The organism is Streptomyces sp. NPDC058335 (assembly GCF_042723915.1).
Lineage (GTDB): Bacteria > Actinomycetota > Actinomycetes > Streptomycetales > Streptomycetaceae > Streptomyces.
This window is the reverse complement of the sequence record NZ_JBHXHX010000016.1, coordinates 171990-220326: the sequence shown is the minus strand read 5'-3', so window position 1 is coordinate 220326 and position 48337 is coordinate 171990. Positions and strand designations below refer to the sequence as shown.

Sequence of the window (48337 nt, the reverse complement as noted above, 5' to 3'; positions counted from 1 at the left end):
CGCACCCGTGGTGCGCGCGACCCCCGCCGCTCAGGGAGGCAGGTCGGCTCAGTAGACCGGCTTGCTCGGCTCGATCTGGTTGACCCAGCCGATCACACCGCCGCCGACGTGGACGGCGTCCGCGAAGCCCGCGGACTTCAGCACCGCGAGCACTTCCGCACTGCGGACACCCGTCTTGCAGTGCAAGACGATCTTCTTGTCCTGGGGCAGACCCTCCAGGGCGGTGCCGAGCAGGAACTCGTTCTTCGGGATCAGCTTGGCGCCGGGGATGGAGACGATCTCGTACTCGTTCGGCTCGCGGACGTCGATGATCTCGATGTTCTCGCCGTCGTCGATCCACTCCTTGAGCTGCTTGGGAGTGATCGTCGCACCGGCGGCCGCCTGCTGGGCCTCCTCGGACACGACGCCGCAGAAGGCCTCGTAGTCGATGAGCTCGGTGACGGTCGGGTTCTCGCCGCAGACCGCGCAGTCGGGGTCCTTGCGGACCTTGACCTGGCGGTACTGCATCTCCAGGGCGTCGTAGATCATCAGGCGGCCGACGAGCGGCTCGCCGATGCCCGCGAGGAGCTTGATGGCCTCGTTGACCTGGATGGAGCCGATGGACGCGCACAGCACGCCCAGCACGCCGCCCTCGGCGCAGGAGGGGACCATTCCGGGGGGCGGGGGCTCCGGGTAGAGGCAGCGGTAGCAGGGACCGTGCTCCGACCAGAAGACGGACGCCTGACCGTCGAAGCGGTAGATCGAACCCCAGACGTACGGCTTGTTCAGCAGCACGGCAGCGTCGTTGACCAGGTAGCGGGTCGCGAAGTTGTCCGTGCCGTCGACGATCAGGTCGTACTGGCTGAAGATGTCCATCACGTTGTCGGCCTCGAGCCGCTCCTCGTGAAGGACCACGTTCACGTACGGGTTGATGCCGAGGACGGAGTCGCGGGCGGACACGGCCTTGGAGCGGCCGATGTCGGCCTGGCTGTGGATGATCTGGCGCTGGAGGTTCGACTCGTCGACCTCGTCGAACTCCACGATGCCGAGCGTGCCCACGCCCGCCGCGGCCAGGTACATCAGCGCCGGCGAGCCCAGGCCGCCGGCGCCCACACACAGCACCTTGGCGTTCTTCAGCCGCTTCTGCCCGTCCATCCCGACGTCGGGGATGATCAGGTGGCGGGAGTACCTGCGGACCTCGTCTACGGTGAGCTCGGCAGCCGGCTCGACCAGGGGTGGCAGCGACACGGGGACTCCGTTGGTCGGTCAATCACTACAGTTGTTCTCCCCGTAACACTGCCATGGCCTTCTTCATTCCGAGACACCTGTTCCGATCCGCGAGACGATTTCGTCCCAGTAGCCGGGCATGGTCTCCCACGGGTCGAACGCGCCGTCCCGATCGTGACGGTCGGTGAACCAGATCGTCGCCGCACCCTGCCAGCGGGCGATCCGCAGCGCCTCGTCGAGATGGCCGCGGGGCACGCCGTGCACGAAGTGGCAGAACCGCTCGGGCGGGTAGTCGGCGGTCCATTCGGCCGCCTGCGACCAGCGGTAGTCGCTCCAGGGCCCGGAGAAGGTGACGAGCTGGTCGGCGTTCTCCGCGTATCCGGGGTGCGGATGGGTGCCGTGACCGAGGACGATGTGAGGCGCGTCACGGAGCGTGCGGAGGGCGCCGACGGCGCGGCGGATCTCCGGGAGCGCGGCGCGTTCGGTCGGGCAGCGGTCCAGGAGGAAGCCGTCGACCTGGTACCAGTCGAGGTAGCGGCGTGCGTCGGAGACCACCTCGGCGAAGGCGCGGGCACCGTGGACGGCGTCGAGGTGCCCGAGGACGCGGACACCCGCGTTCCGCAGCCGGCCCGCGGCCTCCAGGCAGTGCGGGTCGGGGCGGACACCGGGGCCGTCGGCGACGTTGAGGACGACCCAGTGCAAGGGCCTGCCCGGACGGGCGAGTTCACCCCACTCGGCCGGCGCGACGAGGGGATGCGCGAAGCCGGGGACACCGAACCCGGCCCGGACGTCGGTGCTCGCGGTGCCCGCCCGGGTGCCGGTCAGATACGGCATGCCGCCTCCATCCAGATGTCGGCGAGGGACTCCTCGAGGTTGATCCGGGGCCGCCAGCCCAGCCGGTCACGGGCGGTGCGGACATCGGCCTGCTGCCAGCTGCCGCACCCGTCGGGGTACGGGTACGCGACCGGGGCCACATGGTCGGAGTCGGGGCGGGGGTGGCCGATGGTCGGCCTGAGGTGGCCGCCGGGCGGGCCGTCGAGTTCGTGGAGGGTGCCGCCGTATCCGGCCACGCGCGCGAGGACGGCGGCGGCGTCCCGGAGGCGGACGGCACGGCCGGAGCCGATGTTGATGACGCCCTGTGCGGCGGACAGCGAGGCGGCGTGCACGGCGCGGGCGACGTCACGGACATCGATGAAGTCACGCTGGGCGCCCAGTCCGCCGAGTTTCAGCTCGCCGTCGCCGGACTGCATGGCGCGGCGCATCGCCTCGGCCAGCCGGCCCAGCGGGGAACCCGCGGGAGTGCCGGGCCCGGCCGGGGAGAACACCCGCAGCACGACCGCGTCCAGGCCGGAGCCGAGGACCAGTTCGGTGGCGGCGAGCTTGCTGACGCCGTACGGTCCGCCGGGACGCGGGACGGCGTCCTCGGCGGTGGAGGAACCGGGCTGGCTGGGGCCGTACTCGGCGCCGCAGCCGACGTGGACGAGACGGGCGCCGCAGCCGCTGCGGCGCAGCGCCTCGCAGACGGTGGCGACGGCGACGGTGTTGTGCCGGGTGAGTTCCCGGGCTCCGCCGCGGGTGGCGCCCGCGCAGTTGACGACGACCTGGGGGTGGACCGCGTCGAGGAAGCGGGTGAGGGCGCCGGGGCTGCCACTCGCGAGGTCGAAGCGGACGTCGGCGTCGTCGCCGCGGCCGAGCGCGGTGAGCTGGACGGCCGGGTCGGCGAGCAGACGGTCGGCGACGAAGCGGCCGATGTAGCCGTTGGCTCCGGTCAGCAGGACCCTCATCGCGTGGCTCCCGGGGTGCTCGCCGCGGTTGCTCCGGTGACCGCGCGGGCTCCCGCGACCGCGGGTGCCCCGGTGGCTCCGGTCGCTCCGGATCGGGAGGTGGTCATCTGGTCTCTCCTTAGGGGGATTTCATGGGTGGAGGAGCGCGTGCGTCGTGCGGTCCGTGCACGGTGGGGGTGGCGCGGCGCGCGGTGGTCGGGGGCGGGCGGACGGCGCCGGGTCAGCACGGCTGGTCCGCTCGCGCGTGGGCCGAGGCCCTGGTGAGGGTGCGGGTCGCGTGGATCAGCAGGGTGAGGGCAGCCGCCCCGCAGGCGAGGACGGGGACCCCGGCGGGGCCCCAGGCGGCCATGAGCGTGTCCACGGGTGCGGCCAGGAGGTCGCAGCGGGGCAGCCGGCCGGCGAGGAGCAGGGCCAGGGCGATCGCCTCGGCCGCGCCTGCCGCTCTGAGGACGACCGCCGGGGCGTGGGTGAAGCCGTGGACGGTGAGGAGGCGGGAGAGGAGGAGCAGCGCACCCAGCGTGAGCGTTCCCGCGTAGGCGGCGGGTTCGCCGAGGGCCGCCGCGCAGACACCGGTGAGGACCGCGAGGGCGCACAGATACAGGGCGAAGACGCTCAGCAGCAGCGGCCGTACGGAGGCGGCGAACTCGTCCAGGCCTCGGCTGGTGTCGAGCCTGCGCCGGGCGCGTACGGCGAGAAGGTGCGCGCACCAGGCGGCGGGCACGCAGGCCAGCGCGAGGGTGAGGAGCGGGGCCGTGGCGAGCGGCCAGGGGCCGTCGGCTGTTCCGGTGGGCAGGCCGTCGGGGCCGCCGTCGGCCGCGGCGCGCAGCAGGCCGTCGCCGAGGGCCGCGTAGGCGAGGAGCCAGCAGGTCCAGCCGCCGGTGCGGTGCCGGCCGGGGTGCGGGCCGCCGCGTGGGCTCGACGAGGGCCGGCCTCCGCGTGGGCTCAACGGGCCTCGGCGGAGCGCGGCCCGCAGGCCCAGGGTCACCGCCAGGACGCCCGCGGTGACCACAAGGAGGCGGGCCTGACCGTGGGTGAGACGGAGGCCGACGACGGTCGCGGCGGTGAGGGCGCCCGGCAGGAGGGTGAGCAGCGCCCAGTCCAGGCGGGCCCGCGGCGCCGGAGTGGGCTCCGGGCGCGGGGGCGTGTCGCCGTCTCGGGGGACGCGCGCGTACATCTCCTCCGCGAGGGAGAAGACGTCCCGGTGCCGGAACCGTGCGGCGGTGCGGTCGGTGACGCCGTGGGCCTCCAGACCCGCCGCGATCTCCAATGGATCGACCGCCCGCTCGCACAGTCCGCGGTGACGGTGCATCAGTGCCTTCACCGGGTCCACGGCGCCGCCTCGCCGAGGCGCGACGGGGCCGGCAGCCGGATAGGGGCGTGCGCCGGAGGGCGACTCGGGGCGCCCGGCAGGGGTGGACACCGCCGGCCCGCCGGACTCGGACCGCGCGTCGGTGCTCGGAGCGGTGTCCTCGCTCGCCGGCCAGTCCCCCGACGGTTCGTCCCAGGCGCCGGGGCTCACCGGTGTCGCGGGGCGGTCGAGTTCGCCCAGGCCGCTCATCGGGCCCCCTCGGTCGCGACGACGGGAGCAGGGACAGGAGTGGTGGCGCGGGGCGACGACGGGCCAGACGTCGCGGCGGAACCGCGCGCCGCCGCCGTACCCCGCACCGGCGGTCCCGCCGTCCAGCCGGACGGGTGTCGGGGAACGGCCCGTCCGCCGAGGCCGGTCCACCGGCCCGGCAGCCAGGCCTCGGCCGGTACCGCGAAGGGCCGTGGTTCGCCGGCCGCGTCGAGGATGCCCTGGCGAACCGGGCTCCGGGAAACGATCTCCAGGTAAATGCCGTGAAATGCCGCGATGTTCTGCTCGACGGTGAACAGTTCGAGAGCGCGTGCGCGGGCGGCCGCGCCCAGGCGTGCACGGCGCCCCGGGTCGCGCAGCAGGGCCACGCACGCCTCCGCGAGCGCCCGCGGGTTGCGCGGCGGGACGACGAGCCCGGTGCCTCCGATGACCTCGACCACCGCGCCGACGTCCGTGGACACGGTCGCGCGCCCGCAGAACATCGCCTCGACCAGGCCGACCGGGAACCCCTCGACGACGCTGGACAGGACGACGACGGCACCGGCCGCGTACGCCTCGGCGGGTCCGGGCACCTCCGGGCCGCCGATCTCCTCGAAGGACACCGGATTGTCGCCGACGGAGTGCGGCCCGGCCGCCTCGTCGGGGAAGAGTTGCGCGGCCAGCATCCGGCAGTGGCCGAGGTAGGCCTCGCCCTCCGCCCCGGCGGCCGCGCCGAGGATCCGCAGCCGGGTCCCGGGTTCCTCCTTGCGGATCTCCGCGAAGGCGTGCAGCAGGGACACCAGGTCCTTCGCCGGTTCCACCCTGCCGACCCAGACCAGCGTGCGCGGGTCGGCGGCGTCCGGGGAGTCGCCGACCTCGGTGAAGCGGGAGGCGTCCATGCCCGGGTGGACCGTCCGCAGTTTGGCCCGGTCGGCACCGCAGCGCTCCTGCCAGCGACGGGCGTGCGCGTTGCCGGGCGTGACACACGCCGCCTGCCGGTACACCTCGGCGGCGAGCCGCCCGTGGAAGGCCGCGAGCAGGGACCGTACGGCCGGGGCACTCTCCGGCACGGGACCAGGGGCCGCACCTGACGCGGAAGCGGCTCCGGGAGCGACAGCCGCGCCCGCGCCCAGATAGTGCGTCCGCAGCCGGACCCCGTACTCGGTCACCAGCAGTGGCACGCCGAAGAAGTGACGGGCGAGCAGGCCCGGAAACGCCGCGGCACCGCCCGACGCGGCGTGGCAGAGGTCGACCGAGCCGAGCCCGTCGCCCCCGTCGTCGGCGTACCAGTCGAGCGAGAGAGGGCGCAGGGCGCGTTCGAGGTGAGCGGCGACGGCGAGGAGATCGGGTACGCGCGCCTCACGCGCCGTACCGAGCGCGCCGGGCGCACGACAGGCACGCTCCAGGGCGCGCACGGCGCCCTCCGAGCGGAGCGCGCCCACCAGGCCGCCCTCGTCGCGGGCGAGTTCCGCGAGCCCGTACAGCGCGTTGCCGAAACGGTCCGCCTGGGGGCCGGAACGGTCGGTCCCCGCGTCGGCGGGCGCCCCCTCACACAACACGGACACCAGCGCGCCGTAGTGCTCGGTGAAACGCCGGCGCGCACGCCGTCCGTGCACCACCCCGTCGTCCTCGGCGGTCCACAGCGGCGCGGTACGCACGCGGGTGACCTGCGGCGGCAGTGCCACCTGGCCGGCGGCCTCCTGGCGCTCGCTGCGGCTGAGCGCGTAGACGTCGAACTCATGCTGCCCGAGCCCGCGCACGAGCCGGTCGCACCAGAGCCCCGCATCACCGCTCACATACGGATAGCCACCCTCCGTAAGCAGTCCGATGCGCACGTGTGCACCCCCGATCTCCCGTTTGGGGAGCCGCCGTTGACCCGGCGGCTCGCAGCGGGACGAACGTATGCGGACAAGGCGGTGGGGGGGGGGGGGGGGGGGGGGGGGGGGGGCGGGGGGGGGGGGGGGGGGGTGGGGGGGGGGGGGGGGGGGGGCGCCCGGCCTCGCGCCGGGGGGACCGCCGCGCTAACACGGGCGGCGTCCGGGGGGGTGTGCCGCGTGGGGTGTGTCCTCCCCCCCACCAAAAGGGGTGAACGGTCGTAACTTTCCCGTGCGGGTCGCGTTCCGTCGCGCTAAGAGATCAGGCGAGCGCGAAACGTTACACCTCAGGGGGCGTGCGGACGCCTTTCGGGCGCCCCGCAGACGCTCTCTGGCTGTTCGTCAGCTGTTCGGATACGGCCAGGGGTTGGGGAGGCAGCGGATCCCGTCGTACTCCAGGAACTTGGTCTGCTGCTGCATGACCGGGGCGAGGTCGCCGTCCTTGTCACAGGTGACATGGCCGTAGCCGAGCCGGTGGCCCACCTCGTGGTTGATCAGCATCTGCCGGTAGGCGTACATCTCGTCGCCGTAGGTCCGGGATCCCTGCGCCCACCGGTAGGCGTTGATCATCACGCGTTCGGTGGCGGCCGAGTCGCACGAGACGTTGTCCTCGGTGGTGTCCAGGCCGGACTTCGCGCACCATTCGGCGGTGGTGCCGGGGCTGGCGAGCGTGATGACGAAGTCGGGCTCGCCCGAGTGGATGCGCTCGAAGGTCCGCGCGCCGTTGTGCGCCCAGCTGCGGTCGTCGTTCAGCGTCCTCTGCACGGCCTGCGCGAACACCTCGCCGTCGAGGCCGAGCCCCTGCTCGACGTCCACGCGGTAGGTGTACTTCTGCCCCTTGCCGGGCGCCTTGTCGATACCGGGTACGGCGTCGAACTTCCCCGACCCCGCGTACGTGGCCCCGAGCCGGTACCGCGCGCCCATCTTCTGGTCGTACGTCAGCGGGACCACGCTGGGTGACGCCGACGGGCTCGGCCGGTCGGCGTCGCGCGCGGTGGCATCACGGGCGTCACGGGCGGCCTTGTCGGCCGTGGACTGCGACTGGACGGAGTCGTCGTCGCGCGCGTCGGTGACCTGGCCGGCGACGACGATGGCGAGCACGGTGGTGACGGCGGCGGCCGCGATGCCGGTGAAGGCCCGGCCCTTGCCGCCCCTGGCCGCGGGCTCACCGGTGGGCGGCTCGCCGTCGGACCCGCCGGCCCCGCCGCCCGCGGGAGTGGGCCGGGGGCTCCTGTCCCAGTCGGTGACGGAGACGTAGGCGTCGGTGGGGCGCGGGGTGACGTAGGTGTCCGTGGCGAGCGCGGTGGCCGCGGCGGCGGCCGCCGGCACGCGGCGCGCGAAGACGTCGTCGCCCTCGGTGAAGGCGTCGAGGTAGTCCTGTCGGGGACCCGCCGCCGAATCCGTCCGCCGCTGCCGGGACCCGGCCGCGGACTCGGGTCGCTGTCGCGGGATCAGCGGGCCGGAACCGCTGGCCGTACGGCCCTTCAACTCGCCCCAGGCTCCCCCGGCTTCACGCTGCTCGGGATGCCCGCCACGGACCTGCGGGGTGCCGCGCGGCGGGGTGCCGTCGGGGGCGCGGCGCCCGCCAGGGACGGGCAGGCCGTGGGCGGGGGTGCCGTCGGGGAGTCCAGGCACGCCGCGGGCGGGAGTACCGTCGGGAGACCGGGGCATACCGCGCGCAGGGGTCCCGTCGGGATTCCCGGGCGTCGGTGGGGGCCCGTCGGCGGGCCGGGCCGTGCCCTGAGGACGGCCGCCCCGAGTCTCGCCGGGCGTGGCTCCCTGGGGGGCACCGCCGGTGCCCTGCCGTGGTGCGTTCTTGGGCGCATGCCCGCGTCGACTGTGACGTCCCACGCCCCCTCAGCTCCCCGAACCCGCGGATCCACCGGCCCGCTCGGAGAACGCCCCGGAGCTCGACCCGGTTCCCGAGCCCGACTCCGGCCCCGCATCCGGTCTCGACCCGATGTCCGTATCCGTATCCGGCCGCACCCCGGTACCCGTACCGGGCGTCGACCCGATGTCGGTATCCGGACGCGCGCCCGTGTCCGGCTCGGCCTCCGGCTCCGTGCGCGATCCTCGCCCGCCCCGCTCGGCCGTGTCCTCCAGCAGTTCCCGGAAGGCCGTGGCGACCGTCTCCGGGTACTCCATCATCGCCACGTGCCCCGCGTTCGGCAGGGTGAGCAGGCGGGAGTCGCGGAAGGCGCGGGCCGCCCGCTGGGCCATGCGGAAGCCGACGAGCTGGTCGCGGCCGCCGTAGACGAGGAGGGTCGGGGCGAGGACGCGTTCGGCCTGGCGCCAGAGGCCGTGCTGACCGCCCAGCGTGTAGGCGTTGACCAGCCCGCGCGCGGAACGTGTCATCGCGTCCCAGAAGTACGGCAGCCGCAGCCGCCGCTCCAGCTCCTCCACGGCGTACCCGAACGCCTCCGGGGTGACTTGCCCGGGGTCGCCGTAACAGAGGGCCATGACGCCACGGACCCGCTGCTCGGCCGTCCACTCCCGGGTGAACCGGGTGAACAGCGCGGCCACGCCGGGCATGCCGAGCAGCCCCGTGGGCACCGCCGTGCGCTGGACGCGCAGCTCCGGCAGGGCCGGCGAGACGAGGGTGAGCGTCCGGACGAGGTCGGGGCGGACCGCAGCGACACGCGTCGACACCGCGCCGCCGAGCGAGTTGCCGAAGAGGTGGACGGGTCCGCGGCCGGACGCGTCGAGGTGGCGGATCACGGCACGCGCGTGTGCCGTGATGGAGTAGTTGCCGTCGTCCGGCGGCGGCGAGTCCCCGAATCCGGGCAGGTCGACGGCCTCGCTCTCGACTACACCGTCGAGCTGTGCCATCAACGCGGACCAGTTCTGCGAGGAACCGCCGAGGCCGTGGACGCACAGTGCGGGCTGCAGTCCCGCGCGCGTGGGAGGCCTGGAGCGGACCGTCATGGTGACGCCGGGCAGGCGGACCGACCGCAGTCTCTCGCCCTCGGCGACCCGGACCGACGCGGCCTTCGGCAGCACGCTGGTGGGCGGCACGGACGGCAGCTCTGTCGAAGACATGCCGCAATGTTACGAGACGATCACGCGGGGACCCGTGTGTTCGCCGTCACAAGAGGCCGACCGCGCGTCGCGCAGATGGCGGCGCGATTCCTGGGCACATCGCATAGCGAGCGAAAAGGGTGTCTCCTAGGCTCGTACAGAGGGCACCCGCGTGTGGCCCCTGCATCTTCAGGGACGTTCGTAGGAAGGGAGCCCACCCATGGCCATCGACCCCACCGATCCGGAGACGTTCACGGACGAGGAGGACGACGCCGCGGAGATCGGCGTGGAGGCGCCGGAGAACGACGCCGCCGAGCAGAAGGCCGATGTCGCGCCGGAGAGTGACGACTCGCTGGAGGGCGTCGACCCCAGCCGGGCCAACGAGGCGGACCTCGCCGAACAGGCGCGTGTCGTCACGCTCGACGAGGACGACTACCGCTGAGGAGACCGACGAAAACCGCCGCGGAAGGAAAGGAAACGCCGCCGATCACCGTGCGCCGAGCTGGAGTGGAGCGCGATTGTGCCCACAACGCCCCGGTTTGAAACCTTACCTACGGCTTTTGCCATCGTCCGGTCCGTGAAATTCTGCGTTCGCACCGCGCACACCACGGTTACCGAAAAGTACGATGGCGGCGCGGCGGCACACCGCAAGAGGGACGACATTGGGAGGCGGCGTGACAGCCATCGAGCAGACTGAGGCGGCGCGCCCGCGAGGCACGCGCCTGCCGCGCCGTGCCCGACGGAACCAACTGCTGGGCGCCGCCCAGGAAGTCTTCGTCGCGCAGGGCTACCACGCGGCCGCGATGGACGACATCGCCGAACGCGCCGGCGTCAGCAAGCCGGTGCTCTACCAGCACTTCCCGGGCAAACTCGACCTCTACCTGGCCCTGCTGGACCAGCACTGCGAGTCGCTCATCCAGGCCGTGCGCAGCGCGCTCGCGTCGACGACCGACAACAAGCAGCGCGTCCGCGCGACGATGGACGCGTACTTCGCGTACGTCGAGGACGACGGCGGCGCCTTCCGCCTGGTCTTCGAGTCGGACCTGACGAACGAGCCCGCCGTGCGCGAGCGCGTCGACAAGGTCACCAACGAGTGCGCCGAAGCGATCCGGGACGTCATCGCCGAGGACACCGGTCTCTCGCGCGCGGAGTCGATGCTGCTGGCCTCCGGCCTCGGCGGTCTCGCGCAGGTGGTGGCCCGTTCCTGGCTGCACAGCGACCGCAGCGTCCCGCGCGACGAGGCGGTGCAGTTGCTGGCCTCGCTGGCCTGGCGGGGCATCGCCGGATTCCCGCTGCACGGGACCGAGCAGCACTGAGCCGCACCACCTCGGCCGTTTGTTCCCGCTCGCTGTTCGCTCCTGGCGTGGACGGCCGCGCCGTGCACGTCCCCTCACCGGGCTAATGTGTGCAGCGTACGGCGCGGACGCCCGCGCACCTCGTGACCGTCGGAGGGACTTAGCCGTGGAGGTCAAGATCGGCGTGCAGCACGCGCCCCGCGAGATCGTTCTGGAGAGCGGTCAGACTCCGGAGGAGGTCGAGCGCGTGGTGGCCGACGCACTGGCCGGTAAGTCGCAGCTGCTCAGCCTCACGGACCAGCACGGCCGCAAGGTCCTGGTTCCGGCCGACCGCCTGGCCTACGTGGAGCTGGGCGAGCCGGCCCCGCGCAAGGTGGGCTTCGGCGCGCTGTAGGCGACGCTCGACGGAAGGGGCCCGGCGGCCGTTCGGCTGCCGGGCCCCTTCCGCGTTCCGCCCGGCTCCTCCACGCCCCCACCGCGCCCCCACGGATGGAGCACAACCCGGCCACAGGGAAGGATTGCATTCCGCAGGTCACGGGTATGACGGGCTACGACCCTGGTGCACAGTCCGGCCGCCTGGAGGGACCACTGATGATCTTGGAAGCGCTCGGCTCCGCTGTGTTCGGTCTCGTGCTCGCATGGGCGGCGGTCCACCGCCTGTCCCACCGGCTCCCGGCCCGCAGCCTGGTGCTCGCGACGGGCATCGCCGGAGCCCTGTTCGGTGACTTCGTCACCCACAGCGCCCTGGGCCCCGGCTCCGCGATCGGGAGTCTGCTCGGCGCGGTGATCGTCTCCACCGCTTCCCTCTCCCTGCTCCTGCGCCCGGCGACGAGACTCCGCCGCCGATCAGCGACGGCTTAGCGCGGACCGGCCACCGCAAGGGGACCGCCCAGGGGCGCGGGGCGGTACCGATCTGCGGCTCCGCCGCACGGGCACACCCAGCCGCAACCGGCCCGCAGCCGCGACCCCCGAAGACACCCGCAGGGATTACGCGGCCAAGCCCAGCGCAGCCATCCGCTTCGTGTGCGCCTCGGTGATCCGCGAGAACATCCGGCCCACCTCCGCGAGATCGAACCCGTCCGCGACCCCGCCCACGAGCATCGTCGACAGCGCGTCGCGGTCGGCCACCACCCGCTGCGACTGCGACAGGGCCTCGCCCATCAGCCGCCGCGCCCACAGTGCGAGCCGCCCGCCCACGCGTGGGTCCGCGTCGATCGCCGCGCGCACCCGGTCCACGGCGAAACCGGCGTGACCGGTGTCGTCGAGCACGGCCAGCACCAGGGCACGCGTGTCGGTGTCCAGACGGGCCGCGACCTCGCGGTAGAAGTCGCTGGCGATCGAGTCGCCGACGTAGGCCTTGACGAGGCCTTCCAGCCAGTCCGACGGGGCGGTCTGCTTGTGGAAGCCGTCGAGCGCGGCGACGAACGGCTGCATCGCGCCCGTCGGCTCCTCGCCGATCTCCGTGAGCCGGTCGCGCAGCCGCTCGAAGTGGTGGAACTCGGCCGACGCCATCTTCGCCAGCTCCGCCTTGTCCTCCAGCGTGGGCGCCAGCTTGGCGTCCTCGGCGAGCCGCTCGAACGCCGCGAGCTCGCCGTACGCGAGCGCGCCGAGCAGGTCCACGACCGCGGCCCGGTACTGGGGATCGGCGGATGCCTTCGCCCAGTCCTGGGCGGCGATACCGGTGGCGGCGTTCTCAGGCTTGTCAGAGCTCGTCATGCAGCGCACAATAGCCCGCTCGTCGGGGGACGGAAGTCCCTGGTCAATCAGTGTGACAACGACGACCCGAAGGACCATGTCCGGCGATGTGACAACCACAACGTGACCGAATCGGCCATCGCATGTGCGCGAATCCGGGGTATGGTGGTAATGCGCCTGCCGAGTATTCGACGGGCTGCACGTATGAGGATGCCCGGTCGGTGGCCCGATCGGCTCCGACCCGACAGCCCTCCCTGGCCGTACGGCACATTGCGTACGACGACCGGAGGGAACCCCTCAGCGGTACGAACGCTAGAGCGTCGGCAGAGGTCCCGTGTCTTGCCGGTCTCGCCCCAAGGGCGGCCGACGTCCCTGACACGGTCCGCCACGACCCCCGCGCTCGCCTCGCACCGCGCACACAGAAGAGGCAGCACCCTGACTACCACGTTCCGAGAGCTCGGGATTCTTCCCGAGACCGCCGAAGCCCTCGAGGCCGTCGGCATCATCACGCCCTTCCCCATCCAGGAGATGACGCTTCCCGTGGCCCTGACGGGCACGGACGTCATCGGACAGGCCAAGACGGGCACCGGAAAGACGCTCGGCTTCGGCCTTCCGCTCCTCGATCGCGTCACCGTCCCCGCCGACGTCGAGGCCGGCCGCGCCAAGCCCGAGGACCTGACCGACGCCCCGCAGGCGCTCGTCGTCGTTCCCACCCGCGAGCTGTGCACGCAGGTCACCAACGACCTGCTGACCGCGGGCAAGGTACGCAACGTGCGGGTCCTCGCCATCTACGGCGGCCGGGCCTACGAGCCCCAGGTCGAGGCCCTCAAGAAGGGCGTCGACGTCGTCGTCGGCACCCCGGGCCGGCTGCTGGACCTCGCGGGCCAGAAGAAGCTCGACCTGAAGCACATTCGTTCGCTCGTCCTCGACGAGGCCGACGAGATGCTCGACCTGGGCTTCCTGCCCGACGTCGAGAAGATCATCAACATGCTTCCGGTGAAGCGCCAGACCATGCTGTTCTCGGCGACCATGCCGGGCGCGGTCATCGGCCTCGCGCGCCGCTACATGTCGCAGCCGACGCACATCAACGCCACCTCGCCGGACGACGCGGGCCGGACCGTCGCGAACACCAAGCAGCACGTGTTCCGCGCGCACAACATGGACAAGCCCGAGATGGTCGCGCGCATCCTGCAGGCCGAGGGCCGCGGCCTAGTCATGGTGTTCTGCCGTACCAAGCGCACGGCGGCCGACCTGGCCGACCAGCTCCAGCAGCGTGGCTTCGCCTCCGGCGCGGTCCACGGCGACCTCGGCCAGGGCGCCCGCGAGCAGGCGCTGCGCGCCTTCCGCAACGGCAAGGTCGACGTCCTCGTCTGCACCGACGTGGCCGCTCGCGGCATCGACGTCGAGGGCGTGACCCACGTCATCAACTACCAGTCCCCCGAGGACGAGAAGACGTACCTGCACCGCATCGGCCGCACCGGCCGCGCGGGCGCCAAGGGCATCGCCGTCACCCTCGTCGACTGGGACGACATCCCGCGCTGGCAGCTCATCAACAAGGCGCTGGACCTGAAGTTCCCGGACCCGCCGGAGACGTACTCCACGTCCCCGCACTTCTTCGAGGCACTCGACATCCCCGCGGGCACCAAGGGTGTCCTGCCGCGTTCGGAGCGCACCCGCGCCGGACTCGCCGCGGAGGAGATGGAGGACCTCGGCGAGCCGGGCGGCCGCGGTGGACGCGGCCGTAACGACCGCGGTGACCGCAACGACCGGGGTGACCGCCGTGGTGGCGCCCGGGGCGAGTCCCTCGCCGCCGAGCGCGAGCGCCCCGCCCGTACGCCGCGCCGTCGCCGCCGCACACGCAACGGCGAGCCCTTCGACGCGTCGGCGCCCGCCGCGACCGTCGCCCCCGAGCAGACACCCGCCGCGGAGGACGCGACCTCGTCACGCACGCCGCGACGCCGGCGCCGTGGGCGGGCCACGGGGGCGCAGGAGGTCGCCACGGCGGCGTCCGCGACCTCGGTCAACGCCCCCGAGGCCGCTGAAGCGGTCGTCGAGACCGTGGAGAGCCCGGCCCTCGACGCCCCGGAGGCCGCCAAGCCGCGCCGCCGCCGCACCCGCAGGAACGCGGACGCTGCGGTGACCGTGACGGAGACGGCAGCCGAGACCGCGGTGCACATCCCCGCCCAGGCACCCGTGGAGGCTTCGCCGGCGCCGGTGGAGACCCCCGAGGCCGAAGCCGCCGTCGACACGGCGGAGGCGACCGAGACCAGGCCGCGCCGCCGCACCCGCAAGGCGACGGCCCCGGCCGAGGCCCCGGTCGACACCGCCGAGAGCCCCACTGTGGCCCCCGAGGCCGCGCCGCGTCGTACGCGCAAGAAGGCGGCCCCGGCTGCCGAGGCCGCGGTCGACACGGCCGAGGCCGTGGAGGCCAAGCCGCGCCGCACCCGCAAGACCGCCGCCGCCCCGGCCGAGACCGCCGAGGTCGAGGCCGCGGCCAAGCCCCGCCGCACCCGCAAGGCCGCCCAGCCGGAGCCGACGGCCACCGTCGCCGACATCCCGGCCCAGGCCGCGCAGGAGCCGGAGACCAAGCCGCGCCGCACCCGCAAGACCGCCGCCACGGTCGCCGACACGGCACCGGCCGCCGGGGCCGCCGTCGACACGGCCGAGGGCACGGTGGTCAAGCCGCGCCGCACCCGCAAGGCCGCGGTCGCGACGGAAGCCGCAGCGGAAACCGTCGACGCGGTCGAGGCCAAGCCCCGCCGTGCGCGCAAGACGGCGGCGCCGGCCGCCGAGGCCGCCGTCGACGCCGCCGAGGGCACGGAAGCCAAGCCGCGCCGGACGCGCAAGACGGCCGCCGCGCCGGAGGCCACCGCCGACACGGTCGAGGCGAAGCCTCGCCGGACGCGCAAGGCCGCTGCCCCGGCCGCGGAGGCCGCGGTCGACACGGCTGAGGCCGTGGAGGCCAAGCCGCGCCGCACCCGCAAGACCGCCGCCGCCCCGGCCGCGGTCGACACGGCCGAGGCCGTGGAGGCCAAGCCGCGCCGCACCCGCAAGGCCGCCCAGCCGGAGCCGACGGCCACCGTCGCCGACATCCCGGCCCAGGCCGCGCAGGAGCCGGAGACCAAGCCGCGCCGCACCCGCAAGGCCGCCGCCACGGTCGCCGAAGCCGGTGCTGCCGACGAGGCGAAGCCGAAGGCACGGCGTCCGCGCAAGGCGACGGCCGCCGCGGAGTCCGCGGAGAGCTGATCGCCCGGCAGGGCACAGTCCGACGGCCCGGTCCCTCCCCAGTGGAGCGACCGGGCCGTCGGCGCTCCCGGCACCGGCACCGTTCCCTGACGGCTCCCTCCGCCCGAGGCCCGTCGACCTGGCCCGGTAGCCTCGACGTGTGACCATCCCGCCCGACTTCACCCCGCCCCCCGGCGCTCGCGCGTACCCCTTGCGGACCGCGCGCGGTGAGTTCGCCGTCGTCGACTCCCCCGTGGCCGACGGTGTGGTGCCGCGGGGCGTCGCGCTGCTGCTGCCCGGGTTCACCGGCAGCAAGGAGGACTTCCACCTGCTGCACGAGCCGCTCGCGGCGCGCGGGTACCGCACGGTCGCCGTGGACGGGCGCGGGCAGAACCAGAGCGACGGTCCCGCGTACGACGAAGCGCCGTACGCGCGGGAGGAGTTGGCGCGGGACGTGCTCGCGCAGGCGGAGGCGCTCGGCACCCCCGTGCATCTGGCGGGGCACTCCCTGGGCGGTCAGATCGCCCGAGCCGCCGTCCTGATCGACCACTCCCCCTTCGTCTCGTTCACGCTCGTCGCGTCGGGCCCGGCGCAGATCTCCGAGTCGCAGCGGCAGCGCGTGCAGTTGCTGCACGACGCGCTCGCGCTGATGACGATGCCCGAGGTGTGGGAGGCCATCCTGGCGATGGGCCCACCGGAGGAAGTCGGCGGCCCGGCACGCGGGTTCGGCGAACCTGCGCTGCTGCGGCAGCGCTGGGTGAACCACAAACCCGCCCAACTCCTCGCCACTGGGCGGCAGTTGCTGACCGAGCCGGACCGCGTCGCGGAACTCGCCGCCGTGCCCCTGCCGTTCCACGTCCTGTCGGGGGCCCGCGACGACACCTGGCCGGTGACCCTCCTGGACGACATGGCGATGGACCTGGGCGCCCACCGGACGGTCGTCGCGGGCGCCGAGCACTCCCCGAACCTGGACCAGCCCCTGCCGACGGCCCAGGCGCTCGCCGACTTCTGGGACAAGATCCGCCCGGACACGGGCTGACCGGCCGAACACGTACCGGCCGAGCACGCACCAGCCGAACACGCATCAGCCGGACGCAGACCAACCGGCCGGACGCGGAGCAACGCCGGACGCGGACCAGCCGGTCCGGCTAGTACTGCGTCTGCAAGTGCTCCCAGAACCCGTCCCGCAGCGCCCGTCTGAGGTCCGACTGGCCGCGCAGCGAGTACTGGAGCATGCCCTCCGCCTCGACCAGAAGGTCCTGGTCGACGGAGCCGGGCAGGTAGGGGTGGCCGGGCAGCAGTTCCACGAGGGCCTCCCGCCCTCGCGCCGCCAGCCACTTCGCCGCGATCTGCGCGCCGACGAAGCGGACGTCGTCACGGGTGGGCCGGGCCGCGCCGGCCGGCTCGTAGGTCTGGGCGGTGCGACGTGAGACGTACGGCTTGAAGAAGTCGAGGTCCAGGGTGCGCTGGCTGTCGACCTCCCACAGCAGGGGTTCCGCCTGGTTGCGGCCCTCGGGGGCCTCGATGCCCCAGAGGTGGACGCGGGCGCCGTACCCCTGCGCGGCCTCCACGGCCGAGACCAGGTCCTCGTCGCCGCCCAGCAGCGCCGCGTCGCTGATGGCCCGGTGCCGGGCGAGGGACTCCAGGTCGCTGCGGATCAGGGAGTCGACGCCCTTCTGCTGGTTGTTGGCGTTGAGGTTGCCCAACCGGACCTTGACGTCGGGGAGTTCGGCGATGGTCTGCTGTTCGGAGGTGTGGATGCGGCGGCGGGCACCGTCGTACCAGTAGACGCGCAGCAACCGGCTGTCCGCGAAGATCGTGCGGGCGCGGTCGATGAGCGCGTCGATCAGGCCCTCGGCGTCGAGGTCGAAGGCCCGGCGGTCCTCGGTCCCGGTGACCAGCCGGCCCGCCGCCGCGTAGAGGTACCCGGCGTCGACGAAGATCGCATGGGTGGAGGGTGTCTTCGCCACCTCGGCGAGCATGCGGGTGAGCAGCTCGTTCGCGCGGTCGATGCGGGCGGCGAGAGCCGCGAGGTCGTCGTTCATCGCGCCCATTGTCCCGGCGGTCACGCTGCGAACACAACCGGTCCCGTTCGGTCCACGCAAGCTTGTCGGCCGATCGCGACGACCCGTCTGCCGACGGCCGACCGCACCGGCTCCCTTACCGGTTAGTAGTTAGACGTTCGAAAAATTTCTTTAGCGTAGGGAATGTTTGTAACACGCACCCCGTTGACTCTTCACGTACAGCAATTCTCCTCAGGAGGATGACCAGACGAAGGGAGAAGCCCATGCGCTTCGAAATCATGCGACTCGACGACGTCGACGGCACCCCCGTGGACAGCACCGTCGTGGACGCCGCCTCCGTCAACCGGATCGTTCAGCAGGCCGCCGCCATCGGGCAGCGGCTGTGGATCCGTCCGGCCGACACCTCGGCCTCGTGACACCACGGGTCCTCACCCAGACTTCAGAGCCCCCCACGGCACGATGCCGCAGGGGGCTCTGCGCGTACCGGAGGGGCTCAGGCCCCCTGGACCACCTGCGTGACGCCGTTGATGATCTGCTGCACGGCGATGGCGGAGAGCATCATGCCCGCGAGGCGCGTCACGAGGACCACGCCGCCGTCCTTGATGACCCGGATGATCAGCAGCGAGTAGCGCATCACCACCCAGAGCACGACATGGATGGCGAGGATCGCCGTCCACACCGACACCTGCGTGGCGGCGCTGTCGGCCTTCTGCACGGCCAGGATGACGGACACGATCGCGCCCGGACCGGCCAGCAGCGGCATGCCGAGCGGGACCAGTGCCACGTTGACGTCCTTGGTCTGCTTGGGCTCGTCGGTCTTGCCGGTCAGCAGGTCGAGGGCGATCAGCAGGAGCAGCAGCCCGCCCGCGATCATCAGCGCCGGCACGGACACGTGCAGGTAGTTCAGGATCTGGTGGCCGAGGAGCCCGAAGACGGTGATGACACCGCCGGCCACACAGACGGCCTGGAAGGCCATCCGCTTCTGGACCTTGGCGGGGCGCCCGGAGGTCAGCGCGAGGAAGATCGGGGTGATCCCGGGGGGATCCATGATGACGAAGAGGGTCAGGAAGAGGGAGCCGAAGACGGCGATGTCGAACATCAGTACGGGAGCCTTGCGGAAAGAGGGTGAAGGGTGACGGGTCGGAGGTGAGCCTCAGGCTCCGCCGGTCCCCGGCACCGGGAACGCGCCGGTCGCGCGCCGGGTGATCTCCCCGTAGACCTCGGGGTCCGTCGTGTACTCACCGAGCACGCACGTCTTGCGGCTGCCGTGGTAGTCGCTCGCCCCGGTCACCAGGAGCCCCAGGTCGGCGGCGAGCCCGCGCAGTCGCGCGCGCGTGTCGGCGGCGTGGTCCATGTGGTCGACCTCGATGCCGTCGAGGCCCGCGGCGGCCAGCTCCGCGATCGCGGACTCCGGCACCGTCCGGCCCCGCTTGCTCGCGGCCGGGTGGGCGAAGACGGTGACCCCGCCCGCCGCCTTGACCAGCCGGATCGCCTCGAAGGGGTCGGTCTCGTGCTTCCCGACATAGGCCCGGCCACCGTCGGACAGCCATTCCTGGGTGAACGCGTCGCTCACCGTCGGCACGACGCCGAGTTCGACGAGCGCGGTGGCGACGTGCGGACGCCCCACGGAACCCTCCCCCGCGATCCGCGCGACCTGCTCCCAGGTGACGGGCACGCCCAGCTCGTTGAGCCTGGCGACCATCCCGCGCGCCCGCGGCACCCGGTCGTCGCGCACCAGCTCGCGCTCGGCGAGCAGGGCGGGCTCGTCGGGGTCGAACAGGTAGGCCAGCATGTGCATGCTGATGCCGTCGATACGGCAGGACAGCTCGGCCCCGGTGACGAGGGTCAGCCCGCGCGGCAGCGCGGCGATCGCCTCGGCGTACCCACGGGTGCTGTCGTGGTCGGTCAGCGCGACGACGTCCAGTCCGGCGGCGGCCGCGTTGCGCACCAGCTCGGCCGGGGTGTCGGTACCGTCGGAAGCCGTGGAGTGGCAGTGCAGATCGATGCGCACGACGCGGACTCCAGGCGATGACGGGCGGACGGGGACGCTCAAGGATAACCGGATTTCCGGACCCCCATGTCACACCCGAACCGGCAGAGCGCCCCCTACACTCAGGCGCCCCACCGGGGGAGCCCCCTACGGCTTCAGCAACCGCGGCGACAGCGCCCCGCACGGCACCAGCTCGACCTCGGCCCCCGCGTCCCGCAGATCGGTCAGCACCAGCTCGTCGTACATCAGCAGCCCGGACTGCTCGGGCCAGACGACCGCCCACAGCCACAGCCCCCGCGCCTCGCCCGCGAAGACCGCGCGGTCGCCGGGAGCGCCGTTGACCAGCCAGAGCGGAGTGGGGCGGCCGGCGGCGAGGACCTTGGCCTGGGGCGGCTTCTCGACGTTCATGTACGGGCCGGGGTCGGGGCCGTCCATCCCGGCGTAGCGCGCGCCGAGTCCGACGCCCAGCTCCTCCGCGACGAGGATCAGCTCGCCCATGCCGCCGAGCGGGCCGGGGCCCGTGCAGGCGACCGCGCTGGCGCGGCCGCCGCTGCGGTCGTCACCGGCGTAGGTCACGCCCGTGAACAGCCAGCCGACCGGCAGCGGCCACGGCATCCACACCGGCACCTGGGTGCGGTGCACGACGACGCTGAGGGCCTCGACGCTGGGCGGGATCGCGGGCTGGAGCGGATACACGGCCCCATGCGCATCGCACTGCCAGGAATCGGAGAAGAGGCCGGGAGCCCTGACCCGGCCACCACACTTCGGGCAACTGGGTTCGCCCCTCATAGAGCCCCACGGTCCTACCCGATCCGGCCCACGTCAAGGACGATCACCCGTCCGGGCGGAACCAGGTCCGGCCGACCCGAGTAGATGTAGCTTGCATTAATTAGCTTGACTAACTTAGTATGTGTAAAAGCCAACTATCAGTTCGGGACGGGAGTAAGCATGGACCCCTTCGATGCGGGAGCCGGTGGCCTTCTGCGGCAGCCCAAGGCGGTCTGGGCGACCGCCGGCGCGTCCGTCGTCGCCTTCATGGGCATCGGACTCGTCGACCCGATCCTGCCGTCCATCGCCCAGGGTCTGGACGCCACGGCCAGCCAGGTCTCGCTCCTCTTCACCTCGTACTTCCTGATCACCGCTTTCGCGATGCTGGTGACCGGCTTCGTCTCCAGCCGGATCGGCGGCCGCCGGACCCTGCTGCTCGGCCTCGCCCTCGTCGTCGTCTTCGCGGGCCTGGCCGGCACCTCCGACACCGTCGGACAGCTCGTCGGCTACCGGGCGGGCTGGGGACTGGGCAACGCGCTGTTCGTCTCCACCGCCCTCGCGGTGATCGTCGGCGCGGCGGCGGGCGGGAGCGCGGCGGCGATCCTGCTGTACGAGTCCGCCCTCGGCCTCGGCATGGCGTGCGGGCCCCTGCTCGGCGCGCTGCTCGGGGACGCCAGCTGGCGCTACCCCTTCTTCGGCACCGCGGTGCTGATGGCGATCGGCTTCCTGTGCATCACCGCGTTCCTGAAGGAGCAGCCGAAGCCGGCCCGCAAGACCTCGCTGCTGGACCCGCTCAAGGCGCTCGGCCACGGCGGTCTGGCCTCGGCGGCGGTCTCGGCGTTCTTCTACAACTACACGTTCTTCACCGTGCTGGCCTTCACGCCGTTCGTGCTGGACATGACGCCCTACAAGTCGGGCGCGGTGTTCTTCGCCTGGGGGCTGCTGCTCGCCGTCTTCTCGGTCCTGGTGGCCCCGCGGCTCCAGAAGCGGTTCGGCTCGCTGAAGGTGCTCGGCGGATCACTGCTGCTGCTCGCCGCCGACGTCCTGGTTCTCGGATACGGGGACCACACCGCCGCCGTGGTCTGCACGATCCTGTCCGGCGCCTTCATCGGCGTGAACAACACCGTGTACACCGAGCTGGCCCTGGGCGTGTCGGACGCCCCGCGCCCGGTCGCGAGCGCCGGCTACAACTTCGTGCGCTGGTTCGCCGCGGCCGCCGCGCCGTTCTTCGCGCCGAAGATCGAGGAGTGGACCGACATCCACGTCCCGTTCGTCGTCGCGGCGGTCACCGCGGTCCTCGGCGCGGTCGTGGTCGTCGTACGGCGTGAGGCGCTGACGCGCGAAGCGGCGGAGCTGGAGCCGCGGCACGCGACCGAGGACGGGGTCACCGTGTTCGCCAACTGACGGGATCCGGCCGCCGATCGGTGAGTTCGGTCACTCCAGCGGAACGGACCTGCGGGACGGATCCCGCAGGTCCGTTCCGTGCGTCAGCCAGCGCTCCTGGAGGGCCTGGGCGCCGTGCACGCGCTTCCAGGCGGCCTCGTTGGGGGTCATCGGCAGCAGCGGCAGGAAGTGGACCGGGTCGAGGGGCTCGTCCAGGTCCAGGTCCTCGATCAGACCGCCCGGCTCGGCGACCAGTACGGAGGTGAACGGGGCGCCGGGCCACAGGGGTTCACCGACGTCGAGGGAGGCGCCGGGTGCCACGACCACGCCCTCGACCTGCGGGGAAGCGGCGAGCACGGCGAGCGGTCGGAGCGCCTTGTCGGTGTCGGCGAGGCCGGCGCGCACGGACAGGACCAGCTCGGCGCGGGGGCCCTTGACCGGGTCGGCGAGCACCGCGGTGGGGTCGCTCATCGGCTGCGCGGACATACCGAGGGTCGCGTAGCGGACGATGTCGCCCTCCTGGAAACGCAGGACCTCGATGCGGTCCGTACCCAGGAAGGTGACCGCGGCGCGGGCGTCCGGCTCGCCCAGCGCGCTGCGCAACCGGGCCTCGACCAGAGGAAGAACATCTGCCATGCCGCGAGCATAGAACTCGCCAGTACCGGGCAAAGCAGCGCCTTGACACTTCGGTCGGCTGGTACTCTGGGCCGGTGGTTCGGGGCAGCACGCAGAAGCGTCGCGATCAAGCCCCGACGCCGAAGGTATTCCCTTACGGGGGACCGGCTGGAGGAGGTGGGGCTGTCATGGATCGAAGTCGACCGTGCAGTACCACTCGCTCTTCCCGCCGCTGATGTAGCTCTGGCTCCGGCCGACCGCCGCCTCTCGCGTTCGCGTCCTCACTCGGAAGAGCACTTCGTTTCGTTGTACCGGATCCGCCTGACCCCTTCGGTCCGCGCTGTCCGTCTGATCTGAAGCAGTAGCTGAATCAGTAGCGAAACCCGCCACCGCGACGGTGCGGTGCTCCCCGCTTTGTGGACGTGCCAAACATCCGCAGTCAGGACGTCCCCATTCCGGGTAGTTCCACCCGTCGTCGGCGCCTTTCGTTGCCTGTCGCGAAGGAGCCTGCCATGTCGATGATCCGCGACCTGCGTGCCGTGGTCCGCCCGTCCCGCCCCTCCCTGCGCAAGGAGAGCGGCGCGTACGACACCACTCGTGACCCCGCCACCCCCTCGGCCGTCGTCGACTGCGCCGTCTACCGCGACGGCGCCCGCGTCGAGACGGCGACGCCGCTCACCCCGCACGAGGCGATGCGCCAGGTGCGCCGCGACGGCGGCTTCGTGTGGATCGGGCTCCACGAGCCGACGGAGAGTGAGTTCGCCGGTATCGCCGGGGAGTTCGGGCTGCACCCGCTCGCCGTGGAGGACGCGGTCCAGGCCCACCAGCGCCCCAAGCTGGAGCGCTACGACGACTCCCTGTTCACCGTCTTCAAGACCATCCACTACGTCGAGCACGACCAACTCGACGCCAACAGTGAGGTGGTGGAGACCGGCGAGGTCATGTGCTTCACCGGCAAGGACTTCTTCATCACCGTCCGGCACGGCGGCCAGGGCTCGTTGCGCGCGCTGCGCCACCGCCTCCAGGACGACCCGGAGTTGCTCGACAAGGGCCCCTCGGCGGTACTGCACGCGATCGCCGACCACGTCGTCGACGGCTACATCGCGGTCGCCGACGCCGTGCAGGACGACATCGACGAGGTCGAGACGGAGGTGTTCTCGCCGGGCCGCAAGGGCAGCCCGCGCGGCACCGACGCCGGCCGGATCTACCAACTCAAGCGTGAGGTACTGGAGTTCAAGCGGGCCGTGTCGCCGCTGCTGCGGCCGATGCAGCTGCTGAGCGAGCGGCCCATGCGGCTGATCGACCCCGACATCCAGAAGTACTTCCGCGACGTGGCCGACCACCTCGCCCGGGTCCAGGAGCAGGTCATCGGCTTCGACGAGCTGCTCAACTCGATCCTCCAGGCCAACCTCGCCCAGGCGTCCGTCGCACAGAACGAGGACATGCGCAAGATCACGTCCTGGGCGGCCATCATCGCCGTACCGACGATGGTCTGCGGGGTCTACGGCATGAACTTCGACCACATGCCGGAGCTGCACTGGCGGTACGGCTACCCCGTGATGATGTCGGTGACGGTGGCGCTCTGTGTGGGCATCCACCGCACGCTGAAGCGCAACGGCTGGCTGTGAGAACCGCCTGGATAGGGTGGTCCCCATGACACGCGAGCTGCTCGATCCGGCCCTCGTCGAGGAGGCCACCAAGAAGTCAGGCCTCATCTGGGTCGAGGCGGCCGGTGAACGGACGGCGCGGGCGCTGTGGCACGTCTGGCACGAGGGCGCGGCCGCTCTGGTCGGCGACGGGCCCGGCGAGCAGCCGCTGCCCGGCCTGGCCGACGGTGTGACGGCCGAGGTGACCGTCCGCAGCAAGGACAAGGGCGGCCGGCTGGTCACCTGGACCGCGCGGGTCGTCCAGCTCGCCCCCGGCACCGAGGCGTGGGAGGCGGCCGTCGCCGACCTCAAGGGCAAGCGGCTCAACGCGCCCGACGGTGAGGCGATGACCGGGCGCTGGGCGCGCGAGTGCCGGGTGATCCGGCTGGAGCCGACCGGCGGTACGTCGCCGCTGCCCGACGGGGACCTGGCGGCGCCGCCGGTGCCGTCCCCGGCGACGACCCGTCAGCCGGTCCCGGCCGGCCTTGCGCGGCTGCTGCTGAAGAAGAAACGGAAGAAGGGCACGTGCGCGTAGCCGGTCACGACGTCGGCAGTTCCTTGCCGTAGTCCACGGTCTCGCCCTTCGCCGGCTCCTCCAGGGCGAAGTCCTTGCCCCAGGCGGAGAAGGTCAGCGTGCCCGCCCCGCCCGCGCGCACCAGGCGCAGCGGGTAGGGCTTGCCCTCCAGGGACACGTCCAGCGTGCCGCCGGAGCCCCCGTCGCCCGTGATGCGGATGGTGCGCACCCCGGCCTGCTCGTGGTGCCCGTCCCTGTCCAGCGAACCGTGCAGTGTCAGCACACTGTCGAGAAGGAGGTCCTTGTCCGTGAACCCGCTGAACTTCTTGTACGAGGGGTCACCGGTCGGCACCTTCACATACTTGTCGTCGAGCTTGCCCGCGGCCGCGGTGTCGGATCCGGCGTCGTCGGACTTGCCGTCCTCGTGCTTCCAGAACGCGGCGTCCGCCTTGAGGTACAGCTCCTCGTCGACCCGCAGCAGGTGGAAGGCGGCGCCGTCGGCGGTGACCGACCCCGTGGCACCGTCCGACTTCAGGCTCATGTCGAGCTTGTACGACTTCCCGCCGGCGACCACGGTCCCCGAGAGCCGTACCGCGTCCACCGCCGCGGCGGCCGCCTGCGCCTTCGCCTGGATCTTGTCGGCGGCCAGTTTGCCGACCCCGTTCGTCCCCGCGTCCGGGTCCTCGCTGCCGCACCCGGTGAGTCCCAGGCCCGTCACGGCCAGCGCGCACATCGCGCTCACCAGCGCGGCCCGTCGACGGGTACGGCCCTGGGCGATCGCAGTCACAGAGGGGGCTGCCTTTCTGCGGGGGACTCCTGAACGGCGTACCGCAGCGTACCGGGGTCCCGCAGGGCGAACGGAGCCAGTCCGTCCGGACCGCTCACCAGGGCGTACCCGATCGGGACGGGCTAGCCTGAAGCCCGCACGAGCGGGCAATTGGGAAAAGAACCTCACCCGCAACACCGCGGGGAACAGGACAGCGAACACCCCGTACGAGCGCGTACGAGAAGGAGGTCCGGACATGGCAGCGGGCGCCCCCCGGATCTTCGTCTCCCACCTCGCCGGTGTCGCCGTGTTCGACCCCAACGGCGACACCGTGGGACGGGTCCGCGACCTGGTCGTCATGCTGCGCGTCGGACGCAAGCCGCCGAGGCTGCTCGGGCTGGTCGTCGAACTGACCACCCGGCGCCGGATCTTCCTGCCCATGACCCGGGTGACCAGCATCGAGTCCGGCCAGGTGCTCAGCACCGGCGTGCTGAACGTCCGCCGCTTCGAACAGCGGCCCACCGAGCGGCTCGTCTTCGGCGAGCTGCTCGACCGGCGCGTCACGCTCGCCGAGACCGGCGAGGAGGTCACTGTCCTCGACCTGTCCGTACGGCAGTTGCCCGCCCGCCGGGACTGGGAGATCGACCGGATCTTCGTGCAGAAGGGCAGGAGGTCGGGTGCCTTCCGGCGCGGCAAGGGCGAGAAGCTGACCGTGGAGTGGTCCGCGGTCACCGGCTTCTCCCTGGAGGAGCACGGGCAGGGCGCGGAGAGCCTCCTGGCCACGTTCGAGCAGCTGCGCCCGGCCGACCTGGCGAACGTCCTGCACCACCTGTCCGCCAAGCGCCGCGCGGAGGTCGCCGCCGCCCTCGACGACGACCGGCTCGCCGACGTCCTGGAGGAGCTGCCGGAGGACGACCAGATCGAGATCCTCGGCAAGCTGAAGGAGGAGCGCGCCGCGGACGTCCTGGAGGCCATGGACCCCGACGACGCGGCCGACCTGCTCTCCGAGCTGCCCGAGAAGGACAAGGAGCGGCTGCTGAGCCTGATGGAGCCCGACGACGCCGCCGACATGCGCCGCCTGATGGCGTACGAGGAGCACACCGCCGGCGGCCTGATGACGACCGAGCCGATCGTGCTGCGGCCCGACGCCACCGTCGCCGACGCCCTCGCCCGGGTCCGTAACGCCGACCTCTCCCCCGCGCTCGCCGCCCAGGTCTACGTCTGCCGTCCGCCCGACGAGACCCCGACCGGCAAGTACCTGGGCACGGTCCACTTCCAGCGGCTGCTGCGCGACCCCCCGTACACGCTGGTCAGCTCGATCCTCGACGACGACCTCCAGGCCCTCGCCCCGGGTGCGACGCTGCCCGTGGTCGCCGGGTTCTTCGCGACGTACGACATGGTCGCGGCGCCCGTCGTCGACGAGGCGGGCTCGCTGCTCGGCGCGGTGACCGTGGACGACGTGCTGGACCACATGCTGCCCGAGGACTGGCGGGAGACGGAGTTCCACCTGGCCGAGGGGGAGGTGCCCGATGGCTCCCGAGCGTGACCTCGCCCGCACCGAGCGGACCCCGGCCGGCGCCACGGCGACGACCCGCCCCCGCGTCCGGCTGGACCAGCCGCGCCCGCCCCGGCGCCGGATCCTGCCCGAGTGGGACCCGGAGGCCTTCGGACGGCTCTCGGAGCGCATCGCGCGGTTCCTGGGCACCGGACGGTTCATCGTCTGGATGACGATCGTCATCATCGTGTGGGTCCTGTGGAACAGCTTCGCCCCACGCGACCTGCGCTTCGACACCTACCCCTTCATCTTCCTGACTTTCATGCTGTCGCTCCAGGCCTCCTACGCGGCCCCGCTGATCCTGCTCGCGCAGAACCGGCAGGACGACCGCGACCGGGTCAACCTGGAGCAGGACCGCAAGCAGAACGAGCGGTCCATCGCGGACACCGAGTACCTCACCCGGGAGATCGCCGCCCTGCGGATCGGGCTCGGCGAGGTCGCCACAAGGGACTGGATCCGCTCCGAACTCCAGGACATGGTGAAGGAGCTGGAGGGGCTGCGGGACGGCCATGTCGTATTCCCGGCGGAACGGTCGCGCGGACGTGACGTAGACGACCGCTGACAGGCATGCCGAGGCCCCCGCGAAGCGCCGTACCATCGTCCTTATGGCTACGGAAGACGCGGTGCGTGAAGCACTGGCGACGGTGAACGACCCCGAGATCAACCGCCCCATCACCGAACTCGGGATGGTCAAGTCGGTGGACATCGAGGCGGACGGAGCGGTCGCGGTGGCCGTCTACCTGACGGTCTCCGGCTGCCCGATGCGCGAGACGATCACCCAGCGCGTCACCGATGCGGTCTCCGCCGTCGACGGTGTCACACGGGTCGACGTGACCCTGGACGTGATGAGCGACGAGCAGCGCAAGGAGCTGGCGACCGCGCTGCGCGGCGGCCAGACCGAGCGCGAGGTGCCCTTCGCCAAGCCGGGCTCGCTCACGCGCGTGTACGCGGTCGCGTCCGGCAAGGGCGGCGTCGGCAAGTCGTCGGTGACGGTGAACCTGGCGGCGGCGATGGCGGCCGACGGCCTGAAGGTGGGCGTCGTCGACGCCGACATCTACGGCCACAGCGTGCCGCGCATGCTGGGCGCGGACGGCCGTCCCACCCAGGTCGAGAACATGATCATGCCGCCGTCGGCGCACGGCGTGAAGGTCATCTCGATCGGCATGTTCACCCCGGGCAACGCCCCCGTCGTCTGGCGCGGCCCGATGCTCCACCGCGCGCTCCAGCAGTTCCTGGCCGACGTGTACTGGGGCGACCTGGACGTCCTGCTGCTGGACCTCCCGCCGGGCACCGGCGACATCGCGATCTCGGTGGCCCAGCTGGTCCCGAACGCGGAGATCCTGGTCGTCACCACGCCCCAGCAGGCCGCCGCCGAGGTGGCCGAGCGGGCGGGCTCCATCGCCGTCCAGACCCACCAGAAGATCGTCGGCGTCGTCGAGAACATGTCCGGGCTGCCCTGCCCGCACTGCGGCGAGATGGTCGACGTGTTCGGAACCGGCGGCGGTCAGTCCGTCGCGGACGGCCTGACCCGCACCACGGGCGCCGCGGTGCCGGTCCTCGGCTCCATCCCCATCGACGTCCGCCTCCGCGAAGGCGGCGACGAGGGCAAGCCGGTCGTCCTCACCGACCCGGACTCCCCGGCGGGTACCGCCCTGCGCGCCATCGCGGGCAAGCTGGGCGGCCGCCAGCGCGGTCTGTCGGGCCTGTCCCTGGGCATCACCCCGAAGAACAAGTTCTGACCCGTCGTACGGCACAGGTCGTACGACAACGGGGGCGCCGTCCGTCAGGACCGGCGCCCCCGTTGCCGTCACCGCGGCTACTCGTACGTGGCGATGTCCTTGATCACGGCGAAGCCGAGCCCGTACGCGCTCATGCCTCTCCCGTACGCCCCCACGTGCACCCCTTCCTGCGTCGAGCCGGCCAGCACCCAGCCGAACTCGGACTCGCGGTAGTGGAAGGAGGTCGGCACGCCGTCGACCGGCAGCGACAGCGTGGACCAGTCCTGGCCGGACAGATCGTCGGCCAGCACCCACGCCGTCTCGGTCTGCTGCTCCAGCCAGTCGTCACGCAGGCTGTGGTCCATCTGGCCCGGCCAGGTGAAGGACAGCAGCCCCACACCCGCCAGCCAGGCCGCCGAGGACACCGAGGTGGCCTCCAGCAGCCCCGTGCCGTCCGCGCTGCGCCGTACGGGGTTCGCGGCGACGGTCACGACGACCGCGAACTTCCCGCGGTCCTCACCGGCCGTCTCGTGCCGTACGGAGGGCTCGTCACCGTGCCCGATCGAACCGTGCTCGACGGCACCGTCGGCCGCCGTGCCGACCTGCATCAGCCAGCGCGGTCCCGTGAAGGCCTCGTCGAGGCCGTACCACGGGAAGGGCGCCTCCAGGTAGCCGTCGACCGTGCGGCGGACGGAGGGGACCTGTTGTCCGCCCTCCGCGGCCGGAGCCTCTACGACTGCCTGACTCGTCGTCTCCATGTCCCCGGACGCCTCCTCGATCTCGCCGGACCCGTGCGGCCCGTCCCCCTTCGGGCGACGTTGCCCTGTTGGGTACGGCCCGCACAACAACCAGGCAGCATAGCCACCCCGCTCACGACTGCGGGGAAGCCGCCCGGCGCGTGGGGCGTGCGCCCCCTCACATCGGGGGGCGCGGGAGGCTCAGGTGGCGTCCGCGTCGAAGGGCGGGCGGTCGTCCTTGCCCGCCTCCTCCGGCTTCTTCGTCATGTCGATACGGCCACCGGACGCGGCGGACGAGGACGGCGAGGACGACTCCGGGGCGCGGCCGTGGACGGCGTCCGTGACCTCGGCCATCTCCTTCTTCAGGTCGAAGCCGTTGCGGAGCTCCTTCAGCCCCAGGTCCTCGTTGTCCAGCTGCTTGCGGATGAAGGTCTTGGGGTTGAGGTCCTCGAACTCGAAGTCCTTGAACTCCGGGCCGAGTTCCTGCCGGATGTCCTGCTTGGCGCTCTCCGAGAACTCACGGATCTTCCGGACCGTGCGCATCACGTCCTGGATGACCTTCGGGAGCTTGTCCGGACCGAAGACGAGCACGGCCAGGACAATGATCGTCGCCAGCTCGAGCGGTCCTATGTCATTGAACACCTGAAGCTCCTTGCGATGTCCGCGGTCCGCGGTCCTCGGTGGCCCTTGGTGGCCCTCGGCCGTCAGTGCGGCTCGTCCGTGGTCCGGGCCGGGTCCACGGTACCTGTCACACCTGTCCGACCGGTACCGTCCCGAGGTGTCCGGGTGGTTGCGGATGACCGGTTTTCCGCGCTGTTTGCCCGGTCGGGCCGGGCCGCGGCGTCCGAGATGTGAAGTTCCTGTCGATCGGCGGGCCGGTTCAGCTGCCGTCCGAGGAGCCGAGCACCAGGGAGAGGGTGCGTTCCTTCCCGTCGCGTTCGACGGTCAGCTCCAGGCGGTCGCCGGGGCGATGGGCGCGGGTCTTGACGATCAGCTCCTCACCGGAGTGGACGCGCCGGCCGTCGACCGCGGTGATGACGTCTCCCGGCCGGATACCGGCCTTGTCGCCGGGGCGCCCGCGGTCACCGGAGCGCTCCCGCCGCTGTCGTCGGCGCCGACGCGGGCGCCGTCGCCCGAGTAGTCCATGTCGAGGGTCACGCCGATGACCGGGTGGGTCGCCCTCCCCGTGTTGATCAGCTCCTCGGCGACCCGCTTGCCCTGGTTGACCGGGATGGCGAAGCCCAGTCCGATGGAACCGGCCTGGCCGCCGTCGGAGTCGGTGCCGTCCGCGGCGGACCGGATGGCCGAGTTGATGCCGATGACATGGCCGCGCGTGTCGAGGAGGGGGCCACCGGAGTTGCCGGGGTTGATGGGCGCGTCGGTCTGCAGGGCGTCCACGTAGGACACGTCGCTCCCGTCGCCGGCGGTGATGGGCCGCTCCTTGGCGCTGATGATGCCGGAGGTGACCGTGCCCTCCAGGTCGAAGGGGGCGCCGATGGCGACCACCGGGTCGCCGACCCGCACGTTGTCGGAGTTGCCGAGGGGCAGGGGCTTCAGGCCCCGCACGCCGGTCACCCTCACCACCGCGAGGTCGTATCCGCTGTCCTTGCCGACGACCTCGGCCTCGGCGGTCCGGCCGCCGTTGAAGACCACGGATATCTCGCCGCCGGACCCGGCGGGCTCGACGACGTGGCTGTTCGTGAGGATGTGGCCCCGCGTGTCGAGCACGAAGCCGGTGCCGGTGCCGGCCTCCTCGCTGCCGCTGACGTGCAGCGTGACGACGCTGGGCAGGGCACGGGCGGCGATCCCGGCGACGCTGTCCGCGTCCCGCCCGCCCGGCTCGGCGGGGGCCTGCGGCAGCTCCACCGCCCCCACCCCGCCGTTCCGCTCGAGGTGGACCCCGACGGCGCCACCGACGCCTCCGGAGACCAGCGCCAGCAACAGGGCCCCACCGACCAGTCCCCGACGCCTACGCCTCCGCCGCTGCTCCACGCTGAGGACGGCACCCCCGGTCTGCTGAAGCGGCCCGACCCCGAGAGGAGCGGCGGCCCAGGGGTCGTAACGGCGCCAGGGGTCGGCGAGGGCTTCGGGGGACGAGCCGGGGGTGCCGGGGACGGCTGGGGCGGCCGGGGGCGTGTCGGAGGCGGGAGCGAGCGGGGGCGTCGTGGGAGGGGCCACATCGGGGACACCGGGGGTGCTGGAGATGCCGGACTCCGGGACGACGACGGCACCCGGCACGGCCGAGGGCGCCTCGGAGGCCCCCGCACCGGGAGCGGGCATGCCGGCGACGGACGGGACCACGTCGAGACCGGGCGCGCCAGGAACGCCAGGAGCGAGCGGAGACATCTCGGGAGCGGCCACACCGGGCACGCCGAACCCCGGGACGACGACGGCACCCGGCACGGGCGACGGCGCCTCGGAGGCCCCCGCACCGGGAACGGGCATGCTGGCGACGGACGGGACCACGTCGAAACCCGGCGCGACAGAAACACCGGGAGCGAGCGGATACATCTCGGGAGCGGCCTGGCCTCGCACGTCGGCGACAGCGGGCGTCGGCACCGTCGCCCCAGGGGCGGCCGTGCCGGAGGCCGGTGGGGCTGCTGGGTGCTGGACGGGCGGGGCGGGCGCCCAGGGGCCTGGTTCACCGTAGGGCGGGGTGCTGTAGGGGTCGGGGTCGTGCAGGGGCTTGGGCCGGTCGGTGACGGCAGGAGGCTGGGAGACGGGGGCAGCCGAGGGCGACGGCTCTGCCTGGTCCCCGGACTGAGGCCGCAGCGCGCCGTCGGCCGACTCGACCGCCTCCCCCGACGACGGCGCGGGACGGGCCTCCGCGGCGACCGGACCGGCGCCCCCTTCGGGACGGGCCAGCTCGAAGTCGCCCTCGGGGATCGCGTCCCGCGCACTCCCGCTCGACCGCACTTCGTCCGCACGCCCGGCAGAACTCTCCTCCGGGATCGCGCCCCGCGCAGGCATGCCCGTCTCGTCCCCGTCCGGCTGCCCGGCAGGACTCCCCTCGGAGATCGCGCCCCGCGCACTCCCGCTCGGCTGCACTTCGTCCGCCCGCCCGGCAGGACTCCCCTCGGAGATCGCGCCCCGCGCACGCATGCCCGTCTCGTCCCCGGTCGCCCGCCCGGCAGGGCTTTCTGTGGGCTTGCCCTCGTCCATGCTCTCCCCGTGCTCAGGCTCGCACTCCGCCCCGCGCCGCATGGGCGCGGTTCACCCTGGATTCAACCAGGTTCGCGGATCAGTGGGCCTGGTGCGGGGACGGGGTGGGGGCGGAGGTGGCGTCGGGGACGGGTGCGGCGAGCAGGCCGGGGCCGGTGATCTCCGGGTTGGTGGTCCAGGAGGTCAGCGAGACCGGTGGGGTGGTGCCGAGCGGGCGTATGAGAGGGGACATGGCGGCCGCGCCGGCCATCACGGGTGTGGTCAGCCGGTGCAGGGCATGCTCGAGGTGGCCGGCCGACGGGGCCGGTACTCCGGGCAGCAGCGGCGCCGAGGCCTGGGTCGGGGCGACCGGGGTCTCGCCGAGCATCTGCCCGCCCTGTGCGATCAACGGGCCGACACCACGGCGGCGCTGGCTCTCGGGGTTCGTCGCTGTGCCGCCGCCGGGCGTGCGGGCCGGTGTCACATTGCTGCCCGCGCCGGCGCCGCCACGGGCCTCCGTGTCCGCCGGCACGCCGGTGTTCATGCCGCCCAGGGCGATCGCGGCCAGCGACACCGCGCCTGCGGCGGCGAAGGCGAACCGCAGCCCGCGCGAACGCTCGGCGTCGGACCGGACGACGGGGTGGATTCGGAAGCCGCGCTCGGCGGAGGGCGTGAGCACGGAGCCGTGGTCACTCGCGGGGACGTAGCCGAACTCGAAGGGCTCGTCCCGCTTCGCTCCGAAGACTCCGGACGCTCCGGGGCGGGCCCCGAATCTGTCGCCGAAGCCTCTCCCGAGCGGCGGCAAGCCACCGTCGTCGGTGTCGCCTCCCGCCGGCAGCCCCTGAAGGCGCGCCAGGAAGCTTTCGGAGGGGGCGGGCGGGGCCACTTCCGCGAAGACGTTCTTCAGCCGGCGCTGTGCGTCGACCTCCGCCTTGCATTTGCAGCAGGTCGCCAGGTGCGCCAGCACCCGCTCGCGGGTGTCATGGCCCAGCTCGCCGTCCACGAGGGCGGAGAGCCGGTCGCCGAGGTGCTGTTCGGCCGGGGTAGGACGGGTTCCACTCACGCGGTCGCGCCCCCTCCCCCCAGAGCGGGGACACGGGCCACGAAGGAGCGACGCTCGGAGCGCGCCTCGGGCGAGCGGTGGGCCAGTGCCTTGCGCAGCTGCGAACGGCCGCGGTGGATACGCGAGCGGACCGTGCCCAGCTTGACGCCGAGGGTCGCGGCGATCTCCTCGTACGACAGGCCCTCGATGTCGCACAGGACGACCGCGGCGCGGAACTCGGGCGCGAGGGTGTCGAGGGCCTGCTGGACGTCCGCGTCGAAGTGGGCGTCGTTGAAGACCTGCTGCGGGCTGGGCTCCTTGCTGGCCAGCCGCTCGGCCGCGTCGTCGCCGAGCGAGTCGAAGCGGATGCGCTGCTTGCGGCGGACCATGTCCAGGAAGAGGTTGGTGGTGATGCGGTGCAGCCAGCCCTCGAAGGTGCCCGGCGTGTAGGTGGACAGCGAGCGGAAGACGCGGACGAAGACCTCCTGGGTGAGGTCCTCGGCATCGTGCTGGTTGCCGGTCAGGCGGTAGGCGAGCCGGTACACGCGGCCGCTGTGCAGGCTGACGATCTCCTCCCACGTGGGCGGAGTCCACGCCTGCCCGTCCGCGTCGGTGGAGAAGGTCGCGGTCTGGGCGGGGCCGGCGCCGAGGCCGGCGGCATGGCTGTGGTCAGCGGTGTCGTTCACGGATTTGGGCCTGCCTGCCGAACCGAGAAAGCGCCGCAGCGCTCCTCCCCGATCCACAGGTGCAGCCGCACCTCCCCTGTCGGCTCTGGTGGTGTCCAGCGGAGCCCCTACCATAGCCACCTCGCCCGTTAGCTCCGGATAAGCGGTTTTACGAGAATTTGATCTGGGCTGATACGGCTCATACGGCTGCGCCAGCACTTGCTGGGCATTCCGTCCGTCGCCGTGATCCAACCGTGTCCCCCCGTAGTCCGTCACACCCCTTCAAACGCGCGGTCCCATCTGCGGGTTCCCGGCACCAACGGATACAGTCACGCCCAGGCAACCACGGGGACAGGAGAGGGTCATTACCGGCAACCGGCAGACGAGCTGGGCGTTCGCCGACGCCTATGTCGCCGAGGACGAAGCACTGCGCTGGGCCCGCGACCGGGCCCGCGACGCAGGGCTGCGCTCGGTGTCGCCCAGCACGGGCGCCGCGCTGCGGTTGCTCGCCGCCACCGTGGACGCGAAGTCGGTCGCGGAGATCGGTACCGGTACCGGCGTCTCGGGGATCCACCTGCTGCACGGCATGCGCCCGGACGGTGTCCTGACGACCGTCGACCCCGAGCCGGAGCACCAGCAGTTCGCCCGGCAGGCGTTCCGGGCCTGCGGATTCGCCAGCAACCGGGCCCGCTTCATTCCCGGCCGCGCGCTGGACGTTCTGCCGAGGCTCGCGGACGCCGGGTACGACCTCGTCTTCTGCGACGGCGACCGGCTCGAGGTCATGGACTACCTCGCTGAATCGTTGCGCCTGCTGCGGCAGGGCGGCCTGGTGGTCTTCGAGGGCGTCTTCGCGAACGGCCGCACGATCGACTCCGGCCCGCAGCCCACCGAGGTCATAAGGGTGCGCGAACTGCTGCGTGCGGTGCGCGAGAGCCAGGAGCTGGTGCCGTCGCTGCTGCCGGTGGGCGACGGCCTGCTCTGCGCGGTCAAGCGATAACTGCGCGAGCGAAAGCGAAAGCCGCGCGACCAAGAGCTGGGCGACCAAGAGCTGTGCGACCGAGCGCCGTGCAACCCAGCGCCGTGCGACCAGGAGCCGCCCGACCGTAGCGACAGCCGCCCGCCCGTATCCCTGGCCGCTCGGTACGCCGTTCGGGCTACGCGCCCCTGGATACCCGCCGGACACCCGGCAAAAAAGTCTCCCCGGCACCCTTGAGGATGCCGGGGAGACTGAAGGGGTATGGTCGCTCGCGCGTCAGCCGACGACCTTCTTGAGGGCGTCACCGAGCGCGTCGGCCTCATCCGGGGTCAGCTCGACGACGAGCCGACCGCCGCCTTCGAGCGGAACGCGCATGACGATGCCCCGCCCCTCCTTGGTCACCTCGAGCGGGCCATCGCCCGTTCGCGGCTTCATGGCCGCCATGCTCGTTCCCCTTCCTGAAACCAGCTCATCGTCAAAGCCGACGGCCCGTGAAGGGCAAGGCGCGGCCCAGCATGGGGCCCACGACACCGGCATCGAACACATTGCTTCCCAGCCATTATCCCGCATCGCAGGACCCGATGACCAACATCGGTCGGCATCGCTTGGGCAACGCGCGCGAGCAAAACCACTCAATTCGGCGATGTGACTGCGATACTGCGCGCCCGCACGGACTTCCACCCACCGGAAATCGTCCCGATTTCTTTGACACAGGTCACACGTCCCGCGCGCTCGGCGTCCATCATGCTGTCCTTCGGACACCTGCGTACTGGTCAGTACGTCAGCCGCGACACCGGAGGGGACATCCCATGGCCGACACCGTGCTCTACGAGGTGAGCGACGGGCTCGCGACGATCACCCTGAACCGCCCGGAGGCGATGAACGCGCTGAACATCGCGACCAAGGTCGCCCTGCGCGAGGCGGTGGAGTCCGCGGCGGTCGACGACGCCGTACGGGCCGTACTGCTGACCGCCGCCGGTGAGCGGGCCTTCTGCGTGGGTCAGGACCTCAAGGAGCACATCGGGCTGCTGGCCGAGGGCTCGGGCAAGGTCATGAGCACGGTCAAGGAGCACTACAACCCGGTCGTGCGGGCGCTGACCGAGGCGCCGAAGCCGGTGGTCGCCGCGGTGAACGGGGTCGCGGCGGGCGCGGGCTTCGGTTTCGCGCTGGCCGCCGACTACCGGGTCGTGGCGGACACGGCGTCCTTCAACACGTCGTTCGCGGGGGTCGCGCTGACCGCCGACTCCGGCGTCTCGTGGACCCTGCCCCGGGTGATCGGACCCGGGCGCGCCGCCGATCTGCTGCTGTTCCCGCGCAACATCAAGGCGCAGGAGGCGTACGAGCTGGGGATCGCCAACCGGGTCGTACCCGCGGAGGCGCTGCGGGCGGAGGCCGAGAAGGTGGCGCGGGCACTGGCCGGCGGGCCGACGGTCGCGTACGCCGCGATCAAGGAAGCCGTCGCGTACGGGCTCTCGCACTCGCTCGCCGAGACGTTGGACAAGGAGGACGAGTTGCAGACCCGGGCGGGGGCGTCGGAGGACCACACGATCGCCGTGCAGGCGTTCGTGAACAAGGAGAAGCCCAAGTACCTGGGCCGCTGAGTCCGGCGATGCGAGCGGCGTCGGGGGCTGTGGGCCGTCGCGACCGAAGCCCGGCCCCCGCGCCGCCCCTCACACCGCGCGGCGGAACACGCAGGTCTCCAGGTGGTCGTCCACCAGCCCGCACGCCTGCATCAGCGCGTACGCCGTCGTGGGCCCCACGAAGCGCAGGCCTCGCTTCTTCAGGGCCTTCGACAGCGCCGTCGACTCGTCCGTGACCGCCGGGACGTCCGCGAGGGTCTTGGGGACCGTGCGGGTCGCCGCGTCCGGGGCGTGGGACCAGATCAGTTCGTCGAGTTCGCCCGGGGACCAGCCGGCCAGCACGCGCGCGTTGGCTAGCGTGGCGTCGATCTTGGCGCGGTTGCGGATGATGCCGGCGTCGGCGAGGAGGCGGGCGCGGTCCTCGTCGGTGAAGGCGGCGACCGCGTCGATCTTGAAGTCGGCGAAGGCGGTACGGAAGCCGGCGCGGCGGCGCAGGATCGTGATCCAGGACAGCCCGGACTGGAAGGCCTCCAGGCTGAGGCGCTCGAAGAGGGCCTCGTCGCCGTGGACCGGGCGGCCCCACTCCTCGTCGTGGTACGTCACATAGTCCGCCGTGGACAGGGCCCAGGGGCAGCGCAGCGCGCCGTCCGGGCCGGCCAGGGCGGTGCCCTCGCTCACTGCTGGTCCTCCTGTGCGGGCTTGTCCATGGAGACGTGCGGCTCGGGCGTCCGGGCGACGGCGAGCGCGGACTCCAGTTCGCCGATACGGGCGTCGCGTTCGGCGAGTTCGGCGCCGAGGCGGTTGAGGGCGTCGTCGACGTCGGACATGCGGTAGCCGCGGGCGGCGAGCGGGAAGCGGAGGCGGTCGACGTCGGCCCGGTCGAGGGGGCGGTCCGGAGGCAGCGGGTCGTGCAGCCGCTCGGGCGCGACCTCCGGCAGCGGACCGGTGCCCTCGCCGCCGCCCACCACGGCGAGTGTCACCGCGGCCACCACGACGGCGAGCGCGATGACCAGGAAGAAGAACATAACCATCGGTGGGTCCCCACGCTCGCAGTGCTCGTTGTCAGATGTGTCAGGCTCCGATCGTGCCACGGGGGTGTGACAGTTAGGGTCGCAGGCGGCGGATGTCAGGGACGTACTAGGGGAGGTCACAGGGGATGCTCAGGCTGGGCAGGCGGGAATTCGGCACCCACGAGCCGGTGATCATGGCGATCGTGAACCGGACCCCGGACTCCTTCTACGACCAGGGCGCGACCTTCCGTGACGAGCCGGCCCTCGCGCGCGTGGAGCGGGCGGTGGCCGAGGGCGCGGCGATCATCGACATCGGCGGCGTCAAGGCCGGGCCAGGCGAGGAGGTCACGGCCGAGGAGGAGGCGCGGCGCACGGTCGGTTTCGTGGCCGAGGTGCGGCGGCGTTTCCCGGAGGTCGTGATCAGCGTGGACACCTGGCGGGCCGAGGTCGGCGAGGCGGTCTGTGAGGCGGGCGCGGACCTGCTGAACGACGCCTGGGGCGGGGTCGATCCGCGGCTGGCCGAGGTCGCGGCGCGGTACGGGGTCGGGCTGGTCTGCACGCACGCGGGCGGCACGGAACCCCGGACGCGGCCGCACCGGGTGACGTACGACGACGTCATGGCCGACATTCTGAGCGTGACCGTGGGGCTGGCGGAGCGGGCGGCGGGGCTGGGGGTGCCGCGGGAGTCGATCCTCATCGATCCCGGGCATGACTTCGGGAAGAACACGCGGCACAGCCTGGAGGCGACGCGGCGGCTGGGCGAGATGGTGGAGACCGGGTGGCCGGTGCTGGTGTCGCTGTCCAACAAGGACTTCGTGGGGGAGACGTTGGATCGGCCCGTCAAGGAGCGGGTGGTGGGCACACTGGCCACGACCGCTGTTTCGGCGTGGTTGGGGGCCCGGGTGTACCGGGTGCACGAGGTCGCCGAAACGGCGCAGGTGCTGGACATGGTGGCGTCCATCGCGGGGTACCGGGAGCCGGCGGTGGCTCGGCGGGGGCTGGCGTAGATCCTGCTCGCCCCCGCCGCCCCTTCCCGTCCCGGACCTGGGGGCAGCGCCCCCGGACAGGCTGAGGGAAACGGCCCGGCTAGGGCGTGTCTCGAAAGTAGCGTCGTCTGCCCGAAGGGCAGGCCGGGCGGCGTCTGGTGCGTGCGATCGCAAGGCGGAGGGTCGTCCCGATACTGGTTGTATCGGGACGATCCCGACGACGCGGCCAGCGTGCGTGTCAGGCGTCGCCCGGCAGACGGGACTTTCGAAACACGCCCTAGCGGCCCGCTTCCTTCGAGACCAAGGCCACCGCTTCCTCCACGTCGTCCGTGACGTGGAAGAGGAGGAGGTCCTTCTCCGAGGCCTTGCCCTGGGCGATCAGGGTGTTCTTCAGCCAGTCGATCAGGCCGCCCCAGTACTCCGTGCCGAAGAGGACGATCGGGAAGCGCGTGACCTTCTGGGTCTGGACGAGGGTGAGTGCCTCGAAGAGTTCGTCCAGGGTGCCGAGGCCGCCGGGCAGGACGACGAAGCCCTGCGCGTACTTCACGAACATCATCTTGCGGACGAAGAAGTAGCGGAAGTTCAGGCCGATGTCGACATAGGGGTTCAGCCCCTGCTCGAAGGGCAGTTCGATGCCGAGGCCCACGGAGACGCCGCCCGCCTCGCAGGCACCCTTGTTGGCCGCCTCCATGGCGCCGGGGCCACCGCCCGTGATCACCGCCCAGCCCGCCTCGACCAGCGCGCGTCCGAGCCGTACACCCGCCTCGTACTCCGGGGAGTCCACCGGCGTACGGGCGGAGCCGAACACGCTGATGGCGGACGGGAGTTCGGCGAGGGTACCGAAGCCCTCGATGAACTCGGACTGGATGCGCAGGACCCGCCAGGGGTCGGTGTGGACCCAGTCGGAGGGGGCGCGCTCGTCCAGCAGCCGCTGGTCCGTGGTGCTCGCCTGCACCTGATCCCGCCTCCGGAGGACCGGTCCCAGGCGCTGTTCCTCCGGTGGCTGCCGCTTGCCCTCCGGGTTGCCTGTAGCCATGTGAACTCCCTCCGCTTGCAGTCGTTCCACCTCAGCGTAGATCTACGCGGGTTACGGGCGGGGGATGTCGGCGTGTCCGCCGTGAAGCGCCCCTGGACACGGATGCCCCACGATCACGCGGTCAGCCAGGCCCGCAGCCGCTCCTCCCCCGCCAGGATCTTCCCGGTTTCCACCCTCTCGTCCCGCTTGTGCGCCAAGTGCGGGTTGCCGGGACCGTAGTTCACGGCCGGTACGCCGAGCGCCGAGAAGCGGGACACGTCGGTCCAGCCGTACTTGGGCTGCGGGGTGCCGCCCACCGCCTCGATGAAGGCCGCCGCGGCGGGGTGCGAGAGGCCGGGCAGTGCCGCCCCGCTGTGGTCGTCGACGACGAACTCCTCCACCCCGCAGTCGGCGAACACCTCACGGACGTGGGCGATGGCCTCCTCGGGCGTACGGTCCGGCGCGTAGCGGAAGTTGACGGTCACGACGCACTCGTCGGGGATGACGTTGCCGGCCACTCCCCCGGTGATGCCGACCGCGTTGAGGCCCTCGCGGTACTCCAGGCCGTCGATCATCGGGTAGCGCGGCTCGTAGGAGGCGAGGCGGGCCAGGATCGGGGCCGCCGCGTGGATCGCGTTGGAGCCCATCCAGCTGCGCGCCGAGTGGGCCCGCTCGCCACTGGTCCTCAGCAGGACCCGCAGGGTTCCCTGGCAGCCGCCCTCGACCTGGCCGTCGGAGGGCTCCAGGAGGACCGCGAAGTCGCCCTCCAGCCACTCCGGGTGGGTCTCGGCGACGTGCTTGAGGCCGTTGAGGTCGGCGGCGACCTCTTCGTTGTCGTAGAAGACGAAGGTCAGGTCCCGGTTGGGGGCGGGGACCGTCGCGGCGATGCGGAGCTGGACGGCGACGCCCGCCTTCATGTCGCAGGTGCCGCAGCCCCACAGGACGCCGTCCGCGTCCAGCCGGGACGGGACGTTGCCGGCGATCGGGACGGTGTCGATGTGGCCGGCGAGGACCACCCGCTCGGGACGGCCCAGGCGGGTGCGGGCGATCACGTTGTTGCCGTGCCGGTCCACCGTCAGGTGCGGGAGCGCGCGCAGGGCCGTCTCGATGGCGTCCGCGAGCGGCTTCTCCGTGCCGCTCTCGGAGGGGAAGTCGACGAGCTGCGCGGTGAGCAGGGCGGCGTCCAGCGTGAGGTCAAGCGGGGTCTCGGCCATGCCGTCGACCCTAACGCGCCGACCGCTCGTCCCGCCCGGAACCACCTTTCACACCGGCCTCCCCGGTTTCCGTACTCTCCAGTACCTTGTACGCGTGCCAGAGCCGTCACCCCCTCCCAAGCGCCGCGGCCGCCTCCTCCGATTCGGGGCGGCCTGCGTGGTCCTGTCCGCCGTCGCGGGCTATGTCGTGGTCCAGTACGTCACCGGAGGCGCCGGAGACCGGGGGTGCAGAGTCGTTTCCTCCGACGGGGCCGCGACGGAGTACGAGTTCACGCCCGAGCAGGCGGTGAACGCGGCCACCATCGCGGCCGTCGGCACCAACCGGAACATGCCCGAGCGGGCCGTGACCATCGCGCTGGCGACCGCGCTCCAGGAGTCGGCACTGCGCAACCTCGACCACGGCGACCGGGATTCGCTCGGCCTCTTCCAGCAGCGGCCCTCGCAAGGCTGGGGCAGCGCGCAGGAGGTCACCGACCCGGCGTACGCGGCGAACATCTTCTACGAGCACCTCGCCAAGGTGCCCGACTACACCGAACTGCCGCTCACCGTCGCCGCGCAGCGGGTGCAGCGCAGCGGCTACCCGGACGCCTACGCCAAGCACGAACCGGACGCGACACTGCTGGCCGCCGCGCTCACCGGGACCTCCGCGGCCTCGCTGACCTGCGAGGGCCGTCCGGACGCCACGACCGCCGCCGCGGCCGCCACCGGTCCGGACGCCGTCCGCGCCGCCCTCGTCCGGGACTTCGGGCGCGACGCGCTCCAGCAGGCGGGCGCGGCGGTCGGCGACGAGCAGGCCTCCGCCGCGGACGCGGTTCCGCCGGCCGCCGAGGCCGACGGGCGGACCGTGACACTGCCCGTGCCCGGGGAAACCACCGCGGACGGACGCGACGCCGTCGAGCGCGGCTGGCAGCTCGCGCACTGGGCGGTGGCCAACGCCTCCGCGCTGCGCATCCAGCGTGTCACCTACGCCGGCCGGGAGTGGGTCGCCGGAACCACCGGCAGCACGTGGCGGGCCACCGGCTCGGCCGGCGCCGAGGCCGCCGATGCCGCGGGGGCGGGCAGCGGCCCCGGGAGCGTACGGATCGTCACCGCTCAGTAGTACGGGTATTCACTCCGACGGGTAATGCGCGGGCCACCGGACGGGGGTGCGCTCAGGTTTTCGCGCCGTCACCGTCGGGGTGGGCGAATGCCTTGGGAACACAGGGCTCCGCGGGTTTTACGGACTTTCACATCGGGCGGTTTTCGCCCGTTTTTATCCAGAGCTGATTATGCGACGCATTGCCAACTCTTTACTTCTGCCGTCCGCAACCTTCGCGGGGTTCGAGCGGTAGTCACTGCGTCCGGGCCCGGACAGACCTCATAGACAGTTCTTGTTCTCTCCCGTCGAAGGAGCATCATGTCCCTCCCCCTGACCCGCAGGATCGCCCGTGTCGCACTGCTTGTCGCCGCGGGAGCTGCTGCCGGTGTCGGTGCGGCCGGCTCCGCCAGCGCTGCCCCCGACCTGCCCGCCGCCCCGAACCTCGGCGGCCTGACCGCCCTGGACGGGGCGAGCGTCGGCAACACGGTCGACAGCGCGGCGCAGAACGTCACCGGGACCGCGGGCGAGACCGGTGGCAAGACGGTCGAGCAGGCCGTGCCGGCCGCGGGCAAGACCGGCGGCAAGGCCGTGAAGAAGGTGACGCCCGCGGCGCAGAAGGCCGCCGGTGAGGCGGCGGGCTCCGCCGGGGAGCTCGTCGGGGACACCGCGTCCACGGCGACCAAGGGCGGACTGCCGACGGAGTCGCTGACGCAGGGTGGGCTGCCGGGGGCGGGGACGCTGCCGGTGCAGGGCCTGCCGCTCGGCTAGGGCCGGGCGTCAGCGGTGACGGGGTCCAGGGAGGTTCCTGGACCCCGCCTCCGTTCCTACGCCTTCAGGCGTTCCACCGCCGCCCTCACCCGCTCGTCCGTCGCCGTGAGGGCCACCCGTACGTGCTGGGCGCCTGCCGGCCCGTAGAAGTCGCCGGGGGCCACCAGGATGCCGCGGGCCGCCAGGTGGGACACGGTGTCCCAGCAGGACTCGTCCCTGGTGGCCCAGAGGTAGAGGCTGGCCTCGCTGTGGTCGATGCGGAAGCCATGGGCGAGGAGGGCCTCGCGCAGGGCGGTGCGGCGGGCGGCGTAGCGTTCGCGCTGCTCGTGGACGTGGGTGTCGTCGGCGAGGGCCGCCACGACCGCCGCCTGGGTCGGCGCCGACGTCATCATGCCGCCGTGCTTGCGGATCTCCAGGAGCGGGGCGAGGACCGCCGGATCGCCGGCCAGGAAGGCGGCGCGGTAGCCGGCCAGGTTCGAGCGCTTCGACAGGGAGTGGACCGAGACGATCCCCTCGTACGAGCCGCCGTTGACGTCCGGGTGGAGGACGGAGACCGGGTCGGCCTCCCAGCCCAGTTCGACGTAGCACTCGTCGGAGAAGAGCAGGATGCCGTGCTCGCGGGCCCAGGCCACGATCCGGGTCAGCTCGGCCTTGGAGAGGACCTTGCCGGTCGGGTTGGACGGGGTGTTCAGCCAGAGGAGCTTGAGGTCCGTCGGGTCCAGCTCGGTCGGATCGTCGTAGGCCACGTACTCGGCGCGGGCCAGCCGGGCGCCGACCTCGTACGTCGGGTAGGCCAGGCGCGGGAAGGCCACCTTGTCGTCGGGGCCGAGGCCCAGCTGGGTGGGGAGCCAGGCGACCAGTTCCTTGGAGCCGACGATCGGCAGGACGTGCCGGTGGGTGACCTCACGGGCGCCCAGACGCCGCTCCAGCCAACCGGTGATCGCGTCGCGCAGTGCCGGGGTGCCCCAGACCGTCGGGTAGCCCGGCGAGTCCGCCGCGTCGACCAGCGCCTTCTGGATCAGCTCGGGGACCGGGTCGACCGGGGTGCCGACCGAGAGGTCGACGATCCCGCCGGGGTGCGCCGCGGCCGTCTTCTTGTACGGCTCCAGCTTGTCCCAGGGGAAGGTGGGAAGACGGTCGGAAACTGCGGACACGGTTCTTGGCTCACTCTCTGACGGACACGGCCATGCGACGGATGGATGCGGCCCTGGCGGACACGGCCCCTGACGGATACGGCCTGACGGATACGGCAAACGCCTCGGTCCCGTACGGCGATCTTGGCGATCAGGCCGTACGGGACCGAGGCGGCGCGTTGGTGCGGGCCGCTTGGCTGATTACTCGGCCTGCGGCGGCAGCGCGGCGACGAAGGGGTGGTCGCGCTCGATCAGACCCAGCTTGCTGGCGCCGCCGGGCGAGCCGAGCTCGTCGAAGAACTCGACGTTCGCCTTGTAGTAGTCCTTCCACTCCTCCGGAGTGTCGTCCTCGTAGAAGATCGCCTCGACCGGGCATACCGGCTCACAGGCACCACAGTCGACGCATTCGTCCGGATGGATGTACAAGGACCGCTGGCCCTCGTAGATGCAGTCGACCGGGCACTCCTCGATGCACGCCTTGTCCTTGACGTCGACACAAGGCTGCGCGATGACGTAGGTCACGCTGTCGTTCCTCCTCGATAGGGCGCTGGCGGGCCTCCTCAGGCTCCGCCGCCTGGCGCGCGGGAGCGCGGCGTCGTCGATGCCCGCCCCTAGTATCTCCGTTCTTGGCAACGATCCGAACAGGAGGGGTGAACCGACCTGTGGAAATCTCGGCCGCCGGACGTCTCGAGGTTCGCATCACCGCCGCTGACGTGGGCAAACGCGTCTCCGTGCGGCGTCTGAGCGAACCTGGGGTCACCGAGGGGAAATTCACCGACACAGTAGGTGTTCTCACATCATGGGACAACGGTGTGCTGGTGATCACACGGAAGAGGGGCGAGAGCGTCCGCATCGCGGAATCCTCCCTGCTCGCCGGGAAGGTCGTCCCGGCCGCTCCGGCCCGCCGCCGGGGCCCGGCCGCCTCGTACGAGGAACTCGCCCGCGTCTCCGCGCGCGCCTGGCCTCCCGTCGAGAGCGAGCGGCTCGGCGAGTGGGAGCTGCGCGCCGCCTCCGGGTTCACCCGCCGCGCCAACTCCGTGCTCCCGCTGGGCGACCCCGGCCTGCCCCTCGACGGGGCCCTGGACGTCGTACGGCGCTGGTACGGCGACCGGGGCCTGCCCGCGTACGTGCAGACCGCCACCGGGGCTGAGGGCACCCAGGAACTGCTGTGCGCGGAGCTGGAGCGGCGGGGGTGGGTGCGGGAGGTGACCGCCGAGCTGTGGATCGGGGCGCTGGCCCCGGTCGCCGACCGGACGGAGGCGGGGGCCGGTGGTGTGGTGCTGGCGCGGGAGGCCGACGAGGCGTGGCTCGCGCGGTATCAGCGCAAGGGGGTCGGCGAGGTCGCGCTGAAGGTGCTGGGAGGCGGACCGTCGGTGTGGTTCGCCTCCGTGCCCGGTGAGGGTGTGGCGCCCGCCGCCATCGGGCGGTGTGTCGTGGACGGGCGGTGGGCCGGGTTCGCGGCGGTCGAGGTGGATCCGGAGCAGCGGCGGCGGGGCCTGGCGACGGTCGTGATGGCCGCGCTGGCGCGCCGGGCGCTGGCGGAGGGCGCGTCGGCGGCCTGGCTCCAGGTCGAGGCGGACAACGCGGGGGCGCGGGCGCTGTACGCCGGGATGGGGTTCGGGGCGCATCACGCCTACCACCACTACCGGGGGCCGGAGGCGAGTACGACGTGACGGGACTCGAGCGCGCGGAGCTGCGGCGGCGGTTCGCCGAGGAGGCCCGGTCCGAGCGGCCCGACCTGTCGCTGCTGTGCCTTCTGGTGGGCGCGGCGGCGGACCGGACACTGGACGAGGCCGGGCTGGACGCCGCGCAGGTCGAACTGGACTCGCTGGCGGGGCAGGTGCCGTTCCGGCCGGGCGAGCCGCGCGCGTGGGCGGTCGCGCTGCGCGAGCTGCTCGGTGAGCGGCTCGGGTTCGGCGGTTCCGCGGCGGACTACGAGCGGCTGGAGTCGTCCCTGCTGCATCACGTGCTGGAACGGCGGCGAGGGCTGCCCATCCTGCTGTCCGTGGTGTGGATCGAGGTCGCGCGGCGGGCCGGGGCGCCGGTGTACGGCGTCGCCCTGCCGGGGCACTTCGTGGTCGGCTTCGGCCCCCCGGGGGAGCAGGTGCTGGTCGACCCGTTCGACGGGGGCCGGGTGCTGACGGGGCACGACGCCGAGCTGCTGGTGACGGGGGCGACGGGGGCCCCGCTGGAGCCCTCGATGCTGGTCCCGGCCGAGACGCTGGATGTCGTACGGCGGATCCTCAACAACATCCGGGCGTGGGCGGCGGCCCGCCCCGAGCGGTCGGATGTCGCCCTGTGGGCCGTGGAGTTGGCGCTGCTGCTGCCGTCCCATCCGGCTCGCCTGCGCTACGAGCGGGGGCAACTGCTGGCACAGCGCGGGCAGTTCGTCGAGGGGGCGGAGGAGATGGAGGAGTACGCGGGGCTGGTGGAGGTGGTGGACGCGGCGCTGGCGGAGCGGGTCCGCCAGGAGGCGCGGGCGGCGCGGGCCCTGCTGAACTGAGGCGCGGCCCCGGGTGGTTCACGGCGACAGGTGATCGCGGACCCGCCCTGGGACGGGCGAGGGGCGGCGACCGGCTCGGGCCGCGGGCGGCATGCGGTGGGCGGTGTGCAGCACGTGCGAAGGGCGGACGGCGCGGCCCGGCTGAGGCGCGGCCCGGTGGTTCACAGCGACAGGTGGTTGCGGCGTGCGGTGTCCGGCACGCGGTGTTCGGCACGCGCGAAGGGCACCCGGCGGAGGTGCCGGGTGCCCTCTGTGGCCTGGAGTGCCTGTCTCGCGTCAGCTCGGGTCGGTGTCGATGACCCCGAGCCGGTCCGTCCTGCTCGTCAGCGCCGGGCGCAGGGCGCTGATCACGTCCTGGACGGTGACGGGCGTCTTCTGGCCGGTGCCGCGGGTGATCAGGACACCGTCGAAGGCGCCGCCGTACAGCTCCTTCAGCGCGGCCTCGTCGTAGCTCTCGACGAGCTTGCCGTCGATGGCCTTGACGCCCAGGAACTTCCACAGGGAGTTCTTCGGGCTCATCGGGACGGAGTGCGCGGCGTCGGTCTGGACGGTGACGGTGCCGGACATCGCCGGTTCGGCGAACTCCTTCATCATCCGGTCGACCTCGGCGTCGGACACCGTCGGCTGCTTGGTCGTCGTCGGGACCTTCACCGGGGTGGCCGTGCCGGTCTCGACCTGGCCGCGGTAGGCCTGCACGACGGCCGTCTGGGCCTTGGCCGCGTCGATGCCCTTGCCGGCCTTGCCGTAGACGGCTACGGCCTTGCCGGACTCGAACTTGATCGTGCCGTCGGTGGCCGAGCCGGTGCCGCCCGCGGCGGTCTCCAGGGCCGCCTGGAGCTTCTCCTCGTCGACCGGCATCTCGGGCTCGATCTCGCGGTGTTCGCCGAACAGCGAGCCGATCACGGAGACGGGGTTGTAGTCGCTCTTGGCGGCCGCGTCGATGGTGGCCTGCATGTCGAACTGGAGGCCCGCCTGGTCCGGCTTGAGGGTCACGGTGGCGCCGTCCACGGACAGCTTCAGCGCCTGGTTCACCCGGCTGTCGAACGCGTCGTCGAGCTTCTTGACGGCGTCGTCGCGGGTGCCGCCGCCGATGTCGACGCCGAGCACGGTGGTGCCCTTGGGCACGTCGGAGTGGTTCATCAGCAGTCCGGCCCCGTAGGCGCCGGCCGCGGCGACCACCACCAGGGTGCCGAGCAGGACCAGCTTGCTGCGGCCCTTCTTCTTTTTCTTCTTCGAGTCGGCCGCGGGCGCGTTCTGCGCGACCGGCTCCGGCGCCTTCGGCGGGGTGTGCGGCAGCGGCCCGTCGGGGTGCCCGCCGGGCGCGAACGGGCCGCCCTGGCCGGGGCCCTGACCGGTCGTGGGGACGACCGGGATGCCGCTGGTGACGGTGTGCCCGGAGACGTTGTCGTGCCGACCGTAGCCGCCGGGGCCGGGCTCGGGGGCAGGCTGCTGCGGGGTGAGGATCGCGGTGTCGTCGCTGAGGCCGCCGCCGGGGTGGTGGACGGCGCCCGCGGTCACGCCGTGGGCGCCCCCGTTCATCGGCGGCACCATCGGGCCGTCACCGGTGACCGGGCCGCCGGTGGGACCCGCGGGACCCTGGGAGCCGCCCCGGCCACCGCGGCCGACGGGGTCTTCCGGCCCGTTGAAGTCGTGCGGGCCGCCGGGTGCGCCGGGGCCGCGGCCCTGACCGTTCGGCCCGGGGTAGCCGTTCTGGCCGTTCCCGGTGCCGGCGAAGTACGGCAGGTCGTCGCGGCGGGGCTCGGAGCCGCCGCCCTGCATCGGACCGCTCTGCATCGGCCTCTGCATCGGACTGCCCTGCGTGGGGCCACCGCCCTGCGTCGGGCGGGCGCCGTTGCCG

Annotated in this window: 46 protein-coding genes and 1 pseudogene (1 of these 47 running past the window's edge); 20 read left to right on the top strand and 27 right to left on the bottom strand. The window is 72.4% G+C overall.

Features of this window, described 5'->3' with window-relative positions:
* Positions 1-48 precede the first annotated feature (48 nt).
* From moeZ to ACFWJX_RS29250, 7 genes are all read right to left on the bottom strand, one after another.
* Complete coding sequence (moeZ, locus tag ACFWJX_RS29280) at positions 49-1227, bottom strand: adenylyltransferase/sulfurtransferase MoeZ (RefSeq protein ID WP_073497294.1); 1179 nt, start codon at positions 1225-1227, stop codon at positions 49-51.
* Between the two features lie 63 nt (positions 1228-1290).
* On the bottom strand, positions 1291-2040 hold the full coding sequence (locus ACFWJX_RS29275) for a spherulation-specific family 4 protein (protein WP_383248994.1): 750 nt from the start codon (positions 2038-2040) through the stop codon (positions 1291-1293).
* Complete coding sequence (locus tag ACFWJX_RS29270; RefSeq protein WP_252546244.1) at positions 2028-2990, bottom strand: NAD(P)-dependent oxidoreductase; 963 nt, start codon at positions 2988-2990, stop codon at positions 2028-2030. The genes ACFWJX_RS29275 and ACFWJX_RS29270 overlap by 13 nt, the downstream gene beginning before the upstream one ends.
* Positions 2991-3210: 220 nt before the next feature.
* Entirely contained in the window at positions 3211-4548 is a 1338-nt protein-coding gene (locus ACFWJX_RS29265) for a hypothetical protein (protein WP_383248991.1), read from the bottom strand.
* Entirely contained in the window at positions 4545-6380 is a 1836-nt protein-coding gene (locus ACFWJX_RS29260; RefSeq protein ID WP_383248989.1) for a DUF3492 domain-containing protein, read from the bottom strand. Before ACFWJX_RS29260 ends, ACFWJX_RS29265 begins: the two co-directional genes overlap by 4 nt.
* 381 nt (positions 6381-6761) lie before the next feature.
* Positions 6762-8270 carry a DUF3152 domain-containing protein gene (locus ACFWJX_RS29255; protein ID WP_383248987.1) on the bottom strand — a complete coding sequence of 503 codons (1509 nt, stop codon included), beginning with the start codon at positions 8268-8270 and terminating at the stop codon, positions 6762-6764.
* A gap of 6 nt (positions 8271-8276) precedes the next feature.
* Positions 8277-9458: an alpha/beta fold hydrolase gene (locus ACFWJX_RS29250; protein ID WP_383248985.1), complete on the bottom strand. Its 1182-nt coding sequence runs from the start codon at positions 9456-9458 to the stop codon at positions 8277-8279.
* Between the two features lie 199 nt (positions 9459-9657).
* Here ACFWJX_RS29250 and ACFWJX_RS29245 point away from each other — a divergent pair, with 199 nt between their 5' ends.
* From ACFWJX_RS29245 to ACFWJX_RS29230, 4 genes are all read left to right on the top strand, one after another.
* Positions 9658-9879: a hypothetical protein gene (locus ACFWJX_RS29245; RefSeq protein WP_383248983.1), complete on the top strand. Its 222-nt coding sequence runs from the start codon at positions 9658-9660 to the stop codon at positions 9877-9879.
* 232 nt (positions 9880-10111) lie between these two features.
* Complete coding sequence (locus tag ACFWJX_RS29240; protein ID WP_073493073.1) at positions 10112-10753, top strand: TetR/AcrR family transcriptional regulator; 642 nt, start codon at positions 10112-10114, stop codon at positions 10751-10753.
* Positions 10754-10898: 145 nt separating this feature from the next.
* Positions 10899-11126, top strand: a complete 228-nt coding sequence (locus tag ACFWJX_RS29235) for a DUF3107 domain-containing protein (protein ID WP_073493074.1) — start codon at positions 10899-10901, stop codon at positions 11124-11126.
* A 197-nt stretch (positions 11127-11323) separates the two neighbouring features.
* Complete coding sequence (locus ACFWJX_RS29230; protein ID WP_383248981.1) at positions 11324-11593, top strand: hypothetical protein; 270 nt, start codon at positions 11324-11326, stop codon at positions 11591-11593.
* Between the two features lie 126 nt (positions 11594-11719).
* On the opposite strand, the gene ACFWJX_RS29225 is transcribed toward ACFWJX_RS29230, so the two are convergent.
* Entirely contained in the window at positions 11720-12448 is a 729-nt protein-coding gene (locus ACFWJX_RS29225) for a ferritin-like fold-containing protein (protein ID WP_383248979.1), read from the bottom strand.
* 507 nt (positions 12449-12955) lie between these two features.
* On the opposite strand from ACFWJX_RS29225, the gene ACFWJX_RS29220 reads away from it, so the two are divergent.
* Positions 12956-15673, top strand: coding sequence for a DEAD/DEAH box helicase (locus ACFWJX_RS29220; RefSeq protein WP_383248977.1), 2718 nt, complete (start codon positions 12956-12958; stop codon positions 15671-15673).
* A 139-nt stretch (positions 15674-15812) separates the two neighbouring features.
* Positions 15813-16691: an alpha/beta fold hydrolase gene (locus tag ACFWJX_RS29215; RefSeq protein WP_383248975.1), complete on the top strand. Its 879-nt coding sequence runs from the start codon at positions 15813-15815 to the stop codon at positions 16689-16691.
* 109 nt (positions 16692-16800) lie between these two features.
* Here the strand turns inward: ACFWJX_RS29215 and ACFWJX_RS29210 are convergent, their stop codons facing one another.
* Positions 16801-17697, bottom strand: a complete 897-nt coding sequence (locus tag ACFWJX_RS29210; RefSeq protein WP_383248973.1) for an NYN domain-containing protein — start codon at positions 17695-17697, stop codon at positions 16801-16803.
* A gap of 242 nt (positions 17698-17939) precedes the next feature.
* On the opposite strand from ACFWJX_RS29210, the gene ACFWJX_RS29205 reads away from it, so the two are divergent.
* Complete coding sequence (locus ACFWJX_RS29205) at positions 17940-18092, top strand: hypothetical protein (RefSeq protein WP_007384531.1); 153 nt, start codon at positions 17940-17942, stop codon at positions 18090-18092.
* A 77-nt stretch (positions 18093-18169) separates the two neighbouring features.
* On the opposite strand, the gene ACFWJX_RS29200 is transcribed toward ACFWJX_RS29205, so the two are convergent.
* The 3 genes from ACFWJX_RS29200 to ACFWJX_RS29190 form a co-directional block, all read right to left on the bottom strand.
* On the bottom strand, positions 18170-18775 hold the full coding sequence (locus tag ACFWJX_RS29200) for a MarC family protein (RefSeq protein WP_383248971.1): 606 nt from the start codon (positions 18773-18775) through the stop codon (positions 18170-18172).
* 54 nt (positions 18776-18829) lie between these two features.
* Positions 18830-19687 (bottom strand): PHP domain-containing protein, encoded by an 858-nt coding sequence (locus tag ACFWJX_RS29195; RefSeq protein WP_383248969.1) that lies wholly within the window; start codon positions 19685-19687, stop codon positions 18830-18832.
* 126 nt (positions 19688-19813) lie between these two features.
* On the bottom strand, positions 19814-20455 hold the full coding sequence (locus ACFWJX_RS29190) for a DUF6758 family protein (protein ID WP_383248967.1): 642 nt from the start codon (positions 20453-20455) through the stop codon (positions 19814-19816).
* A 159-nt stretch (positions 20456-20614) separates the two neighbouring features.
* Between ACFWJX_RS29190 and ACFWJX_RS29185 the strand changes: the two genes are divergently transcribed.
* Positions 20615-21838 (top strand): MFS transporter, encoded by a 1224-nt coding sequence (locus tag ACFWJX_RS29185; RefSeq protein ID WP_383248965.1) that lies wholly within the window; start codon positions 20615-20617, stop codon positions 21836-21838.
* 30 nt (positions 21839-21868) lie between these two features.
* Here the strand turns inward: ACFWJX_RS29185 and ACFWJX_RS29180 are convergent, their stop codons facing one another.
* Positions 21869-22453 (bottom strand): suppressor of fused domain protein, encoded by a 585-nt coding sequence (locus tag ACFWJX_RS29180; RefSeq protein ID WP_383248963.1) that lies wholly within the window; start codon positions 22451-22453, stop codon positions 21869-21871.
* A 491-nt stretch (positions 22454-22944) separates the two neighbouring features.
* On the opposite strand from ACFWJX_RS29180, the gene ACFWJX_RS29175 reads away from it, so the two are divergent.
* Together ACFWJX_RS29175 and ACFWJX_RS29170 are read left to right on the top strand one after the other, a co-directional pair.
* Entirely contained in the window at positions 22945-24060 is a 1116-nt protein-coding gene (locus tag ACFWJX_RS29175) for a magnesium and cobalt transport protein CorA (protein ID WP_383248961.1), read from the top strand.
* A 25-nt stretch (positions 24061-24085) separates the two neighbouring features.
* A complete protein-coding gene (locus tag ACFWJX_RS29170) occupies positions 24086-24613 on the top strand; it encodes a hypothetical protein (RefSeq protein WP_383248959.1) in 528 nt (175 codons plus the stop codon).
* A 4-nt stretch (positions 24614-24617) separates the two neighbouring features.
* Here ACFWJX_RS29170 and ACFWJX_RS29165 read toward each other — a convergent pair whose 3' ends face one another.
* The gene (locus ACFWJX_RS29165) at positions 24618-25379 is read right to left on the bottom strand and encodes a hypothetical protein (RefSeq protein ID WP_383248957.1); all 762 of its coding nucleotides are present in this window, start codon (positions 25377-25379) and stop codon (positions 24618-24620) included.
* A gap of 235 nt (positions 25380-25614) precedes the next feature.
* On the opposite strand from ACFWJX_RS29165, the gene ACFWJX_RS29160 reads away from it, so the two are divergent.
* From ACFWJX_RS29160 to ACFWJX_RS29150, 3 genes are read left to right on the top strand one after another with little or no spacing between them, the layout of a single operon-like run.
* Positions 25615-26904: a magnesium transporter MgtE N-terminal domain-containing protein gene (locus tag ACFWJX_RS29160; RefSeq protein WP_383248955.1), complete on the top strand. Its 1290-nt coding sequence runs from the start codon at positions 25615-25617 to the stop codon at positions 26902-26904.
* Positions 26888-27475: a DUF1003 domain-containing protein gene (locus ACFWJX_RS29155; RefSeq protein ID WP_383248953.1), complete on the top strand. Its 588-nt coding sequence runs from the start codon at positions 26888-26890 to the stop codon at positions 27473-27475. The genes ACFWJX_RS29160 and ACFWJX_RS29155 overlap by 17 nt, the downstream gene beginning before the upstream one ends.
* Before the next feature lie 43 nt (positions 27476-27518).
* A complete protein-coding gene (locus ACFWJX_RS29150; protein WP_383248951.1) occupies positions 27519-28652 on the top strand; it encodes an Mrp/NBP35 family ATP-binding protein in 1134 nt (377 codons plus the stop codon).
* Positions 28653-28729: 77 nt separating this feature from the next.
* Here the strand turns inward: ACFWJX_RS29150 and ACFWJX_RS29145 are convergent, their stop codons facing one another.
* The 5 genes and pseudogenes from ACFWJX_RS29145 to sigE form a co-directional block, all read right to left on the bottom strand.
* Positions 28730-29389 (bottom strand): hypothetical protein, encoded by a 660-nt coding sequence (locus ACFWJX_RS29145; RefSeq protein ID WP_383248949.1) that lies wholly within the window; start codon positions 29387-29389, stop codon positions 28730-28732.
* Between the two features lie 180 nt (positions 29390-29569).
* Positions 29570-30010, bottom strand: a complete 441-nt coding sequence (locus tag ACFWJX_RS29140; RefSeq protein WP_383248947.1) for a sec-independent translocase — start codon at positions 30008-30010, stop codon at positions 29570-29572.
* A gap of 238 nt (positions 30011-30248) precedes the next feature.
* Positions 30249-31879, bottom strand: a pseudogene (locus ACFWJX_RS29135) (trypsin-like peptidase domain-containing protein).
* Between the two features lie 730 nt (positions 31880-32609).
* Positions 32610-33572, bottom strand: a complete 963-nt coding sequence (locus ACFWJX_RS29130; RefSeq protein WP_383248945.1) for an anti-sigma factor family protein — start codon at positions 33570-33572, stop codon at positions 32610-32612.
* The gene (sigE, locus tag ACFWJX_RS29125; protein WP_383248943.1) at positions 33569-34351 is read right to left on the bottom strand and encodes an RNA polymerase sigma factor SigE; all 783 of its coding nucleotides are present in this window, start codon (positions 34349-34351) and stop codon (positions 33569-33571) included. The genes ACFWJX_RS29130 and sigE overlap by 4 nt, the downstream gene beginning before the upstream one ends.
* Positions 34352-34514: 163 nt before the next feature.
* Here sigE and ACFWJX_RS29120 point away from each other — a divergent pair, with 163 nt between their 5' ends.
* The gene (locus tag ACFWJX_RS29120; RefSeq protein WP_073493106.1) at positions 34515-35213 is read left to right on the top strand and encodes an O-methyltransferase; all 699 of its coding nucleotides are present in this window, start codon (positions 34515-34517) and stop codon (positions 35211-35213) included.
* 255 nt (positions 35214-35468) lie between these two features.
* Here the strand turns inward: ACFWJX_RS29120 and ACFWJX_RS29115 are convergent, their stop codons facing one another.
* Entirely contained in the window at positions 35469-35636 is a 168-nt protein-coding gene (locus tag ACFWJX_RS29115; protein WP_003966491.1) for a DUF3117 domain-containing protein, read from the bottom strand.
* A 365-nt stretch (positions 35637-36001) separates the two neighbouring features.
* Here ACFWJX_RS29115 and ACFWJX_RS29110 point away from each other — a divergent pair, with 365 nt between their 5' ends.
* Positions 36002-36793, top strand: coding sequence for an enoyl-CoA hydratase/isomerase family protein (locus ACFWJX_RS29110; protein ID WP_383248941.1), 792 nt, complete (start codon positions 36002-36004; stop codon positions 36791-36793).
* 69 nt (positions 36794-36862) lie between these two features.
* Here the strand turns inward: ACFWJX_RS29110 and ACFWJX_RS29105 are convergent, their stop codons facing one another.
* Together ACFWJX_RS29105 and ACFWJX_RS29100 are read right to left on the bottom strand one after the other, a co-directional pair.
* The gene (locus ACFWJX_RS29105; protein ID WP_383248939.1) at positions 36863-37450 is read right to left on the bottom strand and encodes a DNA-3-methyladenine glycosylase I; all 588 of its coding nucleotides are present in this window, start codon (positions 37448-37450) and stop codon (positions 36863-36865) included.
* Entirely contained in the window at positions 37447-37797 is a 351-nt protein-coding gene (locus tag ACFWJX_RS29100) for a DivIVA domain-containing protein (protein WP_383249010.1), read from the bottom strand. The genes ACFWJX_RS29105 and ACFWJX_RS29100 overlap by 4 nt, the downstream gene beginning before the upstream one ends.
* A 131-nt stretch (positions 37798-37928) precedes the next feature.
* Here ACFWJX_RS29100 and folP point away from each other — a divergent pair, with 131 nt between their 5' ends.
* Entirely contained in the window at positions 37929-38789 is an 861-nt protein-coding gene (folP, locus tag ACFWJX_RS29095) for a dihydropteroate synthase (RefSeq protein WP_383248937.1), read from the top strand.
* A 256-nt stretch (positions 38790-39045) separates the two neighbouring features.
* Here the strand turns inward: folP and ACFWJX_RS29090 are convergent, their stop codons facing one another.
* Together ACFWJX_RS29090 and dapE are read right to left on the bottom strand one after the other, a co-directional pair.
* On the bottom strand, positions 39046-39804 hold the full coding sequence (locus tag ACFWJX_RS29090; protein WP_383248935.1) for a TIGR00730 family Rossman fold protein: 759 nt from the start codon (positions 39802-39804) through the stop codon (positions 39046-39048).
* Positions 39805-39917: 113 nt separating this feature from the next.
* Positions 39918-40997: a succinyl-diaminopimelate desuccinylase gene (dapE, locus tag ACFWJX_RS29085; protein ID WP_383248933.1), complete on the bottom strand. Its 1080-nt coding sequence runs from the start codon at positions 40995-40997 to the stop codon at positions 39918-39920.
* 94 nt (positions 40998-41091) lie between these two features.
* Here dapE and ACFWJX_RS29080 point away from each other — a divergent pair, with 94 nt between their 5' ends.
* Positions 41092-42096, top strand: a complete 1005-nt coding sequence (locus ACFWJX_RS29080; protein WP_383248931.1) for a heavy metal transporter — start codon at positions 41092-41094, stop codon at positions 42094-42096.
* Between the two features lie 297 nt (positions 42097-42393).
* The gene (locus tag ACFWJX_RS29075) at positions 42394-42843 is read left to right on the top strand and encodes an ATP-binding protein (RefSeq protein WP_383248929.1); all 450 of its coding nucleotides are present in this window, start codon (positions 42394-42396) and stop codon (positions 42841-42843) included.
* A 56-nt stretch (positions 42844-42899) separates the two neighbouring features.
* On the opposite strand, the gene ACFWJX_RS29070 is transcribed toward ACFWJX_RS29075, so the two are convergent.
* Both ACFWJX_RS29070 and fdxA read right to left on the bottom strand, forming a co-directional pair.
* Positions 42900-43997, bottom strand: coding sequence for a bifunctional succinyldiaminopimelate transaminase/glutamate-prephenate aminotransferase (locus ACFWJX_RS29070; RefSeq protein ID WP_383248927.1), 1098 nt, complete (start codon positions 43995-43997; stop codon positions 42900-42902).
* A 180-nt stretch (positions 43998-44177) separates the two neighbouring features.
* Positions 44178-44498: a ferredoxin gene (gene fdxA / locus ACFWJX_RS29065; protein ID WP_007495984.1), complete on the bottom strand. Its 321-nt coding sequence runs from the start codon at positions 44496-44498 to the stop codon at positions 44178-44180.
* Positions 44499-44638: 140 nt separating this feature from the next.
* On the opposite strand from fdxA, the gene ACFWJX_RS29060 reads away from it, so the two are divergent.
* Positions 44639-45649 (top strand): GNAT family N-acetyltransferase, encoded by a 1011-nt coding sequence (locus ACFWJX_RS29060; RefSeq protein WP_383249008.1) that lies wholly within the window; start codon positions 44639-44641, stop codon positions 45647-45649.
* Positions 45646-46479, top strand: coding sequence for a tetratricopeptide repeat protein (locus ACFWJX_RS29055; RefSeq protein WP_383248925.1), 834 nt, complete (start codon positions 45646-45648; stop codon positions 46477-46479). The genes ACFWJX_RS29060 and ACFWJX_RS29055 overlap by 4 nt, the downstream gene beginning before the upstream one ends.
* 276 nt (positions 46480-46755) lie before the next feature.
* On the opposite strand, the gene ACFWJX_RS29050 is transcribed toward ACFWJX_RS29055, so the two are convergent.
* Positions 46756-48337, bottom strand: the 3' portion of a protein-coding gene (locus ACFWJX_RS29050; RefSeq protein ID WP_383248922.1) for a hypothetical protein. The gene runs 746 nt beyond the window's last position; 1582 of the gene's 2328 nt are visible here — the last part of the coding sequence; its start codon lies beyond the right edge, outside the window — the gene reads right to left on this strand; the stop codon is at positions 46756-46758.

What these genes read in the sequence shown, in the direction of transcription:
- ACFWJX_RS29275 (WP_383248994.1), bottom strand. Translation starts at nt 2,040, where the DNA reads ATGCCGTATCTGACCGGCACCCGGGCGGGCACCGCGAGCACCGACGTC.
- ACFWJX_RS29270 (WP_252546244.1), bottom strand. Translation starts at nt 2,990, where the DNA reads ATGAGGGTCCTGCTGACCGGAGCCAACGGCTACATCGGCCGCTTCGTC.
- ACFWJX_RS29265 (WP_383248991.1), bottom strand. Translation starts at nt 4,548, where the DNA reads ATGAGCGGCCTGGGCGAACTCGACCGCCCCGCGACACCGGTGAGCCCC.
- ACFWJX_RS29250 (WP_383248985.1), bottom strand. Translation starts at nt 9,458, where the DNA reads ATGTCTTCGACAGAGCTGCCGTCCGTGCCGCCCACCAGCGTGCTGCCG.
- ACFWJX_RS29245 (WP_383248983.1), top strand. Translation starts at nt 9,658, where the DNA reads ATGGCCATCGACCCCACCGATCCGGAGACGTTCACGGACGAGGAGGAC.
- ACFWJX_RS29230 (WP_383248981.1), top strand. Translation starts at nt 11,324, where the DNA reads ATGATCTTGGAAGCGCTCGGCTCCGCTGTGTTCGGTCTCGTGCTCGCA.
- ACFWJX_RS29225 (WP_383248979.1), bottom strand. Translation starts at nt 12,448, where the DNA reads ATGACGAGCTCTGACAAGCCTGAGAACGCCGCCACCGGTATCGCCGCC.
- ACFWJX_RS29220 (WP_383248977.1), top strand. Translation starts at nt 12,956, where the DNA reads ATGACGCTTCCCGTGGCCCTGACGGGCACGGACGTCATCGGACAGGCC.
- ACFWJX_RS29210 (WP_383248973.1), bottom strand. Translation starts at nt 17,697, where the DNA reads ATGAACGACGACCTCGCGGCTCTCGCCGCCCGCATCGACCGCGCGAAC.
- ACFWJX_RS29205 (WP_007384531.1), top strand. Translation starts at nt 17,940, where the DNA reads ATGCGCTTCGAAATCATGCGACTCGACGACGTCGACGGCACCCCCGTG.
- ACFWJX_RS29200 (WP_383248971.1), bottom strand. Translation starts at nt 18,775, where the DNA reads ATGTTCGACATCGCCGTCTTCGGCTCCCTCTTCCTGACCCTCTTCGTC.
- ACFWJX_RS29190 (WP_383248967.1), bottom strand. Translation starts at nt 20,455, where the DNA reads ATGAGGGGCGAACCCAGTTGCCCGAAGTGTGGTGGCCGGGTCAGGGCT.
- ACFWJX_RS29185 (WP_383248965.1), top strand. Translation starts at nt 20,615, where the DNA reads ATGGACCCCTTCGATGCGGGAGCCGGTGGCCTTCTGCGGCAGCCCAAG.
- ACFWJX_RS29180 (WP_383248963.1), bottom strand. Translation starts at nt 22,453, where the DNA reads ATGGCAGATGTTCTTCCTCTGGTCGAGGCCCGGTTGCGCAGCGCGCTG.
- ACFWJX_RS29175 (WP_383248961.1), top strand. Translation starts at nt 22,945, where the DNA reads ATGTCGATGATCCGCGACCTGCGTGCCGTGGTCCGCCCGTCCCGCCCC.
- ACFWJX_RS29170 (WP_383248959.1), top strand. Translation starts at nt 24,086, where the DNA reads ATGACACGCGAGCTGCTCGATCCGGCCCTCGTCGAGGAGGCCACCAAG.
- ACFWJX_RS29160 (WP_383248955.1), top strand. Translation starts at nt 25,615, where the DNA reads ATGGCAGCGGGCGCCCCCCGGATCTTCGTCTCCCACCTCGCCGGTGTC.
- ACFWJX_RS29155 (WP_383248953.1), top strand. Translation starts at nt 26,888, where the DNA reads ATGGCTCCCGAGCGTGACCTCGCCCGCACCGAGCGGACCCCGGCCGGC.
- ACFWJX_RS29150 (WP_383248951.1), top strand. Translation starts at nt 27,519, where the DNA reads ATGGCTACGGAAGACGCGGTGCGTGAAGCACTGGCGACGGTGAACGAC.
- ACFWJX_RS29145 (WP_383248949.1), bottom strand. Translation starts at nt 29,389, where the DNA reads ATGGAGACGACGAGTCAGGCAGTCGTAGAGGCTCCGGCCGCGGAGGGC.
- sigE (WP_383248943.1), bottom strand. Translation starts at nt 34,351, where the DNA reads ATGGTAGGGGCTCCGCTGGACACCACCAGAGCCGACAGGGGAGGTGCG.
- ACFWJX_RS29115 (WP_003966491.1), bottom strand. Translation starts at nt 35,636, where the DNA reads ATGGCGGCCATGAAGCCGCGAACGGGCGATGGCCCGCTCGAGGTGACC.
- ACFWJX_RS29110 (WP_383248941.1), top strand. Translation starts at nt 36,002, where the DNA reads ATGGCCGACACCGTGCTCTACGAGGTGAGCGACGGGCTCGCGACGATC.
- ACFWJX_RS29100 (WP_383249010.1), bottom strand. Translation starts at nt 37,797, where the DNA reads ATGTTCTTCTTCCTGGTCATCGCGCTCGCCGTCGTGGTGGCCGCGGTG.
- folP (WP_383248937.1), top strand. Translation starts at nt 37,929, where the DNA reads ATGCTCAGGCTGGGCAGGCGGGAATTCGGCACCCACGAGCCGGTGATC.
- ACFWJX_RS29090 (WP_383248935.1), bottom strand. Translation starts at nt 39,804, where the DNA reads ATGGCTACAGGCAACCCGGAGGGCAAGCGGCAGCCACCGGAGGAACAG.
- dapE (WP_383248933.1), bottom strand. Translation starts at nt 40,997, where the DNA reads ATGGCCGAGACCCCGCTTGACCTCACGCTGGACGCCGCCCTGCTCACC.
- ACFWJX_RS29075 (WP_383248929.1), top strand. Translation starts at nt 42,394, where the DNA reads ATGTCCCTCCCCCTGACCCGCAGGATCGCCCGTGTCGCACTGCTTGTC.